This is a genomic window from Bacillus sp. sid0103, from assembly GCF_019219025.1.
In genome coordinates this window covers 1-52,250 of record NZ_JAHUWN010000040.1, presented here as the reverse complement: position 1 = coordinate 52,250, position 52,250 = coordinate 1, and the positions used below count along the sequence as shown (strand labels likewise).

The 52,250-nt window shown below is 40.1% G+C and carries 53 protein-coding genes and 2 rRNA genes; 1 reads left to right on the top strand and 54 read right to left on the bottom strand.

What is annotated here, in order from left to right; genetic code table 11:
- From KW850_RS29255 to metG, 43 genes are all read right to left on the bottom strand, one after another.
- Positions 1 to 90: ribosomal RNA gene (locus tag KW850_RS29255) — 16S ribosomal RNA — on the bottom strand; the annotation flags it as partial.
- Between the two features lie 347 nt (positions 91 to 437).
- Positions 438 to 1,922, bottom strand: coding sequence for a lysine--tRNA ligase (lysS, locus tag KW850_RS29250; RefSeq protein ID WP_218351203.1), 1,485 nt, complete (start codon positions 1,920 to 1,922; stop codon positions 438 to 440).
- A gap of 190 nt (positions 1,923 to 2,112) precedes the next feature.
- Positions 2,113 to 3,114 (bottom strand): tRNA dihydrouridine synthase DusB, encoded by a 1,002-nt coding sequence (gene dusB / locus KW850_RS29245; RefSeq protein ID WP_218351202.1) that lies wholly within the window; start codon positions 3,112 to 3,114, stop codon positions 2,113 to 2,115.
- 54 nt (positions 3,115 to 3,168) lie between these two features.
- A complete protein-coding gene (locus KW850_RS29240) occupies positions 3,169 to 3,375 on the bottom strand; it encodes a helix-turn-helix domain-containing protein (RefSeq protein ID WP_218351201.1) in 207 nt (68 codons plus the stop codon).
- Entirely contained in the window at positions 3,327 to 3,854 is a 528-nt protein-coding gene (gene folK, locus KW850_RS29235) for a 2-amino-4-hydroxy-6-hydroxymethyldihydropteridine diphosphokinase (protein WP_218351200.1), read from the bottom strand. Before folK ends, KW850_RS29240 begins: the two co-directional genes overlap by 49 nt.
- A 2-nt stretch (positions 3,855 to 3,856) precedes the next feature.
- On the bottom strand, positions 3,857 to 4,216 hold the full coding sequence (folB, locus tag KW850_RS29230; protein ID WP_218351199.1) for a dihydroneopterin aldolase: 360 nt from the start codon (positions 4,214 to 4,216) through the stop codon (positions 3,857 to 3,859).
- Positions 4,209 to 5,051, bottom strand: coding sequence for a dihydropteroate synthase (folP, locus tag KW850_RS29225; RefSeq protein ID WP_218351198.1), 843 nt, complete (start codon positions 5,049 to 5,051; stop codon positions 4,209 to 4,211). Before folP ends, folB begins: the two co-directional genes overlap by 8 nt.
- 106 nt (positions 5,052 to 5,157) lie before the next feature.
- The gene (gene cysK, locus KW850_RS29220) at positions 5,158 to 6,087 is read right to left on the bottom strand and encodes a cysteine synthase A (protein WP_218351197.1); all 930 of its coding nucleotides are present in this window, start codon (positions 6,085 to 6,087) and stop codon (positions 5,158 to 5,160) included.
- A gap of 147 nt (positions 6,088 to 6,234) precedes the next feature.
- Positions 6,235 to 7,140: a peptidyl-prolyl cis-trans isomerase gene (locus tag KW850_RS29215; RefSeq protein WP_218351196.1), complete on the bottom strand. Its 906-nt coding sequence runs from the start codon at positions 7,138 to 7,140 to the stop codon at positions 6,235 to 6,237.
- Positions 7,141 to 7,200: 60 nt separating this feature from the next.
- Positions 7,201 to 8,079, bottom strand: a complete 879-nt coding sequence (gene hslO, locus KW850_RS29210) for an Hsp33 family molecular chaperone HslO (RefSeq protein WP_218351195.1) — start codon at positions 8,077 to 8,079, stop codon at positions 7,201 to 7,203.
- Positions 8,080 to 8,100: 21 nt separating this feature from the next.
- On the bottom strand, positions 8,101 to 8,880 hold the full coding sequence (locus KW850_RS29205; RefSeq protein ID WP_218351194.1) for a type III pantothenate kinase: 780 nt from the start codon (positions 8,878 to 8,880) through the stop codon (positions 8,101 to 8,103).
- Between the two features lie 109 nt (positions 8,881 to 8,989).
- Positions 8,990 to 10,927, bottom strand: coding sequence for an ATP-dependent zinc metalloprotease FtsH (ftsH, locus tag KW850_RS29200; protein ID WP_218351193.1), 1,938 nt, complete (start codon positions 10,925 to 10,927; stop codon positions 8,990 to 8,992).
- 106 nt (positions 10,928 to 11,033) lie between these two features.
- Positions 11,034 to 11,579 (bottom strand): hypoxanthine phosphoribosyltransferase, encoded by a 546-nt coding sequence (gene hpt / locus KW850_RS29195; RefSeq protein ID WP_218351192.1) that lies wholly within the window; start codon positions 11,577 to 11,579, stop codon positions 11,034 to 11,036.
- A gap of 24 nt (positions 11,580 to 11,603) precedes the next feature.
- Complete coding sequence (gene tilS, locus KW850_RS29190) at positions 11,604 to 12,989, bottom strand: tRNA lysidine(34) synthetase TilS (RefSeq protein ID WP_218351191.1); 1,386 nt, start codon at positions 12,987 to 12,989, stop codon at positions 11,604 to 11,606.
- A gap of 189 nt (positions 12,990 to 13,178) precedes the next feature.
- Positions 13,179 to 14,207 carry a serine/threonine protein kinase gene (locus KW850_RS29185; protein WP_218351205.1) on the bottom strand — a complete coding sequence of 343 codons (1,029 nt, stop codon included), beginning with the start codon at positions 14,205 to 14,207 and terminating at the stop codon, positions 13,179 to 13,181.
- The gene (locus KW850_RS29180; RefSeq protein WP_218351190.1) at positions 14,176 to 14,913 is read right to left on the bottom strand and encodes a VWA domain-containing protein; all 738 of its coding nucleotides are present in this window, start codon (positions 14,911 to 14,913) and stop codon (positions 14,176 to 14,178) included. The genes KW850_RS29185 and KW850_RS29180 overlap by 32 nt, the downstream gene beginning before the upstream one ends.
- A gap of 95 nt (positions 14,914 to 15,008) precedes the next feature.
- Entirely contained in the window at positions 15,009 to 17,486 is a 2,478-nt protein-coding gene (gene spoIIE / locus KW850_RS29175; RefSeq protein ID WP_218351189.1) for a stage II sporulation protein E, read from the bottom strand.
- A gap of 339 nt (positions 17,487 to 17,825) precedes the next feature.
- Positions 17,826 to 18,257, bottom strand: a complete 432-nt coding sequence (locus KW850_RS29170) for a S1 domain-containing RNA-binding protein (protein WP_218351188.1) — start codon at positions 18,255 to 18,257, stop codon at positions 17,826 to 17,828.
- A 95-nt stretch (positions 18,258 to 18,352) separates the two neighbouring features.
- Positions 18,353 to 18,736 carry an FtsB family cell division protein gene (locus KW850_RS29165; RefSeq protein WP_218351187.1) on the bottom strand — a complete coding sequence of 128 codons (384 nt, stop codon included), beginning with the start codon at positions 18,734 to 18,736 and terminating at the stop codon, positions 18,353 to 18,355.
- A gap of 13 nt (positions 18,737 to 18,749) precedes the next feature.
- A complete protein-coding gene (gene yabQ / locus KW850_RS29160) occupies positions 18,750 to 19,382 on the bottom strand; it encodes a spore cortex biosynthesis protein YabQ (protein ID WP_218351186.1) in 633 nt (210 codons plus the stop codon).
- The gene (gene yabP, locus KW850_RS29155; protein WP_218351185.1) at positions 19,379 to 19,681 is read right to left on the bottom strand and encodes a sporulation protein YabP; all 303 of its coding nucleotides are present in this window, start codon (positions 19,679 to 19,681) and stop codon (positions 19,379 to 19,381) included. The genes yabQ and yabP overlap by 4 nt, the downstream gene beginning before the upstream one ends.
- A gap of 76 nt (positions 19,682 to 19,757) precedes the next feature.
- Entirely contained in the window at positions 19,758 to 20,033 is a 276-nt protein-coding gene (locus KW850_RS29150; RefSeq protein ID WP_218351184.1) for an RNA-binding S4 domain-containing protein, read from the bottom strand.
- A 75-nt stretch (positions 20,034 to 20,108) separates the two neighbouring features.
- Positions 20,109 to 21,575 carry a bifunctional methyltransferase/pyrophosphohydrolase YabN gene (gene yabN, locus KW850_RS29145; protein WP_218351183.1) on the bottom strand — a complete coding sequence of 489 codons (1,467 nt, stop codon included), beginning with the start codon at positions 21,573 to 21,575 and terminating at the stop codon, positions 20,109 to 20,111.
- Complete coding sequence (locus KW850_RS29140) at positions 21,569 to 23,185, bottom strand: putative polysaccharide biosynthesis protein (protein WP_218351182.1); 1,617 nt, start codon at positions 23,183 to 23,185, stop codon at positions 21,569 to 21,571. The genes yabN and KW850_RS29140 overlap by 7 nt, the downstream gene beginning before the upstream one ends.
- 293 nt (positions 23,186 to 23,478) lie before the next feature.
- On the bottom strand, positions 23,479 to 24,015 hold the full coding sequence (spoVT, locus tag KW850_RS29135) for a stage V sporulation protein T (RefSeq protein ID WP_218351181.1): 537 nt from the start codon (positions 24,013 to 24,015) through the stop codon (positions 23,479 to 23,481).
- Positions 24,016 to 24,247: 232 nt separating this feature from the next.
- Positions 24,248 to 27,793, bottom strand: a complete 3,546-nt coding sequence (mfd, locus tag KW850_RS29130; protein WP_218351180.1) for a transcription-repair coupling factor — start codon at positions 27,791 to 27,793, stop codon at positions 24,248 to 24,250.
- Between the two features lie 102 nt (positions 27,794 to 27,895).
- A complete protein-coding gene (gene fin / locus KW850_RS29125) occupies positions 27,896 to 28,126 on the bottom strand; it encodes an anti-sigma-F factor Fin (protein WP_218351179.1) in 231 nt (76 codons plus the stop codon).
- A 313-nt stretch (positions 28,127 to 28,439) separates the two neighbouring features.
- Positions 28,440 to 29,000 carry an aminoacyl-tRNA hydrolase gene (pth, locus tag KW850_RS29120; protein WP_218351204.1) on the bottom strand — a complete coding sequence of 187 codons (561 nt, stop codon included), beginning with the start codon at positions 28,998 to 29,000 and terminating at the stop codon, positions 28,440 to 28,442.
- A 174-nt stretch (positions 29,001 to 29,174) separates the two neighbouring features.
- Positions 29,175 to 29,807, bottom strand: a complete 633-nt coding sequence (locus tag KW850_RS29115; protein ID WP_218351178.1) for a 50S ribosomal protein L25/general stress protein Ctc — start codon at positions 29,805 to 29,807, stop codon at positions 29,175 to 29,177.
- Positions 29,808 to 29,967: 160 nt separating this feature from the next.
- Positions 29,968 to 30,924: a ribose-phosphate diphosphokinase gene (locus KW850_RS29110; protein ID WP_218351177.1), complete on the bottom strand. Its 957-nt coding sequence runs from the start codon at positions 30,922 to 30,924 to the stop codon at positions 29,968 to 29,970.
- A gap of 23 nt (positions 30,925 to 30,947) precedes the next feature.
- Complete coding sequence (glmU, locus tag KW850_RS29105; RefSeq protein ID WP_218351176.1) at positions 30,948 to 32,321, bottom strand: bifunctional UDP-N-acetylglucosamine diphosphorylase/glucosamine-1-phosphate N-acetyltransferase GlmU; 1,374 nt, start codon at positions 32,319 to 32,321, stop codon at positions 30,948 to 30,950.
- A 235-nt stretch (positions 32,322 to 32,556) separates the two neighbouring features.
- Positions 32,557 to 32,847: a septation regulator SpoVG gene (spoVG, locus tag KW850_RS29100; protein ID WP_026565468.1), complete on the bottom strand. Its 291-nt coding sequence runs from the start codon at positions 32,845 to 32,847 to the stop codon at positions 32,557 to 32,559.
- A 148-nt stretch (positions 32,848 to 32,995) separates the two neighbouring features.
- Positions 32,996 to 33,370: a RidA family protein gene (locus KW850_RS29095; protein ID WP_218351175.1), complete on the bottom strand. Its 375-nt coding sequence runs from the start codon at positions 33,368 to 33,370 to the stop codon at positions 32,996 to 32,998.
- A gap of 170 nt (positions 33,371 to 33,540) precedes the next feature.
- Positions 33,541 to 34,371 carry a pur operon repressor gene (purR, locus tag KW850_RS29090; protein ID WP_218351174.1) on the bottom strand — a complete coding sequence of 277 codons (831 nt, stop codon included), beginning with the start codon at positions 34,369 to 34,371 and terminating at the stop codon, positions 33,541 to 33,543.
- A gap of 56 nt (positions 34,372 to 34,427) precedes the next feature.
- Positions 34,428 to 35,297: a 4-(cytidine 5'-diphospho)-2-C-methyl-D-erythritol kinase gene (gene ispE, locus KW850_RS29085; protein WP_218351173.1), complete on the bottom strand. Its 870-nt coding sequence runs from the start codon at positions 35,295 to 35,297 to the stop codon at positions 34,428 to 34,430.
- Between the two features lie 290 nt (positions 35,298 to 35,587).
- Positions 35,588 to 35,776 carry a small, acid-soluble spore protein, alpha/beta type gene (locus tag KW850_RS29080; RefSeq protein ID WP_218351172.1) on the bottom strand — a complete coding sequence of 63 codons (189 nt, stop codon included), beginning with the start codon at positions 35,774 to 35,776 and terminating at the stop codon, positions 35,588 to 35,590.
- 265 nt (positions 35,777 to 36,041) lie between these two features.
- Positions 36,042 to 36,305: a biofilm formation stimulator Veg gene (gene veg / locus KW850_RS29075; protein WP_066249244.1), complete on the bottom strand. Its 264-nt coding sequence runs from the start codon at positions 36,303 to 36,305 to the stop codon at positions 36,042 to 36,044.
- Positions 36,306 to 36,513: 208 nt separating this feature from the next.
- Entirely contained in the window at positions 36,514 to 37,398 is an 885-nt protein-coding gene (yabG, locus tag KW850_RS29070; protein WP_218351171.1) for a sporulation peptidase YabG, read from the bottom strand.
- Between the two features lie 107 nt (positions 37,399 to 37,505).
- Entirely contained in the window at positions 37,506 to 38,384 is an 879-nt protein-coding gene (gene rsmA, locus KW850_RS29065; RefSeq protein WP_218351170.1) for a 16S rRNA (adenine(1518)-N(6)/adenine(1519)-N(6))-dimethyltransferase RsmA, read from the bottom strand.
- On the bottom strand, positions 38,377 to 38,937 hold the full coding sequence (gene rnmV, locus KW850_RS29060; RefSeq protein ID WP_218351169.1) for a ribonuclease M5: 561 nt from the start codon (positions 38,935 to 38,937) through the stop codon (positions 38,377 to 38,379). The genes rsmA and rnmV overlap by 8 nt, the downstream gene beginning before the upstream one ends.
- A 367-nt stretch (positions 38,938 to 39,304) precedes the next feature.
- Positions 39,305 to 40,489, bottom strand: coding sequence for a G5 and 3D domain-containing protein (locus KW850_RS29055; protein ID WP_218351168.1), 1,185 nt, complete (start codon positions 40,487 to 40,489; stop codon positions 39,305 to 39,307).
- Between the two features lie 235 nt (positions 40,490 to 40,724).
- Entirely contained in the window at positions 40,725 to 41,492 is a 768-nt protein-coding gene (locus tag KW850_RS29050; protein ID WP_218351167.1) for a TatD family hydrolase, read from the bottom strand.
- 183 nt (positions 41,493 to 41,675) lie between these two features.
- Positions 41,676 to 43,643 carry a methionine--tRNA ligase gene (gene metG, locus KW850_RS29045; RefSeq protein ID WP_218351166.1) on the bottom strand — a complete coding sequence of 656 codons (1,968 nt, stop codon included), beginning with the start codon at positions 43,641 to 43,643 and terminating at the stop codon, positions 41,676 to 41,678.
- A gap of 484 nt (positions 43,644 to 44,127) precedes the next feature.
- On the opposite strand from metG, the gene KW850_RS29040 reads away from it, so the two are divergent.
- Positions 44,128 to 44,412 (top strand): transition state genes transcriptional regulator AbrB, encoded by a 285-nt coding sequence (locus KW850_RS29040; protein WP_088084915.1) that lies wholly within the window; start codon positions 44,128 to 44,130, stop codon positions 44,410 to 44,412.
- A gap of 51 nt (positions 44,413 to 44,463) precedes the next feature.
- Here the strand turns inward: KW850_RS29040 and rsmI are convergent, their stop codons facing one another.
- The 11 genes from rsmI to rrf form a co-directional block, all read right to left on the bottom strand.
- The gene (gene rsmI, locus KW850_RS29035; protein ID WP_218351165.1) at positions 44,464 to 45,336 is read right to left on the bottom strand and encodes a 16S rRNA (cytidine(1402)-2'-O)-methyltransferase; all 873 of its coding nucleotides are present in this window, start codon (positions 45,334 to 45,336) and stop codon (positions 44,464 to 44,466) included.
- 47 nt (positions 45,337 to 45,383) lie between these two features.
- Complete coding sequence (locus tag KW850_RS29030; RefSeq protein WP_218351164.1) at positions 45,384 to 45,698, bottom strand: GIY-YIG nuclease family protein; 315 nt, start codon at positions 45,696 to 45,698, stop codon at positions 45,384 to 45,386.
- Positions 45,685 to 46,428, bottom strand: a complete 744-nt coding sequence (locus KW850_RS29025; RefSeq protein WP_218351163.1) for a tRNA1(Val) (adenine(37)-N6)-methyltransferase — start codon at positions 46,426 to 46,428, stop codon at positions 45,685 to 45,687. Before KW850_RS29025 ends, KW850_RS29030 begins: the two co-directional genes overlap by 14 nt.
- Positions 46,429 to 46,488: 60 nt before the next feature.
- Positions 46,489 to 46,860 carry a DNA replication initiation control protein YabA gene (gene yabA, locus KW850_RS29020; RefSeq protein ID WP_218351162.1) on the bottom strand — a complete coding sequence of 124 codons (372 nt, stop codon included), beginning with the start codon at positions 46,858 to 46,860 and terminating at the stop codon, positions 46,489 to 46,491.
- Positions 46,861 to 46,873: 13 nt separating this feature from the next.
- Positions 46,874 to 47,701 carry a PSP1 domain-containing protein gene (locus KW850_RS29015; RefSeq protein WP_218351161.1) on the bottom strand — a complete coding sequence of 276 codons (828 nt, stop codon included), beginning with the start codon at positions 47,699 to 47,701 and terminating at the stop codon, positions 46,874 to 46,876.
- Positions 47,694 to 48,701, bottom strand: a complete 1,008-nt coding sequence (holB, locus tag KW850_RS29010; RefSeq protein WP_218351160.1) for a DNA polymerase III subunit delta' — start codon at positions 48,699 to 48,701, stop codon at positions 47,694 to 47,696. Before holB ends, KW850_RS29015 begins: the two co-directional genes overlap by 8 nt.
- A gap of 47 nt (positions 48,702 to 48,748) precedes the next feature.
- A complete protein-coding gene (locus KW850_RS29005; RefSeq protein WP_218351159.1) occupies positions 48,749 to 49,078 on the bottom strand; it encodes a cyclic-di-AMP receptor in 330 nt (109 codons plus the stop codon).
- Between the two features lie 110 nt (positions 49,079 to 49,188).
- Positions 49,189 to 49,824, bottom strand: coding sequence for a dTMP kinase (gene tmk / locus KW850_RS29000; RefSeq protein ID WP_218351158.1), 636 nt, complete (start codon positions 49,822 to 49,824; stop codon positions 49,189 to 49,191).
- Between the two features lie 32 nt (positions 49,825 to 49,856).
- Complete coding sequence (locus KW850_RS28995) at positions 49,857 to 51,296, bottom strand: aminotransferase class I/II-fold pyridoxal phosphate-dependent enzyme (protein ID WP_218351157.1); 1,440 nt, start codon at positions 51,294 to 51,296, stop codon at positions 49,857 to 49,859.
- A 105-nt stretch (positions 51,297 to 51,401) separates the two neighbouring features.
- Positions 51,402 to 51,620 (bottom strand): sigma factor G inhibitor Gin, encoded by a 219-nt coding sequence (locus KW850_RS28990; RefSeq protein WP_098576744.1) that lies wholly within the window; start codon positions 51,618 to 51,620, stop codon positions 51,402 to 51,404.
- Between the two features lie 506 nt (positions 51,621 to 52,126).
- A 5S ribosomal RNA gene (gene rrf, locus KW850_RS28985) occupies positions 52,127 to 52,243 on the bottom strand.
- Positions 52,244 to 52,250: the final 7 nt, after the last annotated feature.

The following is a 52,250-nucleotide window of genomic DNA, read 5'->3' as shown; positions in this document are numbered from 1 at the left end:
CAGGAGCAAGCTCCTATTGATTCGCTCGACTTGCATGTATTAGGCACGCCGCCAGCGTTCGTCCTGAGCCAGGATCAAACTCTCCAAGAAAGTTGATTAGCTCATTTGTTACGTTGGCTTAGCTTCATAATTGAAGCTAAAAGTTATTGTTTGTTTGCACGATTTTGTTTGTTTAGTTTTCAAAGATCAATTACTCAATCGCCTTAAAGCGACTTTATTATCTTACCAAGTTATCAACCGAAAGTCAACAACTTTTTTAACTTCTTTTTTCAATCCGTTACTGTCTCGCAGCAACAGATATTAATATACCACCATTAAAAGCCCAGTGCAATAGTATTTATTATATTTTTATTAAAAAGTGAAAGTAAAAATATTCTAACTCTTCATTATCAAAGTCATTGAAAAAGGTGCCGGGGTTGCCGGCACCTTTTTTGATATTATTTATGTCGCATAAGCGGGAATAATAGTACGTCACGGATGGATGGCGAATTAGTAAGCAGCATTACTAAGCGATCAATTCCAATCCCTAGTCCACCTGTAGGCGGCATACCATACTCTAAAGCTTCAACAAAATCGTCATCCATCATATGAGCTTCATCATTACCTTGTTCACGCTCTTTTAATTGCGCTTCAAATCGTTCTCTTTGGTCAATTGGATCATTCAGCTCAGTAAATGCATTTGCATGTTCGCGAGCGACAATGAACAATTCAAAACGGTCCGTGAATCGTGGGTCCTCATCATTTTTCTTTGCAAGTGGTGAGATCTCCACAGGGTGTCCATAAATAAAGGTAGGCTGAATTAACTTTTCCTCTACCTTTTGCTCAAAAAACTCATTCACAATGTGACCATAAAGCATGTTGTTATTAATTTCAACACCGTGTTCTTTAGCAAGTTCACGTGCTTCTTCAACACTCATCTCTTTCCAGAAGTCTGCACCTGTGTATTCTTTAATTGCATCCACCATGTGAAGTCTCTTCCATTCAGGTTTCAGATCCACTTCATAATCACCATACTGAACAGTCGTTGAACCAACTACTTCTTGGGCAATATGAGCAATTAAATTCTCGGTGAGACTCATGATATCACGATAATCTGCATAAGCTTCATAGAGTTCAATCATCGTGAATTCAGGATTGTGACGGGTCGAAACACCTTCGTTCCGGAATACTCGGCCAATTTCATACACCTTTTCCAGTCCGCCCACGATCAAGCGCTTTAAGTGCAACTCAATCGCAATCCTCATAAATAATGGCATATCAAGTGCATTGTGGTGGGTAATAAATGGACGTGCTGAAGCTCCACCTGCGATGGAATGCATCATCGGAGTTTCTACTTCTAAGTAACCGTGATCATCTAAATAACGACGCATGGATTGGATAATACGGCTTCTTGCAATAAAAGTAGCCTTGCTTTCCTGACTCATAATTAAGTCCAAATAACGCTGGCGGTAGCGCTGTTCTACATCCTTTAGTCCGTGGAATTTGTCAGGGAGCGGGCGCAAAGCTTTTGTTAAAAACACAAAGTCTCCCACTTTTACGGATAATTCGCCTACTTTTGTTTTAAAAAGTGTTCCCGTGACTCCAATAATGTCACCTAAGTCTGCGGAATCGAAAAGATTATAGTTTTCTTCGCCTATTGCATCTTGTCGAACATATACTTGAATTTGTCCCGTTAAATCTTGAAGATGCGCGAAGCCGGCTTTCCCTTTTCCACGCTTCGTCATAATTCGGCCAGCTAAAGAAACAGAAACATTTTTGGCTTCAATCTCTTCTTTTTCTAATTCCCCATACCGCTCAACCAATTCTTTTGTGCTGTGAGAACGGTCAAAACGCTTCCCGAATGGATCTAGACCATTTTCGCGCATGGTATTCATTTTTTCACGTCTGACCCTTAATTGGTCATTTAAATCTTCCTGACTCATAAAATCCACTCCAATTATCTTTTATTATGTAAAATGCTTTAATTAAGGCAATTCCATTTTTCTTCATACTTTATTATTTTACACAAACTTATACTTTCAGACATCAAAAAAATCTTAATAAAATAAAAACTGCCAGTTTTTTCACTGGCAGCATCCAATTAGTATAGAAAAGACACCTTAAGTGACAAATTTAACCTACAATCAATTGACTTTGTTCTTTTACTTCCACTTCTGCAACTAAACCATTTAATAATGTCACTAAATGATCTCTCGTTTCACATTCATTAATGGCATTACGCACTATGGCGTTGCCGCGTACCCCTTTTAAATACCAGGCAGTATGCTTACGCATTTCGCGAACGGCAATATTTTCATTTTTAAGAGCAATTAAACGATCTAGGTGAAGGATACATACATCAATTTTTTCTCTCACCGATGGCTGCGGCATTAAGATACCCGTTTCTAAATATTGAACGGTGCGATAGATCATCCATGGGTCACCTAGAGCAGCTCTTCCAATCATTACCCCGTCTACGCCTGTTTCATCAAGCATGCGTTTCGCATCTTGTGGTGTCTGAACGTCACCATTACCAATCAACGGAATATTTAGGTTTTGCTTTACTTCACGAATAATATCCCAGTTTGCTTTCCCCTCATACATTTGAACACGCGTTCGTCCATGCAAGGAAACAGCCTTTCCTCCGGCACGTTCTACGGCCTGGGCATTTTTTACGGCAAAAATATGCTCTTCATCCCAGCCCATCCGCATTTTTACAGTAACAGGTTTTTCAACTTCCGCTACTACCGCAGAAACCATCTCATAAATTTTATTCGGGTCAAGCAGCCACTTTGCCCCAGCATCACATTTCGTAATTTTTGGAACAGGGCAGCCCATATTAATATCGATAATATCGGCATTGGTATTTTGATCAACAAACTTAGCCGCTTCGACAAGTGTTTTCTTTTCACCGCCAAAAATTTGCAAACTTAACGGTTTTTCACGCTCATCGATATATAGCATATTCATTGTTTTTTCGTTTTTATAAACAATCCCTTTATCACTTACCATCTCTGCACAAACTAAACCAGCGCCAAACTCTTTTACCGTTAACCGGAATGCCGAGTTGCACACACCAGCCATCGGAGCTAGTACGACGGGATTCTTCATTTCAATATCGCCAATTTTCAACATAAACCTACCTCCTACTCTTCTTGGCATTATTCATAAATGGACACATTCCCACGTTTATTCCTTCGGCGTCAGGTCATCTAATGTGATTTTTAAAGATTCCGCAATCCTTTCAAGCAAATCAGCAGCAGGAAGTCGGTTCCCTCTTTCAATTTCGCCTAAAATTGATACTGATACACCTAGTTGCTTCGAAAAACCTTCTTGTGTAAAGCCCTTTAACTTCCGATAGGCTCGAATACGTCTTCCCCATTTTTCCGCTTCCATATTCGGACTCCTTCTTTATTTGGTAATTCTTCTAACGAACCCTCAAGTAATTTATTTATCTCCGAACATTGTTTGTCCTGATATATTTCTAAAAGTGGAATAATTACAAACGCCCGTTCTAACATCCTTGGATGTGGAACGATAAGCTTATCGCTTTCAATATTTTCTTGGTTAAAGGTAAGAATGTCAAGGTCTATTGTTCGCGGGCCCCACTTAATTTCCCTTTTTCTCCCAAGTTCTAATTCGATTCCTAAACATAAATCAAGTAAATCAAGGGGATTCAGTGCTGTCTGAATCTCTATTACCATATTCAAAAATAAGTCCTGATCTTCATAGCCAATCGGATCCGTCTCATAAACAGAGGAGTAATTTACCAATTGAATACCAGAATAACTTGTTAATCTTTTAATCGCACTCGCTATATTAGCATAACGGTTTCCTATATTCGAGCCAAGGGCAATAAATGCTGTGTTTTCCACTTTTATCTTCTCCTTGTAATTTCTACTGCAACGGACCTGTAATGGCCTGGAATCGGCGGATCCGGCTTAATTACCGTGACAGTAACCTCAGATACGAGTGGGAACCCATTCAAAATAGTAGCCGCAATTTTTTCTGCGACAGCTTCGACCAATTTATAAGGATTCCCCTCCACTATTTCTTTACAGACTTGGTAGAGATCAGCATAATTCACTGAGTACTCCAGTTCATCGGTTTCTCCTGCCTTTTTTAAATCAAGGGAAACTGCTAAATCTACTGCAAATCGCTGCCCCAACCGTGTCTCTTCTGGAAAAACACCATGGTATCCGTAAAACTCCATTCTATTGACGTAGATTTTATCCAATCATTTCACCCTTTCCCATCAGGGCATCCATCATCTTAGCCATTCTGCTCATTTCTTTCACATCATGAACACGGATAATATGGCAGCCTTTTTGGATACCGTAGCAAATGGTTGCTCCTGTACCTTCCATTCTTTCATGAACGGGAAGATCCAAAGCTTGGCCAATCATCGATTTTCTGGATGTTCCTAGCAATACTGGGTAGCCTAGTTTCACAAATGTATCTAGATTCTGCATCGTTAACAGATTTTCTTGATAATCCCTTGCAAACCCGATTCCCGGGTCGAGGATAATCTGTTCATCCTTAACCCCTGCCTTTTTAACGATGGCAATACTTTCATAAAGGTCATTGATGACGTCTCTCATAAATACCTGATAGTTTGGGTCGTGACGATTATGCATGAGCACAATCGGAACACCGTAGGCAGCAGCAACTTGTCCCATCTTGTCATCCGCTTTTGCCCCCCATACATCATTAATCAGATGGGCCCCCGCTTCAATCGCCTGCTTTGCCACTTCTGCTTTATACGTATCAACCGATATCGGGACTTGGACATGTTCAGAAATCGCCTTAATAATGGGAATTACCCGCTTGAGCTCCTCCTCGGCAGGGACAGTTGCAAAACCTGGCCGTGTCGATTCACCGCCAATATCAATAATATCTGCTCCATTTGCCACCATTTCTTTTGCTCGTTCAACTGCAATGTCAACATGATTGAACTTACCGCCATCCGAAAAGGAATCTGGAGTAGCATTTAAAATGCCCATGATAATGGTCTTTTTACTACTATCCAAGGTATATGGCCCACATTGGATTTGTTCTAGAGATGTTTTCATACCTTTTCCTCCTTATCCAGCCTTTTTTTCACTTCTATTATCATACATGAAATCTCAATTAGATTACAAAAAAAGAAGCACCGGCAAAGCCGACGCCTCTCAATGATTATTCTGCTTCGTATTGGTAAAGCGGTGTGCTTAAATAACGTTCGCCGTTATCTGGAATAATCGCAAGCACCTTTTTCCCTTTTCCAAGTTCTTTAGCCACTTTTAAGGCAGCGTGAATTGCTGCTCCTGAAGAAATACCTCCAAGAATACCTTCTTCTCTTGCTGCACGGCGTGAAGCTGAGAATGCATCTTCTGCAGCAACTTGAATAATTTCATCATAGATATTTGTATTTAAAGTATCAGGTACAAAACCGGCACCAATACCTTGAATTTTGTGTGGACCTGGTTTACCACCCGATAAGACTGGAGAATCCGTAGGTTCTACTGCATAAATTTTAACATTTGGAAATTTCTCACGGAGGACTTCGCCTGCACCAGTGATAGTTCCGCCTGTTCCAATACCAGAAATAAAACCATCTAATTGATCCATTTGTTCTACAATTTCTTTACCTGTTGTTCTTCTATGAACTTCAGGGTTTGCTTCATTTTTAAATTGTTGCGGCAAGAAATAACCGTGTTCTTGAACGAGTTCTTCTGCCTTAGCAATTGCGCCCTTCATGCCGGCAGGTCCTGGTGTTAACACAAGCTCTGCACCGTATGCACGAAGTAGATTCCGACGTTCCAAACTCATCGTTTCAGGCATTACAAAGACAGCTTTGTAACCTTTTGCTGCAGCAATCATCGCAAGTCCAATTCCAGTATTTCCGCTCGTAGGCTCAATAATGGTATCAACACCTGGTTTGATTAAACCTTGCTCTTCCGCTGCTTCAATCATAGCTAAAGCGATACGATCTTTTACACTGCTGCCAGGGTTAAAATATTCCAGCTTCAGATATACCTCAGCACTATTTTCATCTACTAATCTGTTTAATTTAACAATTGGCGTTTGGCCGACTAATTCGGCAACTGAATTTGCAACACGCACCATTAAGAGCACCCCTATTCCGAGTAAATTGATTGGATTTATATTATTGAATTTACCAGTTTCGTATTGAGTTTGTCAATCGTTTTGTTTACGTATTTTTACAATATTCCAAATTTACTTATTCTAACTGTGTACAGAAAAAGCACAGAATCACTCTGTGCTTTCGTTTCCTTTTTGACCATAAAACCATTTGACCTTGGCATCATCCCAAAATGTAGTGGCAGATGCAGGTGATTTCATTTGTTCAAGAGCAATTTGCCTGCGAATTTGCTCCTTTACATCGGCAAAGGAATATTTTTTCCCACCGATCTTTCCTTCTAACTTAAGGATGGCATAACCTTCGTCCACTTTGATTGGGGTACTGTATGCTTCTTTCTTCAATTCTTTCGCGATTTCGATATATTGACGGGGATAACGCTCATCCCCTTCACTAATATACCCTATATCGCCGCCCTTATTTGCAGAAAACTCCTCAATCGATCGTTCCATTGCTAACGTTGCAAAATCCGAACCCTGATCTAACTCTTGCAAAGCCCTGTCCGCTTCTTCTAGTGTACCCACAACAATATGTGATAAATGATAGGCAGCTGGTACATTAAATAAGTCTTCGTTTTTTTGATAATAACTTTTGAGTTCACTGGTTGAAACTTCTACATCTTTCGTTAAAAGTTCCTCTAAAAGAAGGTTGCTGCGGATTTGTTCCTTCCACTTTTTCTCATCTTTGATCGTCTGTTTATTAAATATATTCGTAGTCGATTGCAGCATTCTAAATTCGCGGTCGACATCTTGGCTGGGCACTTTTATATTATATTTTGCAGCCATTTCTTCTATGACCTTTTGATCGACCATTTCTTTTAAAACATCTTTACCATATCTTGATTCGAGCTCATTTAACCAATCTTGTCGTAGGATCGTCTTTTTTCCAATGGTCGCTACTGTCTCATCATTTATGACCGTACCGCCTGCCATATTAGCCTTTGATAGAAAAAAAGCGATTGTTAGGCAGTTCACCAATATCAGGGCGGCAATCACCATCCAAAGTTGCTTCCTTCCCAATCTCTCTCCTCCCATCACTTCCCAATCTCTCTCCTCCCATCAGAAAAGGGCAAGCACCCGCTACTTCGCTTCTTTTTTAAGCTCTTCTAGTTCATCCCTTGTAAAAAGGTATTTTTCATTGCAAAAATGACAATGTGCCTCAGCCTGGCCATCTTCTTCAATCATTGCCGTAATCTCTGCCGCCCCTAAACCAATAATGGCGTTAGCGAATCGTTCTTTGGAGCAATTACACATAAAGCCCACCGGCATCGTTTCTAGAACCTTTACTTGTTCTTTTCCAAAAAGTTCTTCTAGAATTTGCTCCGGTGTTAATCCTCTCTCAATTAATTTCGAGATAGGCTCAATCGTTTTTAGGCGCTCCTCTAGTTTTGAAATAATGGGATCCGGTGTGCCCGGCATTAATTGAAAAATAAAGCCGCCTGCTGCCAAAATCGTATCATCCGGGTTCACTAAAACACCTACCCCAACGGAAGACGGCACCTGCTCAGAGGTAGCAAAGTAATAAGTGAAATCTTCACCTAATTCTCCAGATACAAGTGGAACTTGACCAGAAAAAAAGTCGCGTAATCCGATATCTTTGACGACAGCTAGCATACCGTCTGTCCCAACGGCACGACGGACGTCCAGCTTGCCATGTTCATTTGATTCAAAATCCACCTCTGGGTTTGTTACGTAACCCCGGACTTCCCCTTTTGCATTACTATCTACAACAATTGGTCCTAGTGGGCCGCCGCCATTAATTTTAATCGTTAATTTATCCTCACCCTTTAGCATCGCACCCATCATCACGCCTGCAGTCAATGTGCGGCCAAGTGCAGCGGATGCCGTTCTCCAGGTTTGATGACGCCTTTGTGCCTCCGTCACGGTATCTGTTGTGCGAACGGCAAAGGCGCGAATATTTCCATCATAAGCAAGTGCCTTTACAAGATAATCATTCATTGTTAAACCCCTTTCTAGCTGTTATTCCTTAGGTTGTCCTATGTTCCTTTTATAGATAAGCTGTAATCCTTTTAAAGTTAAAAATGGGTCGACAACATCAATAATGGTTGATTCTTGAGCAATTAAATTGGCTAAACCACCGGTCGCAATGACGGTAGGCCTTTTCTCGCCTTGCTCCATCATCCGTTTTACAATCCCCTCGACTTGTCCTACATACCCGTAGACAATACCAGCCTGCATGGCTGCCACCGTATTTTTGCCAATTACACCTTCTGGACGGGCAATTTCTATTCTCGGCAGTTTGGACGCTCGCGAATAAAGCGCCTCTGTTGAAATACCCACTCCTGGGGCAATCGCACCACCCATATATTGACGTTCCTCATTCACATAACAATACGTTGTGGCTGTACCAAAATCGACAATAATCAGCGGACTTCCATATTCATGAATTGCAGCTACGGCATTAACGATTCGGTCAGCACCCACTTCTCTCGGGTTTTCATATTTTATGTTCAAACCTGTTTTGATTCCTGGGCCAACAACAAACGGTTTAATGTGAAAATACTTTTGGCACATTCTTTCTAGTGCAAACATGATTGGTGGAACCACCGAAGAGATAATGATACCGTCAATATCGGAAAAAGAGAGGCCAGCATGATCGAACAATGCTTTAATGTTCATTCCAAACTCATCTTCTGTGCGGTTTCTATTGGTCTCCACACGCCAGTGATATTTAAGCTCATCCCTATCATACACACCTAACACAATATTGGTATTTCCTACATCAAATACGAAAATCAAATCTATCACTCACTTTTCAGATTATTCTCTTCTATACTGAAAACATAATACCATATATCAGTTTAATCCTGAAAAAAAAAGAGCGCTTCAATGAAGCACTCTTAACCATTTATTGATTATCTAATTCGTCAGAAGAGGGTTGAGACTCAAGCTCTTCCTTTTTCTTATTGATGTTGACCTTCACATCATCTGTTTTTTTCGGGCCGATTTTTACAGCTTCTAAAGCTTGATTAGGTTCTGGCATACGGCCATGGTCAACCAAGTATTTAATCTGTTCAGCCACAAGTGTTTCCACTTCAAGTAATGTTTTCGCAATAAGATCAAGCTTATCACGATTTTCAGTAAGAATAACTCTCGCTCTTTCATAACATTCTTTAATAATACGTTGAACTTCCAAGTCGATTTCGTAGGCAATTGCATCAGAATAATTCTGTTCATTATGAATGTCACGGCCTAAGAATACCTGACCACCTGAACCTTGACCAAACTGAAGCGGTCCGAGCTTATCACTCATACCATATTCGGTAACCATCTTACGAGCAATTCCTGTAGCACGTTGGAAATCGTTGTGGGCTCCAGTACTTACTTCCCCAAACACAATCTCTTCGGCGACACGCCCGCCTAATAAGCCAACAATTTTATCAAGCAATTCTGGCTTCGTCATAAAGTAACGGTCTTCCCTCGGAAGCATAACAGCGTATCCGCCTGCTTGACCGCGTGGTACGATCGTAACCTTATGGACCATATCTGCTTCATCAAGTACTAACCCGATGACCGTATGTCCGCCCTCATGGAAAGCAACAATATTTCGTTCTTTTTCGGAAATAACGCGGCTCTTTTTAGCTGGACCGGCAATGACGCGGTCAGTTGCTTCATCAATGTCTTCCATATCGATTTTCTTCTTACTGCTGCGGGCTGCTACTAAAGCCGCCTCATTCAATAAGTTTTCTAAATCAGCACCCGAGAAGCCAGGTGTACGCATCGCAATGTTTTTCAAGTTTACAGATTCGTCTAATGGTTTATTACGCGCATGAACTTTTAGAACAGCTTCACGTCCAATAACATCCGGACGATCTACAGTAATTTGTCGGTCAAAACGACCGGGACGTAATAACGCAGGATCTAATATATCTGCACGGTTTGTAGCAGCAATAATGATAATTCCTTCATTTGCCCCAAATCCATCCATTTCAACAAGCAATTGATTCAATGTTTGCTCACGTTCATCGTGTCCGCCGCCTAACCCGGCGCCACGCTGACGTCCAACTGCATCAATTTCATCAATAAAGATTATACATGGTGCATTTTTCTTAGCGTTTTCGAATAAATCACGCACACGGGAAGCCCCAACCCCGACAAACATTTCAACGAAATCAGAACCACTTATCGAGAAGAATGGAACGCCTGCTTCACCTGCAGTTGCACGAGCAAGCAATGTTTTACCAGTACCTGGAGGACCTACTAGCAGGACCCCTTTAGGAATCCGGGCACCCAGTTCTGCAAACTTCCGTGGATCTTTTAAAAATTCAACGACTTCTACTAATTCTGCTTTTTCTTCATCCGCACCGGCTACATCTCTAAAGCGGACTTTTTTCTTATCATCGTTATAAAGCTTTGCCTTGGATTTACCAAAGTTCATTACACGGCTGCCGCCGCCTTGTGCTTGGTTTAATAAGAAGAAGAATAAAATAAAGATAATCACAAACGGAATAATCGATGTAAAGAACGTCACCCAGCCGCTTGTTTCCTTTGCAGGCATTACTTCTACCTTTGAATCAGCTTTATTAATTTTGTTAATAATTTCTTCACTGTTTGGAATATACGTTATGAATTTTTTTTTCGTTTCCAACTCACCACGAACTTCATAAACCCCTCGTTCAGGCTGCATGGAGAACGATTTTACTTCGCCATTTTCTAATTGGGTAACAAACTTATCATATGAAATATGATCTGTCGGTTCATTGCTTCCATTAAAGAAACTCACCACGCCAATAATGACTAAAAATATCAATAAATAAAAGATGGTATTACGGAAGATCCGATTCATCTCTTACCTCCTCCCACGATAGACAAACTATATTAAATGGTATCATAGAAAATCTTACAAATTCAAGAAATTACACTCATTTGCAATCTAACTTAAAACTTTATCCTTAGAGATTATCGCTGTATACTTCCGGTTTTAGGACACCAATGTATGGAAGGTTTCGATATTTTTCAATATAATCCAAGCCATAACCGACAACAAATTCATCTGGCACAATAAAGCCAACATAATCCGCTTTAATGGCACTTTTTCTGCCTGTTGGTTTATCAAGCAGTGTCACAATTTTGATGGATTTTGCTTTCCTATACTTGAATAAGTCAACCAAATAGCTAAGTGTTAGACCGCTATCGATTATATCTTCGATAATGAGAATGTCTCTTCCTTCAACAGATGTATCTAAATCCTTAATAATTTTTACTTCCCCAGAAGAAACAAGTCCGGTTCCGTAGCTGGATACATCCATAAAATCCATTTCAAGATAGCAATCCATACGTTTTAATAAATCAGCCATAAACGGCATAGCACCTTTTAAAACACCAATTGCGAGCGGAAATTTATCTTGGTATTCTTCCGTTAACTGTGCAGCTAATTCTCTGATTTTAGTTTGAATTTCCTCTTCTGATACTAACACCTGTTTAATGTCCTGTTTCATCTAAATGTGCCCCCTAGAAGATCCTTACTTTTGATATGTGAATAGTATATATTGTTGAGCTGTGTAATCTATGCCTTCAATTGAAGATTTTTTTAAACCTGGCAACCAAATAATACGTTCTTTTGTGTCAGTTAGTACTGGCCACATATTTCGTTCTTCAACTGGTACTTTTTGATCAATGAATATCGCCTTTAATTTTTTTGAACCTTGCATCCCCTTTAATGTCATGCGGTCGCCTATTTTTCTAGAGCGAATAATAATTGGCCACTTTATCTTGTTTATACTAAACAATGCAGAATTACCATCTGCCACTGGAATTTCCCCCATTATATATCTGCTACTAATTTTCCCGCCATTCGGCAAGTTAATCACACCAGGCTCTGTCATTTCAAATTGATATGACGACGCCTCGACCGATTGAAATTGGAAGGAAAGGGAATAATAGGAACGGATAACTTTTAAACCATTAGGGAAATCGAGATGACCCGATGGCTGAGGATGTTGAATTAAGAAAAATACTTGATCGATATGTACTGCAGATAAAGAAGCAGGTTTTTCTTTGTAAAGATAGTTTAATATTAGTTGAATCCCTCTCCTTTGTAAAGGTAAAGGCACTTCAAGAAATCGAGTAATGTCAATAGTAATTTTGGACTCTTCCTTTTTTGTGAATACTGTATTCATTTGCTGAATAGTTAATTCCTGAAGAAAGGTTTCATCGCTTGTTAATTCTTCACTAAACCGTTGAAAATGTTCATGGACAAGCGGGTTTTCTTTTTTCAAAAATGGAATGACTTCTTTACGAAACCGATTTCTGCTATAGATTCCTTTTTCGTTACTAGGATCTATTCTCGGGCTAAGGTTATGCTTGTGACAGTAGTCTACAATGTCCGCCCTCTCAACCCCTAAAAACGGACGGAAAATCGTGCCCTTATGAAACGGGCGGCTAAACGGTATACCTGCACGGGCAAGACCTGCACTACCTCTCGTTACCCTCATCAGCATCGTTTCCATTTGGTCATCGCCATGATGTGCCAGCGCTAAAAATGGATACTGATACTTTTCCATGATTTCTGAAAAAAACTCATACCTGACATCTCGTGCCGCAATTTGCGAACTTTTACCTGTTTTCTCCATTATTTTCGGGACATTAACCCTAGTCATTTCAAACGGAATGCTATGCTGTTCACAAAAATTTCGAACAAAAAGCGCATCCTCATAAGACTCCTGCCCCCGAAACATATGGTCTACATGCGCCACAACAAGGGAAATACCTTCCTTCTCTTTTTCCGTGAGTAGATAGTGGAGCAGTGCCAGTGAATCTGGCCCTCCTGAAACACCAATAACCATTTTTTTTGAGGTTAACTGAAATCCTTGGTGATGGAGGAAGGCCTTGACTTTAGTTTCTAACATAATATTGCTCTCTTCCTTAAACCAAAGTTTAAAACTTAATTACCGCAAGAATAACCTTAGTCTACCACTTTTAAGAATAAAGTATCAAAGCATTGGTATTGCAAAATGCCTAGAAATTTTTCCTATTCATTTCCGCAAATTTAGACGTATAAATCTTATACGGATGACTTAGGAAATAGTTTCAAACATTTATAGTAATTTATTAAATGTATACCATGCATATAAAAGACCTAATATGATTGCGATTAACCAAAATTCCATCCAGCCACTTTTTTTCTTTTTTTTACGGTAGTGCTGTCTTGTTATCGGCCGAGTTGCCACTGAACTTGTTGGAGGGTGCTGTTTTTGTTTTTGTTGTTGTGCCGGTTTGCTCGTTCCAGCAGTCTTTGCAGAAAGCGGGTCAGGCATTTTTTTATCAATCATGAGATTTAAAAGGTCAGCCCTCATTTGTTTTGCGCTGCTATAATGGCCTTGAAGTGCTTTTACAATCACCTTTTCCCATGCCAATAACTCTGGCTTCTGACGAATAGCTTCCCTTATTTGAGAGATCCCCCCCGTTGTTTTCGTCAAACGTTTCGGATAGGCGGTATTAATCATAATCATTGCCACAGCAAACAAGTCATACGAGGGTTCAGCCTTCCTCGACCCCAGCCCCCAATAACCGCGGTCATAAAACTCAGTAAATTCCTTAATCGCTCTCCCTTGAATCGTGGTTCCGCCAACATCAATACACCTTATTTTAGGCGGGGGGCCGGTGACAATTAAATTTTCTGGCTTTAGGTCACCAAAAACCCAGCCATTTTCATGAAGCTTGTCTAAATCATTTAACAACTGCAAAAATAACACACTTGTCCAGGATCTTCCCTTTTGTTGTAAAAAAGATAAAAAGTCAGGACCTTGTATGTATTCCATAACATAGAAGGAAATAAGTCCTTGATTACTCTGCCAATCATCGACATCAAGCAAACAAGGCCCAAGGGTTGGGGTTCCCTGGACCTTTGCTAAGGATTTTAGAACATTTACTTCAGAAGTAACCGACATCCCATTATCACTCATTTTTAACGCTACCTGGGTGTTATTATGATTGGCAAGGTAGACCACTCCGTTTGCTCCAAATCCAAGTTCCTTAATGATTGTGTACTTGTTGAAATGCCACTTCCCTGAAATGACGGTTCCTGGGCTAACCTTACATTGATTCTTCAAAGTATGATTCATCATCACGTGAAATAAGGCTCCTTAAGGATTGTTTTTGATCAAATGAGGTTAAAGCTGTCCGTAACGCTGGTCCTGTAGGGGTGATTCCTCCGGTCGATAATTGGGAAAACACACTTGTCAATGTTTGCAGTTTCGGCGTCCAATCCAGCAATTTTTCGACATCTTTCTTTTTCCCGGGAAATACATAAACTGAAAATTGATTATCACCTGTACGGGCGTTTAAGCTTAGAGATAGGTCAAGCAGCGCTTCTTTCACTGTCGGCAGTTTATGTTTCATACTTGCACTTGTATCGACAAGAATCAACACCTCTAATTCGACAGTTTCTCCTAATTCATCCACAACCTCCATCACTTCCCCGCGTTTTTCCGGCGGGAGATCTTCCATTGTTTGAGATCGTCCTAAGATTTGCTGCAATTCTCGGTTTACCACTCCTTGAATCGTTTGATTCATGGCCTTCCGCGTAACCATTTGTACGGTTTGCGATAGTTGCTGAGCGTAGACAATCTGACTTACTCCTCCGCCTGACATCGCAATCCCTTCAATTTCGGTCATCCCTTTTTCATCAATTGTATCCTTTTCCATTACCCCAATGACATTAACAGTAATTCCTTGTTCGTGTGCGAGTGCAGCCATGGCAATCGGATCGTCCCCATGGTTGGAACATCCATCAGTAATCAGTAAGATTTGGCGAATTTTCCCTGTATACATAACCTTCTCCCTCCACTACATGTATTGGTACCATTTTCGACGGGAAGAAGGTGATTTATACATATTTTAATAGGTGACTGTATAAAATAACTCGTTTAGGCTTGACGCTTTAATTTTTGAACAGGAATCGATGCCCATTTCGGGGTATTATGTTTTATTTTTGCAACAGTCACCGTCATATCATCATGGATGACCTCCGATCTCGATCGAATTACTTCCTCAAGGATTAAATCAGCTACTTCTTGTGGGTCATCTGTTTCTAATCCTTGTAATTTTCGCTTCATCCATAAATCATAGTTCTCGACATGCAAAGGTCCTTCAAATACCCCATCACTCATCATGATGAGTAAATCGCCGGCTTTTAATTGTTCACTTACCACATCTACTTCAAATTCTTGAATCATCCCAATCGGCAAATTGCTAGCCTGGATTTTAATAATTTTATTTCCTCGTTTAATAAAGCTAGGTGTCGAACCAATTTTAAGAAACTTTGCTGATGCATTTTGCAGATCAATCATCGCTAAGTCTAATGTAGAAAAAATTTCATCTGTCGTTCGGAGTGAAAGGATCGAATTAACCGATTTAATTGCTACCTTTTCCTCAATTCCGGATTGGAGGATTTTTTGCAAAAGAAGCAATGTTTCTTTACTCTCGTAATGCGCTCTTTCGCCATTTCCCATCCCATCACTGATGGCAATCGCATATTTTCCAAACCCCAGTTCAATCGTCGAATAGCTATCGCCCGAAACAAGACCGCCATCCTTAGCGGCATGGGCCACACCTGTCTGGACCGTATACGCCTTGGACGACCTAAACGTCACATGGCAAAAATCATTCGGGATGGTTGCACATTCTTCCATTTTAACCACGATGGTCTCCCCGAGAATGTCTGACAACATCGGCGCAATCAGCTTTTCACATTCCCCGTGGCCATTGCAAAATGGTAGAGACATTTCAATATCGACATTTCCTTGTTCAAGGCTATAAATTTCTACCTGTTCAATATGGATCCCGAATGATTGCATCGCCTCCATAATTTGCTCTTCTTGTTTGTGATGATTTTCTCTTTCTCGTTGAATCTCTTTCGCAAAATTCTCCATAACTTCGGACACGCCTAATAGTTGGTCGGCCACCAGCTTGCGGCTTTCTTGAACCTGCCTTTTTAGTTTTTGATTGGCTTGGAAAAAGGTTAATTCCTGTCCAATCGATTCATATACTTTTTTGGAACGGGTGCAAATCTTCTCCCATTCTCGTGTTAGTTTAGAAGAAACATTCCCATTATTTTGGTCCATTTCGTGAATAATTTCTTCCATATAGGCATAGGTTGTATTAAAATTACTCGCCCAGCATTGTTCCTTCTTAAAGCAGGTTTGGCAGGTTTTTTCGGTGACGTTGCTCATAAAGTAATCCATTTCCCGTTCACTTTCGTCCTCCCTTGGCTGGACTTCCATTTGTGAAAAGCTTTTGGACAAGGCATGGAAGACATTCGAGAATTGCGAAACCCGCTGCGCGGTGACATCGCGCATTTTCCGCATATATTTTTGCTGTTCCGCTGTGTATTCGGGCGTACCAGGGATATATTTTGCCAATCGTGAAGTTAATACCTGCGGTGTGAGTAGGAATAAGAAGACGGCAGCTGCGGTTTCCAAAACTGTTAGCAGGATGGTGCCATCGCCGCCTTCCCCATACATGCCGATGAGGAGTGTGGCAATAAATAAGCCAATCGATACACCAATCTTCTTCCCTTCCTTCATTAGACCGCCCAGAACACCTGAAAAAGCAAGTAGACTCATATGGTAAAAGCTAGAGACACTCGCAAGACTAAAGATTAACCCTGTGACCACCCCAACGGTGGAACCCACTGTTGCTCCCGCAATAAAAGAGAACACTAGTACTAGGTATCTCGACAAGATATGCTCAACCGACAAGTCATATACCTTCCAGCCGATCGTCCCAGTCATGATCGAAGCGAGCATAATAATTAAGCAGACGATTTCTTCAGTTTTTAACAATTGTCTCCGTTTGTTAAAGGTCAACAATGGGATACTTTGTAAAAATATCAGCGTTAATATAAACGCAAGACTTGTTTGGACCCCGACCATCATGAAATCATATAGCGTTAATTGTGTCGAAAGGATAAACGCTTCAGCTAGTTTCCCCAGTCCAAGTATAATCCCGACAAAATAAGGTAAAGCTTTCAACTCGTTTTTTACCCATTTCTTGCTTATTCGGAAAATAACGATAAAACAAAGGGTCACGATAAAGGTAAAGGCAGCGTTTGTTAGTGAAATGGTCACTGCTCCGATTACAAGTCCGATCAAGGCAAGCGGTGCCCGATCACGCTTAATTAAATAAACAGAGGCAAAATAAGGAAGGCAAAAAGGAGTCAACTTCGCCAAAATCAGGGCCCGTCCTAGCAAAAAACCAACCAATAATAACAAGAACCCCTTTTTTATGAAAAAGGACTCCAGCATTAGTTGAATTTTTTTCAATCCACTCTGCAAAGCCCATTTGGATGAATGAAGATTAACTTCACTGGCAGGTTCTATGAAACTAGCATGTGTCTTTTCCATAAATCACACTCCCTATTTTTTCATTGTTCAGATAATTATAAGTTTAATAGACATCAAAGTTTGTCAAATTGATGAACAAGCAAAAAAAATCGTTCGACTGTTTTCACTATTATCATTCAAATAATATTAAATAGTGTCGTTGGATGTCATCGTTCATCGTTGAGTGTCATCATTGATGAAAGGGTGTCAGGCACCATGTGAAGAATTCACATGGTGCCTGACACCCTTTTTTTCGATTTTTTCATATAAAACAAAAAAAGACAGGTCCATTTATGACCTGTCTTACGATATTGATAGGAAGTGAATCCTCTCTTTATCTATAAAAAGTTTAGCAGCAAGTTACCCCCGCTTAGCTCCTCTTCCGCCACGTTTGGACTCTGTGTTCCTTTTTAAGGATGATAAACGATCCTCGCTATCTTTTAAGAATTTTGCCATTTTGCTTTCAAAATTTTCCGGCTTAGCATTATTGCGATCGTTATTTCTACCCTGACGAGGGCGTTGTGAGTGTGAGTTAGATCTTTGCTGTGACTCTGGTCGATCCTTTGCCTTTTTAATCGACAGTCCAATCTTCCCATCCTTCTCAACATTTATGACTTTTACCTCTACTTGGTCGCCAACCTTCAAATGGTCATTAATATCTTTTACATAATTATCAGCGACCTCACTGATGTGCACGAGTCCTGTTGAGCCCTCCGGCAGCTCCACAAACGCTCCAAAATTAGTAATCCCGGTTACCTTCCCTTGTAACTTGCTGCCTACTTCAATTGACATAAAAAGAATGTTCCTCCTTAAAAGTATAAAAAATCAATCTTACTCTATATTATACAAAAAGAAAAAAATCAGTGTCAATATGACTATAAAATGGTTCATTTTCCCTTGTTTTCATCTGGGATATTAAAAATAATTTCACCTTTTTCGGAGAAAAAGTATTCTTTTCTGGCCAGCTTTGCAATATAATCATCATCATTTAATTTAATAATATTTTCATTTAGAATGTCCCGCTGATCCTTTAACTTCGTTAACTCGTGATTCAGCTGCTTCTTCTGTGCGATTTTAGCATTAAGCTTCGCTGTTTGGGAAATGTTACTGGAAATCATGAAGTAAGAGAGAAAGCTAGCAAAAACCAGAAACATCGTCAGCCTTCGTGCTAATAATTTCTTTTTCCTAGCCGAAGCAATTTCCGCATATTCTTGCTGTTTTACATAGGTTGTCTGAATCTTAGATACACTTCTCTTTTGTTCTGCTCCCATTTCCCTCACCGCCTTACTCTTTTGGTTTTTTCCATCTATTAATAAACTTAGTAATATAATTCCTGATTCTCTTGAAAATTCCTGCCGTTCTATTATATAACTTCTCGACGTATTTTTTAATACTTTTCGGCAAAAGTTTCCAAAAAATTAACAAGATTTTTTGTAACGGGACTAATATGATTTTCACTATAAATAGTAATACCTTGCTAATAAATTTAACAAGAGAGAAAAGGCCCCTGCCAATCGCAATGATTATGATAATAAGTAACTGAATAAGACCAACGATTGGTTTATAAATTAAGAGCTGGAAAGTCTTTTTGATAAAAAGGCTGATCGCGATGATTGATTTTATGACAAATTCAAGTAACTTAAGATAAATCCCTTTAAATAAACTCTGGTATGCGGCAAATCCACAAATAAGAGCGAGGAAGATATAAAATCTAAGCTCGCCATTATTGACCAAAAACAAGGTATAGAAGATAACCAAGGCCTGGATAACCCAAAAGAGTAAATCATTGAAAAATACAATCCATTGCTTTCGTTTCGGCCGATTTAAAAACCGTTGATAGGTGTCGAACATTGCCCCAAACAATGTGCCCATTCCAATCATCGAAAGCAATGTGAAGAATTGAGTCGAAAGGTTCATCGGAATAACTTACTAAAGAATCCTTTAGCTTTCTCCCCATGATGTTCATCGAGGTAAACTAAATCAAAAATTTTCCCCTTTATTGAAACAAGCCCCTTTTCTACATCTAAATTTTTCATTTGCAGGTTTTGCCCTTTGATCGCTAAAAATCCCATTGAAGTTTCGAGTAAAAACTCCTCATTATCAAAACTTTCTACTTGTTTAACACCCGTGATATCAAGCAACTTTCGGCCCCTCATGATGACATCATGGTCTGGAACACTGCTCTTTGCCGGATTACTCTCATAATATTGGCTCATTAACATCCCTCACAATCATTTGTACAACCTTTTTGATAAATTTTATGTGAGGGATAGGTGAATTAGAACCCCGTTCCTAAAAGGGGGATTCTGTTGTGCTAATTCTTTCTTCGTTAATAATCGTATACATTTCTGCCGCATCTTCTTTGCGGGTAGTATCTTGAATCCGATCAATCCGCGCCGTTACCTTCCTTTGCCCTAAACGGATCGTTAATTCATCACCGACTTTAACGATTGAACTAGCCTTTGCCTCTTTTCCATTAATTTCGATTCGTCCTTGATCTGATACTTCTTTTGCCAACGTTCTTCTTTTAATTAAACGAGAAACTTTTAAAAATTTATCAAGACGCATGTCTGTGTCCCCCTTATTGAAATATTAGTTGTAACTTTACTGTACAGCTCCAGCTCTCAGTGCACTTCCGCTTTTTTACATACCTGTTCGTTTTGCTTCGTCCCAATACTGGTCAAGTTGTTCGAGTGTATGTTCCGCAAATGTCCGGCCGCTTTCCTTGACCTTTTCCTCGACAAACTGAAACCGGCGGGTAAACTTTTCGTTCGTTTCAAACAAGGCTTCTTCTGGTTGGATCTTTAAGAATCTGGCTACATTCACAAATGCAAATAATAAATCACCAAATTCCCCTTTGGCTCGGACCATGCCTTCTTCTGTTCCATCTAATTCATGCACAAATTCTTCGAACTCTTCTTTCACTTTCTCCAAGGCAGGGGTAATTTCCTGCCAATCAAAACCAACCTTGGCTGCTTTCTTTTGGAGCTCAAACGCTCTTAGCAGATTTGGTAATGCCATCGACACTCCCTCTAATAAAGAAGTCGGTACATCACCCTTTTCCTGTTTCTTTATCTCCTGCCAATTTTGAACAACCTCTTCTGCGTTATCGGCTTTACCAGTTCCGAAAACATGGGGATGGCGTCGAATCATTTTCGCTGATAGACCTTCAATAATGTCATCAATTGAAAAATAACCCTCATCCTCACCAATTTGCGCGTGAAGCATGACTTGGAGGAGCACATCGCCTAGCTCTTCGATTAAATGGTCAATATCGCCGCTATTGATGGCATCAATCACTTCGTAGGTTTCTTCAATTAAGTATTTTTTTAACGATTCATGGGTTTGTTCCCGGTCCCATGGACAGCCCGTTGGACTCCTAAGTTCCGCAATAATTTCCCTAAGCTTTGAAAAATTCTTCAAGAGAATCTGTTCCTCTTTGACGGGCGGGATATAAACAGACGTTAGATTGTTGATTGAAACATTTCGGTCCAGCTCATACAATGGTACTTTTTCGATGACTTCCTGACTGCTGCCGGCAGCCGTTACGATATACACCATGTAATCATCAGGCAATTTTTCCATCAGAGTTAATTTTATGTTGGATGCAACGAATTGGTCGTATACCTGGCCTATAATCATATGTTGGTCAATTTGCAGCTGCTCTTTGTTTAGGGATGTACCGTCCAGTAATTGAAACCCTTCAATTGGATCCATTTTTACCGACGTAAATAAGGCGTCAATAAAGCTTTGACCACCGCCAACGGTAATTTCAATCGACCGCTGTGGACCATACTCTAACAGCAGCTGTACGGTCCGCTCCGCCACTAGTGGATGTCCAGGGACAGCATAAACCACCGTCTCGCGGTCAGCCTTACCCAGTAGGGTCTGGACTATTTCTTCATATACTTCTTCAAATTGATCGTGCTTTTCATAAATTGCATCAAAGGAGGTATAGATAAAGCCTTCTTTCTCCAATTCCGCAACAACTGGATGCTCTTTCGTCCGTAAAAATACCTCACCTGCATTCAGTAATTTCTTATACACACCAACGGGGAGCTGCTCCAAATCTCCTGCACCTAAACCAAGAATTTCAATCTTTTTCACCATTTAGTTCGATCCTTTCGGGCCATTAATTTTATTAATTTACTTCCAAATGGAAATAATGATAGTTCTTCCTTACGAAACACTCTACCTCTAATCATCACCAATAAGAAGAGGAATCCACCCAATATCGCAGAACTCAACGATTGAAAGACGGCCTCTATTCGTCCCACATCATGAGAGCCCCACATATATAAATAAACTTTTAAAAAAAGGACCATTGCCGCTGTCGCCATTAACACTGTCCGCCAAAAGTGCAGAGAAAATAATGAAAACGGTGCTATCTTTTTAAAGTGAACGAATAACAAAGTCGTGACGAGTCCTAATGAAACCAGCGAAGCAATGGCGGCACCCATTGTTCCATATATGGGCACGAACACACTATTTAGAATATATTTCACTGGAAAGGCACATAGTACAGCGATTGCGGGAAACAGCATGACACCAAGCCCCTGCATAATCGCAATGATTGTTGATGTAATTGATGTAAATAAAATTAAAAAACCAAGTACACCTAAGACCTCAGACCCAGCGTTATTTTCAAAAAGCATTGTATTGGTTGGTTCAATAATTGCCCAGAGTCCTGCCGATGCCCCAACACCAATAATGACACTTACTTTTAGCGCTACTTGAATTTTGTGTTGTAAAAACTCCGGTTTGGCCGATAAACGTTCCCTTGTGATTAAGGGAACGAGTGTTAAAGACATCGAGGTCGCCGCAATGGTACCTAACTGAATTAGCGGCTGCCCCCGGTCAAATATCCCTTTAAGCCCCTTTGCCATGTCTTGTTCTATCCCGCTTGAAACCAGCAAGGAGAAGAGATTTAAGGAATCTCCTAATTGGATAAAAATCATCAGCATCCCGCTGATACAAACCGTTAGACCTTGAAAGACTAGTGCCTTGAAGATCCTTTTGGCCTCGCCAACATAGCTTTGAAATATCCCTAGTTTAGGGGCTATTACCTTCCATTCTTTACGGAACCATAAAAACATAAACAAGATGATTCCTGAAACCATACTGCCTGTAATCGAGCCAAACATGGCCCCGCCGCCGACAAGATATAGTGAATAATCTTTTTCCATAAACAGATAGGACAGGAAAAGAATCGTTACTACCCGTGTCGACTGTTCTCCGACCTGGGATAAGGCAGTCGGAACCATGTTGCCAATCCCTTGGTAATAGCCGCGCAGGATTGACATCAACGGAAACAGCAAAAACACAATCGAGACAACCCGTAATAGAATGGATAGTTGAGGGTCATTCATCCAAACAGCGATCCTGCCTGCCCCAAAATAAAGAACCAAAAAACAAAGAAAACCAAATAATTGCAAATAAATAAATGAGACAAACAGCAGGAGCCGTGATTTTACTTCATCACCATTTTGTTTCTGCTCTGCATATAGCTTAGAAATAACGACCGGAAAGCCTGTCGTGGAAAGGACAATGGCAATCCCATAGAACGGGTACACTTGCTGGTATATGTAAAAACCAATATCTCCGACAATGTTCTGAAAGGGAATTCGATAAAAAGCACTTAAAATTTTGGTGATTAACGCCGCAAGCATTAAGATAAAAGCCCCTCTAAACAGAGCCTTTGATTGATTCACAGACTTCATTCATCCACCTACCAAAAAATACAAACTCGAAGGTTATTATATCATGTTGAGAGACCATTTTAACTAAATAAAAGGCTATGTTAAAGCTGATTGTTTATTTTGCCACAGAATGATTGGATGCGTATACAGCGAGACTCCTGCAAAAGGACCGAGTCAAGGGAGACCCAGACCCCCGGAGGCGACTAGCGCCGAGGATACTCCCGGACCGTCCGCGCGGCGCTGAGCGCCTGGAGCGGAAATCAACATGCTGGTTTATCGAAGTCAAATAAAAAAGACAGCTCTCGCTGTCTTTTTTAGGATTCCATTTGTCGTGCGAGGAAACCTGCTGCAGTTTCAACCGCCTTTTGTTCCACTTCGCCGAGAGTTCCTTCTTTAGAAAAAATAATAACTGCCCCGATTGGATCACCATTTGCAATGATGGGTCCAATCGTATAGGATGTTAATGCTTCCTCATGTCCATCTACTAAGGCAATGTCGCCTTTTTGATTGTTCAGGACTGAATTTCGTTCTTCCATCGTTTTTTCAACGACATCACTAATGTTTTTATTTAAGTACTCTTTCTTAGAACCTCCAGCCATTGCGATAACAGAATCTCTATCACATATCAATACAGGGTTTCCGAGGCTATCGAAAAGGGCTTCAGCATATTCTTTCGCAAAATCACCTAATTCACTAATAGGTGAATATTTTTTTAAGATGACTTCTCCGTCTCGATCCACAAAAATCTCTAACGGATCCCCTTCGCGTATACGCAAAGTTCTGCGTATTTCTTTGGGAATGACAACACGACCCAAATCATCGATTCGACGAACTATTCCAGTTGCTTTCATCCAATGTTGCCTCACTTTCATCTGATGATTATTCAACTTGGCGATGATAATCTTTCCTTTTATTGTAACCATCACCAACTTTGAACTTAGTATCTTTCATCTGGAAAGTTATATACATAATCGTAATATTTTTTCAAATATCATAGGATTATCCCAAATTGGATAAAGCTTCTTTCTTTTCATATCGTTCGGTCGAACTAAATAACTGAATCAAATCCATTTTTGTGCTGCCTTAATTTACTGGGTTTTTATGACCTTTTTTCGCTTGGGATACTCCCTTAACCATCTCAAAGGCAATATTCAGCCATTGTGAAGATGGATAGTCCTTTGTCTTGATGACAATTTTCAGTCTTGGACCTTCCATTCCCGGGGACACATTGCGGCCAAACTGGCTGCCAATTTGGAAAATCTTACTGCCATCAATGGTGTTGGTTACCTCTTCATTTATTAAAATGGTGACTTCCTGTTTGGTCTGTTTAATTTGATCGACACCATTTAAAAGTGCATAAACTTTCATCTCAGCGATTTGAAATAAGCAGGCAACCTCGTCTGGATACTCACCAAACCTATCAAGCATTTCCGATTCGAGTTCTTCTATATCCTCAAGGGTTTCGGCACCTCTAAACCGTTTGTACATCTCTATCTTTTGATGCCCATCCTTAATATATGTGTCAGGGATATAGGCATCAATTTCAAGGTCAATCTCGACCGATTTTTTGACAGCAGCTCCCGTTACTCCGATGCTTACTTTTCGCTCTTCAATTGCCTCTTTTAACATCTGTGAATACAAATCAAAACCAACGGAATCGATAAAGCCGTGCTGTTGGGCACCTAATAAATTTCCTGCTCCACGGATCGATAAATCACGCATTGCAATTTTAAAACCGGAACCCAGCTCCGTAAATTCCTTAATGGCTTGGAGACGCTTTTCGGCGACTTCCGTTAATACTTTATCTTTTCGATAAGTGAAATAGGCATAGGCGACACGATTGGACCGGCCGACACGACCGCGAAGCTGATAAAGCTGGGAAAGCCCCATCCGATCTGCATCAAAGACGATTAAGGTATTCACATTCGGGATGTCCACACCGGTTTCAATAATGGTGGTACTAACAAGGACATCAAATTCTCCGGCTAAAAAGCCCAGCATGACCGTTTCTAATTCATTTTCTGTCATTTGGCCATGGGCACAAACCACGCGTGCATCCGGGACAAGCATCGATATTTCTTCGGCTTTTCGTTCGATATCTTCCACCCTATTATATAAAAAGTATACTTGTCCGTCCCGGGCTAGTTCCCTTTCGATGGCTTCCCGGACCAATGATCCATTGTACTCCATTACATACGTTTGGACAGGGAATCGATTTTCAGGCGGTGTTTCAATGACAGATAAATCGCGGACACCGAGCATTGACATGTGCAGGGTACGCGGAATCGGTGTGGCCGTTAAGGTTAATACATCAACATTCGTTTTTAACTTTTTAATTTTTTCCTTATGGGTCACTCCGAAACGCTGCTCTTCGTCAATAATCAACAATCCTAAATCACGGTACACAATATCCTTAGAAAGCAGGCGGTGTGTACCGACGACAATGTCAATCGTCCCTGCCTTCAACCCTTTAATCGTTTCCGTTTGTTGTTTTTTCGTACGGAAGCGGCTTAACAGGCCAATATTAATCGGATAATCTTGAAATCTTTCCCGTAAAGTTTCATGATGCTGCTGGGCCAAAATCGTTGTCGGAACCAAAAGTGCTACCTGTTTTCCGTCAGCGATTGCTTTGAAGGCAGCTCGAATCGCAACCTCTGTTTTTCCATAACCCACGTCTCCGCAAAGGAGACGATCCATCGGACGCGGCCTTTCCATATCTCTTTTAATCTCATGAATGGAGCGCAGCTGATCATCTGTTTCTTGGTACGCAAAGGATGTTTCAAATTCTCTTTGTAAATCTCCATCAGGGGTATAGGCATAGCCCACCGCTGCTTCCCGTTCTGCATACAATTTAATTAAATCATCAGCAATATCTTGAACAGAGGACTGAACCTTCTTCTTGACCTTTTTCCAGTCCGTTCCGCCCAGTTTATAGATCTTCGGCTCTTTACCTTCCGATCCGACATACTTCATAACCAGGTCAATTTGTTCTACTGGGACATACAGTTTGTCTGTTCCTTGATAACGAATATGGAGATAATCCTTATGAATTCCATTAATAACAAGCGTTTCAATTCCTAAATACTTACCGATTCCATGATTAACGTGAACAACATAATCACCAACTTTAAGCTCCGAATAACTCTTAATTCGTTCCGCATTTGATAGTTTTTGGCGATTGGTAGATTTTTTGACCCGTTTATTAAATAGTTCTTCCTCGGTAATGACAGCGATTTTCTGGATCGACAGCTCAAAACCTGTTTGCAGATTTCCTTGCATAATCTGGACCTTACCAGGCAGCAGCTGTTGTCCACTCTTGGTAACGCTCGCACTAATTTCATAGTCCTCAAGGACACGCTCCAGCTTTTTGACCCGCTCTTCATCCGGTCCTAAAAATAAAATAGAATAATTGCTTTTTTTCCATCTGTCGACTTCTGCCTTTAATAAATGCATTTGCCCGTGGAAGTTTTGCATTTGCTTGCAGGAAACATTAATAATATTTTGTGGACTGGTATTGGCTACATGACGCAGGAATAAGGACATATAAACAATAGGCAATTCTTTTTTTTGCAAAAGCACAGCAAGGTCATGAGAAATATGTAAATCATGGACAATCTGACCGGTCCCAAGTAAACTTGTGTACCATTCCGCCTCTTCTTTTACTAAGGACTCATTCATTTCTTGAACACGGCTGATTTCGTCAACAATTACTATGCCATTACTTGGAAGGTAGTCTAGTAAACTACTAGCCCTATCGTAGGCTAGTGACAGGTATTTAAAGACTTGGTCAGGCTTTTGCCCATTTTTTAACTGTTCCAATTCAAAACTAATATTCTGAGAGAGCTGCATTTTGGCTTTATCGTCTTTTAGTTTTCTAAGGCTCTGCCCTAATCCAGCCTCAAGTTTTTCAACCATACGGCTATAATGATCCGCCTCTAACAATACTTCTGTTGCAGGTCCAATCAGAATCTCTGAAACCTTTTCTTTCGAACGTTGGTCTTCTAAGGAGAAAGAACGAATCGAATCAATTTCTGTATCGAATAATTCAATCCGGACCGGATTTGCTTCCGTAAGCGGGTAAATATCTATGATTCCGCCTCTTACACTAAATTCTCCCGGTGTGGTCACCATTTCGGCCCGAACATATCCCATTTTCACAAATGTATGTAAGGTCTGATCGATATCTATATCTTCTCCTAATTTTAACGAGAGTTGGTATTTCTTCCATAAAGACTTAGGAGGTACAATCTTCTTCAACCCGGCTATTGGGACAATTAAGACCCCTTTACTATGCTTGCTCCAGTAGTTTAAGGCTTCCATTCTTTGCGCTTTTAACTCTGGACTGGCAATGCTCATTTCGGCAGCAATTAACTCATTGGCAGGAAACAGAAAAACTTCCTTTTCACTTAATAGATTGACAATATCATCATAAAGTTTTTGGGCTTGTAATAGATTGTGGGTGACAAGCATGATCGGTCTTTGCATTTGTTCGTAAATAGACGCTGCTAAGACAGTTCGAGACGAGCCCGATAACCCGGCAATCAGCTGCTCATTTAATCCTTCTTCCACCCCTGCAATCACAGAGTGGACATCTTCCTGCTTGAGGAATAACGATTTTAACGCCTTCAAGGTTTCTCCCCCCTCCTTCTTCCATCAAAAATCATATGATTAACATTCTTATATTAGTAAATTAAAATAGAAAAACGCTTTGGACGAAGCTCCAAAGCAAAGTTAGTGAATAAGGAAATCGTATTGGTGGTAATCTGGAGTCCGCTCCAAAGCTTCCTGACAGTCTTCACAAATGGCTGTGATGTGAATATCGCCGGATGAGTCATACGCAACCATTTCCAGTCTTTCTTGATCATTTAATTTATGAAGACCGAGAGCCTCGCTGTGTATGGATGCTTTGTCAATCGTACCGAGATTCGTACCACAATGCCGACAATGGTAATGGATGGCCACGCCTGTCCCTCCCTAATCTAGGATTCCTTATTAGTATTATCCTTATAGGAGGAACTTATTCAGTTAGAAATCGCTCTCATAATGACCCACCATATCTTTTTATTCCTCTATTGTATGAAACGAATGGGTAAATCATGAATCATTACTGAGGCTCTTTTAGTAAACTTTGTTGCTTACGGAGCATATACAGAGGCATTTACTAAGATTATTAAGCCATTTTTGCTAATGTTCTTACGAAAAGATGCCACGAAGTTTTTGGAATATGGGTTGATGAGCTTATACGAAAAACAATAATCTTTACGAAAACCAGCCATTACTGATTATATTCATTCATTACCTGCAAGAAAGGTTTGTCCAGCCACGCTGTGCAGGCATCTGCACTTTTTTTCACTGCCTCTTCCATCGGAGCCTTTTCATCAGGACGGAATCGGCCCAGGACATAATCAGGCACGCTCATTCCTGCTTGGGGGCGGTCAATCCCTATTCTGATTCTGTTAAATTCCTGGGTCCCAAGATGAGCTACAGTCGACTTAATGCCATTATGACCGCCTGGACTTCCTTTTTGTCTTAGTCTAATCTTTCCGACTGGCAAGTCAAGGTCATCATAAATCACAAGCAAATCTTCTTGATCAATTTCATAATAGTCCATGACCGCTCGGATCGATTCTCCAGATAGATTCATATAGGTAAGTGGTTTTAACAAAATAACCTTTTCACCATTATAAAAACCCAATCCATATAATCCTTTAAATTTGGACTGGTTAAGCGGAATGGCAAATTTACTTGATAGTGAGTCAATGACTTCAAATCCAATATTGTGTCTAGTCTGTTCATATTGTTTTCCAGGGTTACCTAAACCAACAATTAATTTCATTTTGGGTCCCACCTCTTCCGGTTTAGCCAACCTTTTAAATAGTTTTCGAAACATCGCTTTTTCTCCCATGAGATCGTAATGCGTTAAAAGACGTAACCTTTTAAAGATTACGCCTTGCTACTCTTAATTTACAGTGAACAGTGAACAATGTCTAGCCCAAGTGTAGCTGTCTTTTTATTCTGGAGTAGTCTCTCTTCCCTCTTCCTTATCAGGATGTCCTTCTTCTTGTTGTTCACCAGAGTTAATTTCATCTTCCTGTTTAGGAGGAAGAATCGAAGCGATCACTTCATCGTTCTCATGGTTGATCGTGAAAGAAGATCCTTGATATGGAATGTCGGCAATGGTTAGCGTTTCGCCGACCTGCAGGTTCGTTACATCCATTTCAATCTGCTGCGGGATATTATCCGGTGTTGATGTTATCGATAATTGATGAAGCGGCTGCTGTAAGACGCCGCCATCTTTTACACCTGCTGCATCACCAGTGAGAACAAGTCTTACTTCTACATGAATCTTAGAGGATTTATCGACAGCCAAGAAATCAACATGGATAATTTCCTTTTTAATAGAATCCTCTTGGTAATCGGTTAAGATGACATCCTGTTTGCTGCCGTCCACATCTAAAGAGATGATTCCATTTCTGCCGACTTGCCGGATCGTTTTGGTTAAATCAGTTGAACTTACATAGACAGGCTTACTATCAACCTTTGATCCGTAAATAATCGCTGGGATATTTCCATTTGTTCTAATTTGCTTTAATGCGGAGTGACGGAATTCTTTCCGTTCCTTTGCCTGTAAAACACTACTCATGTGTATTCACCCTCCTATTTTATCAAAAACTGTCTATATAAAAATGCCCCAAAATAGGATGGTCTAAACATTTTTTTAGACAGTTTATCCAAAATAGGAAAATGTCCTGCGCAAACAGAAACAGGATCCGGCCACGTTGGCCAGACCCTTAAATGTTTGATCAATCAAACAAAGTACTTACGGATTGCTCTTCGTGAACACGAATAATCGCTTCACCAAGAAGTGGAGCCACCGATAAATTAATAATTTTATCAATCTTTTTCTCTTCTGGAAGTGCAATTGAATTAGTGATAACTAATTCTTTAATTTTCGAATTTTGGATTCTTTCGATCGCTGGTCCAGATAATACAGGATGAGTACAGCAAGCATAAACTTCCGCTGCCCCGTTTTCAATTAATGCATTTGCAGCTAATGTAATGGTACCGGCTGTATCAATGATATCATCAATTAAAATCGCGATTTTGCCTTCAATATTACCAACAATATTCATTACTTCCGCGACATTTGGTCTTGGACGACGTTTATCAATAATCGCAATCGGTGCTTTTAACCGTTCTGCCATTTTACGAGCTCTTGTTACACCGCCATGGTCTGGGGAAACAATGACAACGTCCCCTTGGAATTCTCTAGCTTTAAAATAATCTGCTAAGATAGGAACTCCCATTAAATGATCAGTTGGTATATCAAAGAATCCTTGAATTTGTGGTGCATGCAAATCAAGACAGATAACACGGGTTGCTCCAGCTGTTTCAAGCAGGGTTGCCACTAATTTAGCTGTAATTGGCTCACGGGCACGTGCCTTACGATCCTGACGTGCATAGCCATAGTATGGCATTACAATGTTAATGGTTTTAGCAGAGGCTCTTTTTAATGCATCAATCATGATTAATAATTCCATGATGTTTTCATTAACAGGCTGGCTTGTCGACTGGATGACATAAACATCACCGCCACGGATACTTTCTTCAATATTAATTTGAATTTCTCCGTCACTAAATCTTGTTACCGAACATTTACCTAATTCAACACCGATGAATTTCGCAATTTCTCTTGCAAGCGGACGATTTGAATTTAAACTAAATACCTTAAGATTTGGGTCTAAATATTGATTCGACATGATAGCCTCCTAAATTCATTCGCTTATTTCTTACGATTCAGCTTTTGGACGTAATTTTCTTTATTTACTTGCTGTGCCCGGGCAATGGATAAGGCTTCACCTGGTACATCTTTTGTAATCGTCGAACCAGCTGCCACATATGCACCCTTCCCAATGGTAACAGGGGCAACTAGATTTGAATTACAACCAATAAAGACTCCATCTTCAATTTTGGTTAAAAATTTATTTTTACCGTCGTAATTAACGGTTATGGAACCACAGCCGATGTTTACATCGGAACCTACCTCTGCGTCACCAATATAACTTAGATGGGAGGCTTTGCTTCCTTTTCCAAAGACAGCTTTTTTAATTTCGACGAAGTTGCCTATTTTCACATCATCTTCAATCGACGATTCTGGACGAATATGAGCAAATGGCCCAATATTGACATGTGCCCCGATAGAACTATTATGTGCAACTGATTGACGGACTACCGTTTCTGCACCAATTTCACATGAATCAATTTCGGAATTCGGCCCAATCAGACAATCTGCTCCGATCACCGTTTTGCCTTTGATCATCGTTCCTGGATAGATAACCGTGTCCTGTCCGATTTCGACATCTGTTTCAATGTAGGTGTTGAGAGGGTCTATGATGGTGACTCCGTTCCTCATATGGGCTGCATTCGTACGACTGCGCATAATCCGCTCCGCTTCTGCTAAAGCCACGCGGTCATTCACACCTAAGGTTTCTTCCAACTCATTGGTTTGGAAAGCTGTGACAACTTCCCCTTGTTTCTTTAAAATTTCAATTACATCTGGTAAATAGTATTCGCCTTGAACATTGTCATTCGATACATTCTTTAACGCTTCAAATAATGCCGTATTATCGAAGCAATAAGTTCCTGTATTGATTTCATTAATTTTTCTTTCGTCCTCAGTGGCATCTTTGTGTTCAACAATTTTTTCGACCAAACCGTCGGCGTTACGAATGATTCGGCCATATCCTGTCGGGTCTTCAATTCTCGCTGTGAGAATCGTGGCTTTTGCCCCTAACTCTTCATGATGTTTAAACAAAGCTTCCATTGTCTCAGCTTTGATCAATGGTGTATCACCACAAACAACAATTGTCACACCTGCTTTGCCTTCGAGAATGCTCTGTGCTTGGCCTACTGCATGGGCAGTTCCTAACTGCTGATCCTGAAGAGCATATTGACTGCTGTCGCCTAATTGTGCTTGAACCATTTCTGCCCCATGACCAATAATGGTGACAATTTCTTGTATATTAAGCTTCATTACTTGATCAACCACATGTTGCACCATCGGTTTTCCGCATACTGGGTGTAATACTTTATATAGCTTAGATCTCATCCGCGTCCCTTGTCCCGCGGCTAAAATCACAGCATAACGATTAGACATGAACAGTCCCCCAATTAACCTTTTTATCCATTAAAAATATTAACGTAATTGGACGTTCTTTTCAAGGTATGTGAGGGAAGTGTCTATTTTTGTAATAATGAGTTTATTTAGGTTGGAGTGTTGAACGAGGATGATGTGTGAAGGAATGATGGTATGAATTGAACGACTGCCTCAAGAGTGCTTTTGCACAATAAAAAGAGCCTTCATAGAAGAAAGGCCCTAGTTGTAAAAATCCTTAGGAAGCTCCGGCTTCTTCAAATTCTACTTCCAATTCACCTAGACGGTGGTACTCAGCCAAAACAGCTTCTTGGATTTTACCGCGTGTTCCTGAATTGATTGGATGCGCAATGTCACGAAATTCTCCATCAGGAGTACGTTTGCTTGGCATAGCTACAAATAAACCGTTGTTTCCGTCAATAACACGAATGTCATGAACAACAAACTCATTGTCCAAAGTGATTGATGCAATCGCTCTCATTCTTCCATCTGTGCTAACGCGGCGTAATCTTACGTCAGTTACTTCCATGTGCTCACACCCTTTTCTATAGATAAAAAGCTAAATAAATAAATTCAACAATATTTTCAAAAATCCTTCTTTATTTTCAAAATATTTTTGAAAAATTAGGGCAAATTAGTGAACTTCATGTAAAGATGGAAGTAAATAAAAACAAATCTTATTTAACGAGTGCGACTACTTCGATTTCCACTAATACATCTTTAGGCAAACGTGCCACTTCAACACACGAACGAGCTGGTTTATGAGAGGAGAAGTATTCGCCATAAACTTCGTTCAATGCGGCGAACTCATCCATATTTTTTATGAATACCGTGGTCTTTACAACGGTTTCAAATGATGCACCCGCAGCATTCAGCACAGCCTGTAAATTTTGAAACACTTGGTGGGCTTGTTCTTTAATATCACCTGTTACCAAAGAACCATCTGCTGTTAATGGAATTTGCCCTGAACTATAAAACATATTATTAACAATGATTCCTTGTGAATATGGGCCAATAGCAGCCGGTGCTTGATTTGTTTGAACTACTTTCATTCTTATTCCCTCCATCTATTTTTTTAAAGGCTCTTTTCGTCAACTTTGTTGGTTTTGTATCATAATAAGATCATTTACAATAATCACTATCCGATTCTTCCCAATGTTTTTCGAAAAGATACCAAGAAGCATCTAGGAAAACGATTTGATGACTTATACGAAAACAACAATTAATGCGAAAATAGCCTTTTTATATAATTGCCAGCTTGAACATTAATCTTCTTTTCTTTCAAATCTACATCCGATAATTGTACGAGCGAAGTATATTCATCGACGAGCCGCTCTTGGATTTTTTCTGCCTCTACTAAAACAGCAATTCCAGCCAGATGTCCATTAAATTCCTCAAGCATGCTGATCATTCCCATGACTGTTCCGCCAGCTTTCATAAAATCATCGACAATGAGGACACGTGAACCTTCTTTCATGCTGCGTTTCGATAGGACCATTGTTTGGATTCTCTTTGTTGAACCTGACACATAATTTATGCTGACGGTTGGACCTTCCGTAACTTTACTATCTCTTCGGACAATCACAACAGGAACATTCAACTGACTCGCTACTGCATAGGCAAGCGGAATTCCCTTTGTGGCAACAGTCATCACAACATCTATTTTTGCATCAGTATAGGCAGAGGCAATAATGCGCCCAGCCTTTTGGACGACCTGTGGATCGCCCAAAATATCGGTTAAGTATAAATATCCTCCAGGTAATAGCCTGTCAGGATTGGCAATAAGTTTACACAATTCATTGATAAAAGGCGCTGCTTCATCATGACTTACTTTTATAAAAAATTTTACCCCGCCTGATGCCCCAGGTACGGTTTGGATGGTTCCAATTCCTCTGTTTTCAAACGTCTCTTTGATGATAGCCAAATCTTCACTAATTGATGATTTCGCGGATGCGTAACGTTCAGCAAAAAAAGTAAGCGGTACTAATTGACGAGGATGGTCTAATAAATAATTTGTCATATCAATCAAACGTTCACTGCGGCGAAATTTCATAACAAGCCCCCAAAAACACGAATATTCTAACTATAGGATACCATTTTCGTACGTTTTTAATCAAGTGAGTGTCGTTCCCCTAACATCCGGACTGCAAATACTTGATCACAGAATCCTCTTAATCCGTTATAAATTCGGTGCATTCTTGAATCATGCTGTACAATTCCGAACACAGTCGGCCCACTGCCGCTCATTAACACCGCATCGGCACCAAACCGTTTCATTTGTTCTTTTATTAGCGCTACTTCAGGGTGAAGGTTTAACGTTACCCCTTCTAAGACATTCCCGACGTTATTGCACACCTTTTGGTAATCATGCTCCTTGATTGCTTGGATCATTCCAGCAATATCGGGATGGACCGTTTTATTGAGATCGAGCCGTCGGTATACTTCCGCTGTCGATACCCCAATAAAAGGCTTTGCAAGGATGACCCAGCATGTAGGGGGAGCGGGTAATTCGGTAATCATTTCCCCTCTGCCTTTTGCTAAGGCTGTCCCTCCATAGACACAAAAGGAAACATCCGAGCCAATTTCACTGCCTAGTTCGGCCAATTCATCCATAGTTAATCCGAGATTCCACAGCTTATTTAAACCCCTTAAAGTGGCCGCAGCATCACTGCTTCCTCCTGCAAGTCCAGCCGCAACTGGAATCGTTTTTTCAATTGAAATCAACACACCTTGTTTCACACTGAATCGGTCTTTTAAGAGTTGGGCAGCCTGATAGGCTAAATTACGCTGGTCATCAGGGACATAGCGATTATGTGAGTGAATATGTATTTTATCTTCAGTTAATAATGATAGTTCCACACGGTCTGCCAAATCAATCGTGGTCATAATCATTTCCACCTCATGATAGCCATCGGGGCGTTTATGTAGAACATCTAATGCTAAATTTATTTTGGCCGGTGCTTTTACTAAAAGCTTCACTACGTCCACCTACTTCTATATTGTCCAGTCCATGCGCCAATTTGACGCTTCCATTTTTCTATTTCCGAAAATCCACATTTTGTCCTATTTTACCACAAAACGATAAAAGTAAGACGTCAGATATGAGAAATCCTATCAAATTTAATATTTTATTATATGTTTTATAAAAAAAAGGTCATAATTTGCGAGGAAAAATGGAGTTAACGCAAAAAAGCCAGAGGAGATGGTCCTCTGGTTTCGCTGTAGTAAGTGATTGATTGAATTTAAAAAGAGAAGGCCTTGTTTAGAAGTTAACCTCTTGGACTCCGGTGAGCTAATTGTTCTTGTGCAAGTTCAACGGCGCGTTTGACCATATTCCCTGCATCCTTTGCTTTGATGCCGCCCCATCCTTCTTTTTGAACGACATCATAAAATCCAAGTTCCTTTGCAAGTTCTTCTTTAAAGTGACTGGACATGATCCCTCTTCTTCTTCTGCCCATCTAAGCAACCCCTTTCATACTGCAGCATTCTTAGTATGGGGTAAATAGCAGGATCGGTATTCATTGAACTAGATCTCTGAATCCAGCGCCTAGGGGTTCGGAGTCATAAGCCAATCCGTCCTGAAGGTTAAAAAGCAACCTGCTCGTCTTATGCCCATCGCCCCTTGAAAAAAATGAACTACTTTTTTCCCTGAACAAGGCGCTTCCGCTTTATAAATAGCAAAAAGCAGTAAACCTTTGTTTACTGCTGCAGATTGCTTATATACTAATTTAAGGCTAAATGTCCTGATGCATCTTCATAGAAAGTGATTTGAACTGTTTCTGTTAACACATCCGCATAGCTGTAAGAAACACGTTCGAATGAGTTTTCATCCTGATCTAATTCAATAACAAAAACAGATGGATAAGTTTCAGCTAAAACACCGGAACGTTCAATGGTCTTTCTACGTCCTCCGTTGGCTTTAAGCAGTAATCTTTTCCCTAAATTTGTGTCAAGAGCCTTTTTAATATCGGCTAAGGTTTTTGGCATTCGGTCCACCTCACTGTGTAAAGTATAACACACTGACATAGTCATGTCAAACAAAAACATAAATTATATCAGTCAAACAAAAAGATTGTCAATATTTTTTGTTCTACTTTTTCTTCTAAAATTCAACATTTTTATCTTGCCTTATTTGTAAGGGATTATGTATCGACCGTAAAATAAAAAAAAATAAGCCTTTTCATTTTGCAAAGGCTTATTCATCCTCTTCTTGAATTGGCCGATAAGGCATCCCCGTCCGTAACACTCCTTTTGTTTCAATTCCTCCTAGACCCTTCTCACCTGTTAATGTGTTCCGTAATACGTCCCACACATTTATTCGTTCCATAAAAGGTGTAAAGCTGATTTTGGCAACAATATAAACTGGGTCAAGGGCATGGATGTTTATTCTTGAAGGTGAACTTGCGAAGTTAGCCCCTGCATGAATCAATGATTCAAAATGCGACTGGCAGGCACCAGCGAAAATAACGAGCTGATCCAAGTGAGGAATTTTTTTTCTAGCTTCCTTAACCGTTTGCACAAAATGCTTGGAATGGCGGTAGGCATTTATATCCGTCATCTTCCCCTTTGCCTTTGAATAGGCATCATGTCCAGTGATTACAAGAATATCCGGACGATACATATCAATCAGGCTCCCAATCCGTTCAGGCATTTCCTTTTCATTACAGTGGATACCCATAACAGGGATCCCCACTTTTTCATATACCGTCATACATTTCCTCAAGTAGGATGGATCACCATCCAGATGGAGAACCTTTCCTGGTATTTGGAAATAATTACTAGGTTTGACATAACCGCCAGTCGCTTCGTATTCCTGACGATGCTTGATTAATTCAACATCTTGTGAAAACAACCGAAAAGACTGTTCCTCAAGAGTCCGGTATTCATTTTTCAGCTTGGCTCTTTGGTTAGGGTCAATAACAACCAAATCCTCGTATGGGGCATCTGCTACGAGCCGAAAATCCTCTCCATATAGGACAGCAAACTTCTGGTCGTTAATTTTTCGAACATCAATAATACGAAAGAGAATATCGCAGTTATACGAACGTCTGCCGACAATATCATTTAATTTTATATCCACTGTCGTCACTCCAATAGGACCAGCAATGGGCCCTTAAGTAAGGTTTCTCTCATAGGCTATGCAACTACTATTTATATGGTGAAAAAAAATAGACCCTTTACTAGGGTCTAGTGGAAAAACGGATATAGTTCTTCGCTTAAACGGCCAAATTCCTCTAAAGAGAGTGTCTCACCTCTCCGGGCAGGATCGATTCCACTGGTACTTAAGGCTTGAAGGATCTCCTCCTTCTTTTGTTTGCCATCCGGCAGCTGGCTTGTTAGATTATTAAGTAGTGTTTTTCTTCTCTGTGCAAAGCTTGCCTTTGTCACTTGAAAAAAGAACGCTTCATCCGTTACCGTTACCGCTGGCTTTTCCCTCTTTGTCAGTCGAATAACCGCCGAATCGACATTCGGCTGCGGCACAAACACCGTTTTCGGAACAATCATGACAGTCTCAGCTTCTGTGTAATACTGAATAGCGATAGAAAGAGATCCATACTCCTTCGTTCCAGGCCGCGCTGAAATGCGGTCTGCCACCTCTTTTTGGAGCATACAAACAATCCCACGGATTGGCAAATGCTCTTCTAGCAGTTTCATAATGATGGGCGTTGTCACATAATAAGGTAAATTTGCTACAACCATAATATCGGTAATATCAGTAAATTTTTCTGCCATAACTTCGGCAACATCTGCCTCGAGCACATCGTTATGAATAATGTCTACGTTTGGATAAGGGGATAATGTGTCCTTTAAGATCGGTAATAATCGTTGATCAATCTCAAAGGCAACGACTTTTTTACTTGTGCGGGCCAGTTGTTCGGTAAGCGCGCCAATACCTGGCCCGATTTCAATCGCACCAGAATTTTCGGTTAGGTCTGCAAAGCTGACAATTTTTTTTAAGATGTTTGTATCGATTAAAAAGTTTTGACCAAGACTCTTTTTAAATGAAAAACCGTACTTATTTAAAATTTCCTTTGTTCTTACCGGGGTAGCAATATCTTTATTCATATAATTCCTCCTGACGTACAACCCTTAGTGCTTCTGAAAATTCTTGTTTACTGATTTGGAACATCATTAAGCGTTTATGAAGCTGTTTCCCATTTGTGTAACCTATTTTTAATAATTTTCCGAGCATAATTCTTCTTTCTTTCGCTCCTTCACCGCCAATTAGTCCAGCGGTAAGTAAGTCCTCTTGCGTTATTTCTTCTGTGTACGTTTCACTCATAACCTGGGCATCCTTTAACGCTTCTTGAATCACTTCAGGGCTGGCATGCTCCACACCAAGACTTTCACCGACTTTTCCCATCGCTGCTTCCTTTGTTAAAAAAGCATGTTTGCAACCTGGGACAGCCTCAGCAATCGTCTTCCTAATCTTTTCACCGGGAAAATCCGGATCGGTAAAGATGATGACGCCTCTTGTCTGTTGCGCGCGTCGTACCTTTTCTATGGTTACTTCATTAACAGCTGAACCATTTGTTTCAATGGTATCAGCATTTACTGCTCGTTTAATCGCTGTTGTATCATCTTTGCCTTCCACAACAATAATTTCTTTGATCTTCATTTTAATAGTGTGGCCTCCGTAATAAAAGTTGAAAAGTGGAAGCGCCTTGTCCAAGGGCGTGAGTCTAGACGAGCCGGCGAGGAGGTTGCTCTTTAACCTCCTTGACGGATTGGCTTATGACCCGAGGCCCTTGGCGCTGGAGCTAGACAGCTATCTAAGTTCAAACTTTCAAACTTTATTATTTTTTTAAAAATTGATAAAAACTTGAAACATTTTTGTAATGTTCATCGTCTATATTACTGAACGCATTCATACAATATATTAAGAAAAAGATGAAGCATTTTGACCAATATGTATTCGTTGTTAGTATAAAGAAATTTACGAAAAAAGCAAAATGCAGAGGATAGGACCCTCTGCATTAAGGAAATTAATCTAAAACCTTAATCTTTACTTTTTTACGTCCCCAGCGATAGCAATCCTGATTGGATGGCATGAATAAATCAATGATATATCCTTTAATCGCCCCACCGGTGTCAGCTGCTACAGCGTATCCATACCCTTCAACATAGACCTTTGAACCAAGTGGAATAATCCTTGGATCAACCGCGATTACCTTCATGTTCGGGTTCGCCCGGAGATTAAGTCCAGTAGCTGTTCTACCTGAACACCCATTGCAATAAGCGGTATAGGCCGTTGCAGTCACATAAAACTCTTTTCCCGGCTCATTCACAGCACCACGGGAAACTTGTAATGATAATTCCTTCGTTCCGACAGCCACAACTTTATCTTGTTTCTCTGCAATCTTCTGCTCACTAATTAATTTTCTTGAGATCTCTTTGCCATTTTCAAGAAGAACTTCGTACTGTTTAGAAACGCGACCCTTTTTACCTTTTTTAATGGTTTGTTCCTTGCCTTTTTCTAAACTTTCATCCTTCTTGGTTACCACAGCAAATTGAATCGGTTCTTCCACTACATCGGTGACTTTTTCTACTCGAATGACGTTAACAACACCATTCTTAGCGATGGTTTCTGTTAATGACGGTTCAACTCGGTCTAATTTATTTAGCTTAATACCCTGTTGTGATAAAAAGTCAGCGACCGTAGCCGAAGTGGACCAAACTCTTTGTTTTTTACCGCCGTCAACATATGTAAGATGAAACGCCTTTTTTATCCCAATTTTCATCTTATCTTGTATTGCAGCTTGCGGTCTAGGTGAGATTTGATCATGTTTGCTCAAAACAATTTTCTGCTCTTTTAGGAGTCCAGCTACAGAACCTGCTGTCGTCCAGATCGTTTTCTTCTCGTTGTCCTTGACAATGTGAACCTGTTTAGCTTGCTTCCATACGACCATAAGGTGGTCCTTCACCTTTGAATTCGCCTTTGGATGCAAATAGTCTTGTGAGCGAATGGATACATCCATTTCATCAAATAATTCTTGAACTGTATCCGCATGAGTCTTTACGACCTTTTGCTGATTGTTAAGAGTGATGGCAACAGTTTTCTTCGACCCTTCAAAATAAAGAATTCCAAGAGATGTCAACAAAACTACGAAACTAGCAAAAGCAATGGTCAATGTCTTCCGGCTCAAAGACTGGGGGAACAGGTTTTTCACGTTTTTGAATACGATGAAAAACGCCTCCTTTTCTTAGAGAGATTAATGAACCATGCTGTCGGCTGTCATTCCTTGCATACTCTGCGAGGGTATTTCTAATTATGCACAAAGTTAGAATATTTGCAAAGAGAAACTTCTCGACACGGTTATCCTATGTAGAAAAGGAGACGTGTAGAACTTTTTGTTATCATTAAATTTTAAGACAAGCTTCCGCTGACTTCGACAAATTCCCCTATCATTTTATGGCGAATAATTTTTTAGCATTTCGTGTCGTTGCTTCGGCCACTTCTTCAAATGTCAACCCTTTTATTTCGGCAATTTGCTCAGCTACTAGTTTTACATAACTAGGCTCATTTCTTTTCCCACGGTAGGGATGGGGGGCTAAATAAGGGCAATCCGTTTCGATTAACAGTTTATCTAATGGTATTTCGGCCGCCACTTCTTTCGGCTTTTTAGCATTTTTAAAGGTCACCGGCCCGCCTAACGAGATATAGAAATTCATTTTTACACATTCCTTTGCCACTTCAGGACTCCCGCTAAAGCAGTGCATGATCCCGCCTACTTCTTCTGCGCCTTCTTCCTTTAAAATTTCCACTATATCAGCAGTTGCTTCACGATTATGAATAACAATCGGCAGCTTCACCTTTTTAGCCAGCCTGATTTGTTTCCGGAAAACTTCCTTTTGAATTTCCTTTGGAGATTTGTCCCAATGATAATCCAAGCCCATTTCACCAATGGCGACAACCTTAGGATGTGCGGCTAATTCCTCGATCCAAACTAAGTCTTCTTCTTTCATGTCAATCGCATCAACAGGATGCCATCCAACACAGGCATAAATAAAATCGTATTTCTCGGCTAATTCCATCGCTCGTTGAATGGTTGGACGATCGAATCCGACAACAACCATACGGCTGACTCCCTCGTGTTCGGCCCTTTCAATCACTTCTTCTAAATCTTCGTTATACTGATTATCATTTAAATGTGCATGCGTGTCGAATAGCATAGTAAGCAAGAACCTCTTTTCCTTATTTTTCTCTAAATTGTGCACTTACGGACTTTTAATGTCAAAAAATATAATGTAAAAAAGGAAATATCCCGAAAATTGTTACACGTGGAACATTTTAATAGCAGAAGCGCCCGTTTCCAAAAGCAAAAGCGCCTATATTAGGCGCCTTTAGTTACATAATTATTTTACTTTTGCTCCATTTGCCAATGTCTGGTCGACTGTTGCAAGAGAAAGTTGACCATCTTTTGAACCTGCTAGGATCATGCCCTGGGACAATTCACCGCGCAGTTTCACAGGTTTTAGATTGGTAATACAAATTACCTTGCGGCCGACTAATTCTTCAGGCTTATAATATTGAGCAATTCCTGAAACGACCTGGCGCTTTTCATAGCCTAAATCTAGTTGAAGCTTAAGCAGTTTATCTGCTTTTTTAATCGGCTCCGCTTGGATGACTTCTGCTACACGCAAATCAATTTTCATGAAATCATCAATCGCAATTTCGTCGATTTCTTCTGGCTTTTCTTCTGGCTGTGCTTCTTTCTTTTCTTCCGCCGCTGGTGCAGAACCTTGCATTTTTGTCTTAATGAACTCTACTTCCTCAGCAATCTCAAGCCTTGGGAAGATTGGTGCAGCCTTCTCCACCTTTGTTCCACTTGGAATTAGCCCAAAATCAGCAAGGCCTTCCCATGCTTTTAGGGATTCTTCCTGAATACCCAGTTGTGTAAAGATCGCATTCGGCGTGCGTGTTAAGAACGGTTGCAGTAAAATGGCAATTCTGCGTAATGATTCAGCGAGATGAACCATTACACTCGCCAGTTCCCCTTTACTTGCCTCTTCCTTCGCTAAGACCCATGGTTTTGTTTCATCAATATATTTATTTGTCCGGCTAACTAATTGCCAAATCGCTGTTAACGCAACAGAGAACTCCATTTTCTCCATCGCTTCTTCGTATTTATTGACTGTCTCTTGATTAACCTGCAGCAGCGTGGCATCAAATTCAGTAACTGATCCAGCATAATCCGGGATAACGCCATTAAAATACTTTTCAATCATGGCGATCGTACGATTTAGAAGATTTCCTAAATCATTGGCTAAATCAAAGTTGATTCTTTCAACAAAGCCTTCCGGTGTGAAGACGCCATCCGCCCCAAATGGAACTTCTCTTAATAGATAATAGCGAAGAGCATCCAGACCATAACGGTCAATTAAGGTAACTGGGTCCACAACATTCCCTTTTGATTTGGACATTTTCCCATCCTTCATCAACAGCCAGCCATGGGCAAATACCTTCTTTGGAAGTGGAAGATCTAATGCCATGAGCATAATTGGCCAATAGATGGTATGGAAACGGACAATTTCCTTCCCGACAAGATGAACATCAGCTGGCCAGTAATTTAAGTATTTAGCATCATTTTCAGTCCCATAACCAAGCGCTGTAATATAGTTGGATAACGCATCAATCCAAACATAAATGACATGCTTTGGATTTCCCGGCACCTTAATTCCCCAATCAAACGTAGTCCTTGATACAGCTAAGTCCTCTAGTCCTGGTTTGATAAAGTTATTAATCATCTCATTTTTGCGAGATTCTGGCTGGATGAAATCAGGGTTCTCTTCGTAGTACCGCAATAAACGGTCAACATACTTACTCATTCTAAAAAAGTATGATTCTTCTTTTACTTTTTCTACAGGGCGCCCACAATCAGGACAATTCCCGTCCACTAGCTGGCGGTCCGTAAAAAAGGATTCACACGGAGTACAATACCAGCCTTCATACTGATCAAGATATATATCTCCTTGCTCAACAAGCCTTGCAAAGATTTTTTCGACAACTTGTTTATGCCTCTCCTGAGTTGTGCGAATAAAATCATCATATGAAATATCAAGTTTATTCCATAACTCTTGAACACCATCGACAATTTCATCTACATACTGCTGCGGAGTAATCCCTGCCTCTTCTGCCTTCCGTTGAATCTTTTGTCCATGCTCATCCGTCCCAGTTAAGTACATTACATCGTAGCCGCGCATCCGCTTATAACGAGCCATTGCATCACCAGCAACCGTCGTATAAGCATGCCCAATATGTAAATTTCCGCTTGGATAGTAAATCGGTGTTGTCAGGTAAAAAGTCTTTAATTTATTCTCCATTTGTATCCCTCCAATAGTTGGCGAGCGCACAACCCTATTAATCCATTATTGCCTCTTTTTTCCCATCTCTATCATCAAAATATACCTAAAAATCAACTTTCTTGCAAGAAGTCCCGGTTTGTCCTGCTTCCAATATTTACGATTAATTACCCATTACACCCATAAACTCTTTAAGTCGTTCGAAGTATTTATGGTTTAATAGTAACAAAATTTGCAGGAATTTGTCGAATAATATAAAAGTCAAACAATTTTGTTACTAAAATTACAATAGTATTAAAAATGGTATAATTTAGATAATTTTAAGATAAAACGTTGTCAAATCAACCATTATCTTCATTGAATAATTTTACTTTTATTTTTCAAAATAAAAGTAATTGACGGATATGGGAATTTCTTGTATTATTGAGATATGAAAAATTTGTCGAATAATGACGAATAAATAGATAGAGAAAATATGTTTATAATATGAGAGGAGCTAGTAAAAATGAAATCTACAGGTATTGTTCGTAAAGTTGATGAGTTAGGCCGTGTGGTTATTCCAATCGAATTAAGACGTACTCTTGGTATCGCTGAAAAAGACGCTCTTGAAATTTATGTGGATGATGAGCGTATCATCTTAAAGAAATACAAACCAAATATGACTTGCCAAGTGACAGGAGAAGTATCTGATGATAATCTAACTCTTGCAGGCGGTAAATTGATTCTAAGCCGTGAAGGTGCAGAACAATTACTTCAAGAAATCCAAAACAACTTTGAATTAGTAAAATAATAAAAAGCTCCAGCACTTGCTGGAGCTTTTCTCTATATACATAACGCTTGATTATTCGACATGGTAAGCCTGATACACATCTCGTTTATTCATGTCACGGTCCTTCGCCGTTAGTTTAATCGCTTCCTTCGAAGGAAGCATTTTTTCTGAAATATAATGATTTACATGTTCTTCAAGCGTTAAATTTTGCCACCAGTTGAATGTCTCCTCCTGTTGCTGATCCGTCCCCTCTACAATCAAGCAAAATTCACCGCGGATTTCATCCTGTTTGGTCCAGGTAATTACTTCTTCAATTGTCCCGCGAATAAATTCCTCATACTTTTTCGTTAATTCCCTGCAAATTGCAATTTTGCGATTACCAAGTACATCTAACATAATCGCTAAGGTTTCTTTTAGCCGATGCGGTGATTCATAAAAGATTAACGTGGCCGCTTGCCACTTTAAGCTTTCTAATTCCGTTCGTTTCTCTTTCTTATTTCGATTCAGAAATCCAAAAAAGTAAAATGGCTGGCATGTTAACCCCGAGGCTATTAATGATGTCAGAGCTGCATTTGCACCTGGCAAGGGAACAACTGGCACCTTTTCCAGGGTAGCGGCTAATACCAATTCATAACCTGGGTCAGAAATTGCTGGCATTCCTGCATCACTGACGAGGGCAATTTTCAACCCTTCCTTTACTTTTTGAATCAATTTTTCGCCGCTTGTTTCTTTATTATGTTCGTGATAACTGACCACAGGTGTCCCAATTTCAAAGTAGTTGCACAGCTTCTTTGTATTTCTTGTATCTTCTGCAGCAATTAAGTCTGCTTCTTTTAATAATCGAATTGCTCGAAAACTCATATCTTCTAAATTGCCGATTGGAGTGGGAATAAGATATAAAATCCCTTTGGTTGCTTCATTCTCAAAACTCTTTTGCTGCCACATCACTATCACCCTTTTCAAATACTAAAGCGAAAACACCTGTTCCAGGGCTATGCCCCCGAGCCCCTAGCCGTTGGAGCTGAACTGTTTTCAAAGTTTATAGACATATCATTATTATTTTGCATAAACTCAACTTTTTTCTTCCGAGGTAACTGTTTAAACTGATATTCTGCCCTGAGTGCGTCCCCTTTATTTTCGTAACGTCGAAAGTATGTAAGTTGGACCGGACCTCGGCCCCGTGTATATTTTGCACCTTTTCCTTCATTATGCATCTTAATCCGCCGATCAAGATTATTCGTGTATCCACCATACAAACTACCGTCATTACAGGTAAGCACATAAAAAAAATGGTCATTGTTCTCCATATAAAATCTCTTTTATCTCGGATGTGTATTCATTGTCCTCATTATAGACAAATAGAGGCGGGAGTATTTTCAAATCCGGACTGCCATCCTTAATTGCCTCAATCAAAAGGGTATTAGCCTCTTTCCCCTTCTTCGGGTAGACAAATTGAATCCTTTTTGGTTCGAGCCGGTACTCTCTCATCAATGTAATGATATCCAACAGTCGTCCAGGCCGGTGGACAAAGGCCACCTTTCCGCCTTGTTTAACTAATTGGCTCGATGCCTTAACTGCATCCTCTAATGTACACAGAATTTCATGCCGGGCAATCGCAAGATGTTCATTTGGATTCATTTCTTCCTTAGATGCTGTTGTAAAATAGGGCGGGTTGCATGTGGCAACATCAAATTTCCCATATCCCAGTTGTTTTGGCATCTCCTTGATATCACCATGAATCATTTGCAGCCGCTGTTCAAGGCCATTATATTCAATGCTTCTTACTGCCATATCGTACAGTCGTTCCTGTATTTCAACACCGGTAATATGTCCCTTCGTTCGCGCACTTAAAAACAAGGGAATTACCCCATTCCCGCTGCATAGGTCAATTAAGTTCCCTTTTTGAATCGGAACATAGACAAATCTTGCTAGTAAAACAGCGTCAAGCGAAAAGGCAAATACGGATGGGCTCTGAATTATTCTTAAGTTTTCTGCTAGTAAATAATCAAGCCGTTCATCATCTTTCAAATTCACCAAAGTATCCATCCTCCAGCTATATGTATGAAAATAGAGGCTGATTTTGTCAGCCTCTTAAAGTTATTTCTTATTAAGAAAGGAAAGACAGAATAAACAATCGCCTTCCTTGCGTAAACTTCCAAAATGAAGGTTACAAATATGAAAACCTTCTTGATATAGACGGGCAAGGTTATCATATCCTTCCCCGACATCAAATGGCTTTACACCAGTCGTCTCGGAAACGGCTGTCCCTTTTTTATTCCCTGTAACTTTCTTTTCCTGTTCAGTCGTTACATCTAAACGGCGTCTCAAATGTTCATTTTCAAGCTTTAAATAATGATTCTCTTCTAGTATTTCGGCTAAATGCTGCTTTAATTCCCCTAGCTTTTGGTAAAGATGGCCAATTTGTGTTTCCATATTACTTACTGATTCAAATATTTCTTTTTTATCCACGTCTTCCACCTCGTTAATCTGTGGATTGTATAGAAAAGGCACCTTCTTTATTGATTTCCTCCAAGGTATACTCCAGAACACGTTCCTGTTCCTTTAGTTCAACCTGTAGTACCCGCTCTAATATATTTAATCCTACTACTTTTCCTTTACCTTGTGGTGTTTCAATGATTTCTCCCAAATCCGGAAGCAATGCTTTAGCAGATTCATATTCATCATTTTCATATTTTAAACAGCACATTAGTCTGCCGCATAATCCAGATATTTTTGTAGGATTTAAAGATAGGTTTTGATCCTTTGCCATTTTGATTGAAACTGGGTCGAAATCCCCTAAGAAAGTAGAACAGCACAGCATTCTTCCACATGGACCTATACCGCCAAGCATTTTCGCTTCATCACGGACACCAATCTGGCGTAATTCAATTCTCGTCCGAAAAATAGCTGCTAAATCCTTCACAAGCTCACGGAAATCAACTCTTCCATCAGCTGTAAAATAGAAGATGACTTTGTTTCGATCAAATGTATATTCAACATCGACTAGTTTCATATCCAGCTGATGCTCATTCACTTTTTCATTACAAACCTCATAAGCTTCCTTCGCGGCTTGTTTATTCTCCTCAACAATCATTTTATCCTTTGGGTCGGCAATTCTAACCACTTTTTTGAGCGGAAGGACGACATCATTCTCCTCAACTTGTTTCCGAGCGATTACTGCTTTTCCATACTCTACTCCACGAACTGTTTCTACAATCACAAAGTCGTCTTTTTCAATGGAGAGGTCCCCTGGATCAAAATAATAGATTTTCCCCGCTTTTTTAAAGCGTACTCCTACAACATCATACAAATGAAGATCCCTCCTGCAATTTTAACACAAGCTGTTCCATCATCAGCTGAGGATTCATATTCCTCTCCAGCTTCCTCTTTGCATCTAGGATAGCTGACATTTGATCCGATATGCGCCGTCCAGATGTTTGCAATGCAAATTGCTGTAGCCGTTCAATTTCCTCTCGAAAAACAATCTGCTCCTGCCTATCTAATTGTATATATAGTAAATCCTTAAAAATAAGAAGTAAAAGGTCTAAACCACGATGAATCTGTTCTTTCTCTTTAAAGTGTGAAAACCAGTCTGTTTGAAGCGTTACCATTGCATCCAACGGATTTTTTTTCAACACCTCATATAATTTTACCACTATTTTTTGGGCTTGTGCAAACCATTCATCGACATTTAATTTTTGTGCTTCATCCAAACTATTGGTTAATTGAGCCAGCAGCGGGGCCTTCTGCGGCTCCACGCCGTTTTCCACCAATTGTTTAATCATCACGTGTGGTGATAATGGATGAAATGTTAGTATTTGGCATCTTGAAAGGATGGTTGGTAAAATTTTCTGCGGTTGTTCTGTTAAGAGAAAAGCAACCGTCCCTGGGTTTGGTTCCTCTAAAAATTTCAATAAACTATTGGACGCACTGACACTCATTTTATCCGCATGCACAAGCAAATAAACTTTTTTCAAAGATTCTAATCCCTTTTTGGAAAACTCCACCTGCAGGTTTCTTATTTGGTCAACCTTAATCGATAATCCCTCCGGCTCCACAATATGCACATCAGGATGGTTACCATGATTAATCCGTCGGCAATTGTTGCATTCCTCACAAGGTCTATAGTGATCAACGAGTGCTTCGCAAAATAAGGACTTTGTCAGCAACAACGCAATTTCCCGCTTGCCTGTCCCTCTGATGCCCTCAAGAAGGTATGCATGGGCCACTCGATTTTTCACTAAACTGTTTTTTAACATTTTTAATACAGTTGGCTGAAGCTCTTCTAGTTGCTCCCATGATTTTCCCAAGTTCATCACTCACTAACTTTAAAATAGTAACGGATCTATTGTTTAGGTTAAAAATGCATATATTGTTCAATAGGCAGAACGAATACTGTTGCACCGCCAACCTCGACTTCAACTGGATAGGGAACATAGGAGTCTGCATTCCCGCCCATTGGGGAAACAGGAGCAACTAACTGCTCTCTGGCCCTGCAGTTATCCTTAATAATTTGGAGGGCCCGGTCGACGCGGATATCCTCTGTACCAATCATAAAGGTCGTGTTCCCCGACTTAAGAAATCCACCTGTACTAGCTAATTTGGTTGCCCTAAAATTATGATCAACTAGTGCCTTTGATAAACGATTACTATCTTGGTCCTGTACGACAGCTATGATAAGTTTCATCCGAACTACCCTCTCCTTATTCTAAAATCTAGTTTTGTTTCCTATATTATAACAGGTAACAGACTTACTTACATTCGGAATGACAGATTCTTTTCGGATAAAAAAAAGCCCTATAGTGAAGGCTTTCTTTTTGCTAATGTATCCTCTATGACTTTAACTGTTTCCTTGTACACATTCTCCACTGTAGCGGAAGCATCGATTATCCGGAAACGGTCGGGAAATCGTTTGATTAATAGTTGGTAGCCAGCTCTCACCTTTTGATGGAATTCTAAGTCTTCTAAATCCAAACGATTAATTTCACGGCCTTTATTTTTGTTTATTCGTTGTAAACCTAACTCTGATTCAATATCAAAGTAGATCGTGAGTTGTGGCATCAAGTTCTCAATTGCAAATTGATTAATCGCAAACACCTCATCGATTCCTAATCCGCGTGCATAGCCTTGGTAAGCTAGAGAACTATCAACAAATCGGTCACACAACACAACTTTCCCCTCATCTAATGCGGGCTTTACCTTTTCGATCAAATGCTGCCTTCTTGCCGCTGCATAGAGTAATGCCTCGGTCCGAGGATCCATGGCGGTATTCTCTTTGTCTAAAATAACGGCGCGGATTTGCTCCGCAATATCAATCCCACCTGGTTCTCTGGTTAATAGTACGTCTCCCAACTGCTCTGCCACCATATTAATAATGGTTGTCTTTCCTGCCCCATCAGGGCCCTCAAATGTTATAAATATACCGCTATTCATCTAAATAAACCTCCAAAACTGTATAATCTCTCTTAAGTTGTAATATAAGTCTTGATCATCCCATCCTTTAATAAGGATCCTCCTTGAAACCTTGCACCGGTTGTTAACAAAAGGGACAGCTGGCTAAGCTTATTTTTTGTAATCCTTTCACCCTTTAGCAGCAGCGGAATACCTGGTGGGTATGGAATAATGGTTTCAGCGCATACCTCTCCTAGTGCATCGGAAATGGGCTCTTCTTTTAGCGCTAACTTCTCCATTTCTTTAAAGGTAACCGCCAACATCGAGATTTTCTGTCCAGCCAACACAAATACCTCTTCTCGATTAATGGATGGTACATCAGATAGTACCTCTTTTATTTTCAAAATGGTTTCATCTAATGGGAAACATTGTCCATCTTTTAATAATGGCAGAATAAAGAGGACATTATTTGGGTCGGCTAATTCTGTAAAAATAGCTGCCTCTTCTAATCTCTTTTGGAGTTCAAATCCATTTAAACGACACCGCGACTGAATCGTTATCTTTAGTGGATCACCGTTATCGTTAGGATAGTCAAGCACGCTGATAGCAGGAATCTTCGCTAACTCGTCCTTAAAACGTTTGATTTCAGTTAATAGAAATGTAACATCTTTTTGGTTATACGTACTTAAATAATTCCTTGCCACATCCAAGGATGCCATAATCGGATAGGACGGGCTGCTTGACTGGAACACCGTCAGGTATTCCTTTACCTTATGCTGACTGATTAAATCGCTATTAATATGTAAATAGGAACCCATTGTCATCGCTGGAAGGATCTTATGGGCAGATTGCACCACAATATCTGCGCCCAGCTGAAGAGCAGAAGGCGGGAACGGGCCGCCAAGGATATAGTGCGGCCCATGTGCCTCATCAACTAAGACAGGAATATCGTGCCGATGTGCTTCATTTATTATTTCTTGTAATTCAAATCCCATTCCATAGTAGTTCGGATAGGTCAGAATGAGTGCCTTTGCATCAGGATATAATTTGATAGATTCAATGACTGTTTCTAAACTGATCCCAGATGGTACTTTCCATTCCTGGTTAAATTCAGGCTCTAGAAAAATGGGAACCGCTTTTGCTAAGCCTAGACCGTTTAATATAGATTTATGGCAATTTCTTTGAACGAGGACCTTAGTTCCTTCCTCACAGGCCGCCATAATCATTGCTAGATTCCCAACAGTTGAACCATTAACAAGAAAATAACTTTTTCTTGTCTGATAAAGTTCGGCTAAGAGTTCTTCTGCCTCTAATATCGCACCTTCAGGTGAGTGTAAATCATCTAACCCGGATAATTCGGTAGCATCGATTTGTAGCACATGCTTAAAATAGTGCTGTGCCTCAGGTTGAAGTATGTCTCCATATTTATGCCCTGGGACATGAAAGGAAACCGGCTTCTTTTTACTATGTTGGATTAACGTATGATATAAAGGTGTGTTCCATTGATTATTCATTCAATTGTTTACTTCCTTCTAAGAGTCTCATTTATTCTAACAAAAAACCATTCTCATTCCTATTTGATTGTTTATAAGCAAAAAAATAAAGTCCTCATCGGACTTTTATGAAAAAATTTCTGGAGTGGTTATTTTTTTCAGTTGTTTAAGAAAGTATTTATATTTTGGATCCTTTGTATCTGTTTGTATTAAATCATTTTCACATTCTGTACAAATAAAAGAAGTATATAGATGTATGCCTTTTGGTTTTAAATTCTCACAAATAACGCACATTTCCTGATGGTATTTCTGTGCTAAAAATGAACTCAATCCCTCCACCTCCATACATCCATTCTGCCCGGAAATTTTTATTTGTATACAATTTTTAGAATACTCTTTTTCGCGCCATCTTAATTAATATAGTATGTAACAGTCAGCGATTGGGTGTATGTCTATTCGTAATTTCTTTGAAAACATTTCGTACTTTTTTACCATCGTCATTGTCCTTACAGAAAAGTAACCTTTTCCAAGATTGTCCGCCCGCGGAATTTATTTAGCTGTACGGTAACTGTGAACCCTTCAGAGGGACCGTTCTGTGCTTTTTTCTTTATGCATGGGCACTGTGAACCCTTTAGAGTGCCCCTTCTGTGCTTTTTTCTTCGTTCACGGGCACTGTGAACCCTTTAGAGGGACCGTTCTATACTTTTTCTTCGTTCACGGGCGCTGTGAAACTAAATAGTGCCTACCTCATCACTTACTTCCTCATTTTCACCATTATTAACTCACTCATCACCTAATATCCGAACAGTTACAACAACAAAAAGACAACCCTCTCGGGTTGTCTTTAATGTGCCTGGCAACGTCCTACTCTCACAGGGACGCGTGTCCCAACTACCATCGGCGCTGAGAAGCTTAACTTCCGTGTTCGGTATGGGAACGGGTGTGACCTTCTCGCCATAATTGCCAGACTATTTA

Coding starts and splice junctions, on each gene's coding strand:
- hpt (WP_218351192.1), bottom strand. CDS start 11,579: ATGAAACAGGACATTAAACAGGTGTTAGTATCAGAAGAGGAAATTCAA.
- yabP (WP_218351185.1), bottom strand. CDS start 19,681: ATGAGCCAATATTATGAGAGTAATCCGGCAAAGAGCAGTGTTCCAGAC.
- hslO (WP_218351195.1), bottom strand. CDS start 8,079: ATGAATGATTATCTTGTAAAGGCACTTGCTTATGATGGAAATATTCGC.
- lysS (WP_218351203.1), bottom strand. CDS start 1,922: ATGAGTCAGGAAGATTTAAATGACCAATTAAGGGTCAGACGTGAAAAA.
- tilS (WP_218351191.1), bottom strand. CDS start 12,989: ATGTTAGAAACTAAAGTCAAGGCCTTCCTCCATCACCAAGGATTTCAG.
- KW850_RS28990 (WP_098576744.1), bottom strand. CDS start 51,620: ATGGAGGTGGAGGGATTGAGTTCATTTTTAGCACAGAAATACCATCAG.
- KW850_RS29030 (WP_218351164.1), bottom strand. CDS start 45,698: ATGGAGAACAATGACCATTTTTTTTATGTGCTTACCTGTAATGACGGT.
- veg (WP_066249244.1), bottom strand. CDS start 36,305: ATGCCAAAAACCTTAGCCGATATTAAAAAGGCTCTTGACACAAATTTA.
- yabQ (WP_218351186.1), bottom strand. CDS start 19,382: ATGAACCTTTCGACTCAATTCTTCACATTGCTTTCGATGATTGGAATG.
- KW850_RS29240 (WP_218351201.1), bottom strand. CDS start 3,375: ATGGAAGCGGAAAAATGGGGAAGACGTATTCGAGCCTATCGGAAGTTA.
- folP (WP_218351198.1), bottom strand. CDS start 5,051: ATGAAAACATCTCTAGAACAAATCCAATGTGGGCCATATACCTTGGAT.
- tmk (WP_218351158.1), bottom strand. CDS start 49,824: ATGAATAGCGGTATATTTATAACATTTGAGGGCCCTGATGGGGCAGGA.
- KW850_RS29180 (WP_218351190.1), bottom strand. CDS start 14,913: ATGTATACAGGGAAAATTCGCCAAATCTTACTGATTACTGATGGATGT.
- KW850_RS29040 (WP_088084915.1), top strand. CDS start 44,128: ATGAAATCTACAGGTATTGTTCGTAAAGTTGATGAGTTAGGCCGTGTG.
- KW850_RS29140 (WP_218351182.1), bottom strand. CDS start 23,185: ATGAAGTCTGTGAATCAATCAAAGGCTCTGTTTAGAGGGGCTTTTATC.
- KW850_RS29095 (WP_218351175.1), bottom strand. CDS start 33,370: ATGAAAGTAGTTCAAACAAATCAAGCACCGGCTGCTATTGGCCCATAT.
- spoIIE (WP_218351189.1), bottom strand. CDS start 17,486: ATGGAAAAGACACATGCTAGTTTCATAGAACCTGCCAGTGAAGTTAAT.
- KW850_RS29050 (WP_218351167.1), bottom strand. CDS start 41,492: ATGCTATTCGACACGCATGCACATTTAAATGATAATCAGTATAACGAA.
- KW850_RS29115 (WP_218351178.1), bottom strand. CDS start 29,807: ATGAGTAGTGTTTTACAGGCAAAGGAACGGAAAGAATTCCGTCACTCC.
- spoVT (WP_218351181.1), bottom strand. CDS start 24,015: ATGAAAGCAACTGGAATAGTTCGTCGAATCGATGATTTGGGTCGTGTT.
- purR (WP_218351174.1), bottom strand. CDS start 34,371: ATGAAATTTCGCCGCAGTGAACGTTTGATTGATATGACAAATTATTTA.
- KW850_RS29110 (WP_218351177.1), bottom strand. CDS start 30,924: ATGTCGAATCAATATTTAGACCCAAATCTTAAGGTATTTAGTTTAAAT.
- cysK (WP_218351197.1), bottom strand. CDS start 6,087: ATGGTGCGTGTTGCAAATTCAGTTGCCGAATTAGTCGGCCAAACGCCA.
- rnmV (WP_218351169.1), bottom strand. CDS start 38,937: ATGAAGATCAAAGAAATTATTGTTGTGGAAGGCAAAGATGATACAACA.
- pth (WP_218351204.1), bottom strand. CDS start 29,000: ATGAAATTAATTGTTGGTTTAGGTAACCCTGGAAAACAATATGAACAG.
- ftsH (WP_218351193.1), bottom strand. CDS start 10,927: ATGAATCGGATCTTCCGTAATACCATCTTTTATTTATTGATATTTTTA.
- yabN (WP_218351183.1), bottom strand. CDS start 21,575: ATGGTGAAAAAGATTGAAATTCTTGGTTTAGGTGCAGGAGATTTGGAG.
- KW850_RS29005 (WP_218351159.1), bottom strand. CDS start 49,078: ATGAAACTTATCATAGCTGTCGTACAGGACCAAGATAGTAATCGTTTA.
- rsmI (WP_218351165.1), bottom strand. CDS start 45,336: ATGTGGCAGCAAAAGAGTTTTGAGAATGAAGCAACCAAAGGGATTTTA.
- KW850_RS29185 (WP_218351205.1), bottom strand. CDS start 14,207: ATGATGAATCATACTTTGAAGAATCAATGTAAGGTTAGCCCAGGAACC.
- glmU (WP_218351176.1), bottom strand. CDS start 32,321: ATGTCTAATCGTTATGCTGTGATTTTAGCCGCGGGACAAGGGACGCGG.
- KW850_RS28995 (WP_218351157.1), bottom strand. CDS start 51,296: ATGAATAATCAATGGAACACACCTTTATATCATACGTTAATCCAACAT.
- KW850_RS29165 (WP_218351187.1), bottom strand. CDS start 18,736: ATGGGAGCAGAACAAAAGAGAAGTGTATCTAAGATTCAGACAACCTAT.
- dusB (WP_218351202.1), bottom strand. CDS start 3,114: ATGTTGAAAATTGGCGATATTGAAATGAAGAATCCCGTCGTACTAGCT.
- metG (WP_218351166.1), bottom strand. CDS start 43,643: ATGGAGAATAAATTAAAGACTTTTTACCTGACAACACCGATTTACTAT.
- KW850_RS29150 (WP_218351184.1), bottom strand. CDS start 20,033: ATGCGTCTTGATAAATTTTTAAAAGTTTCTCGTTTAATTAAAAGAAGA.
- rsmA (WP_218351170.1), bottom strand. CDS start 38,384: ATGAATAAAGATATTGCTACCCCGGTAAGAACAAAGGAAATTTTAAAT.
- spoVG (WP_026565468.1), bottom strand. CDS start 32,847: ATGGAAGTAACTGACGTAAGATTACGCCGCGTTAGCACAGATGGAAGA.
- KW850_RS29080 (WP_218351172.1), bottom strand. CDS start 35,776: ATGGGCAGAAGAAGAAGAGGGATCATGTCCAGTCACTTTAAAGAAGAA.
- KW850_RS29170 (WP_218351188.1), bottom strand. CDS start 18,257: ATGTCAATTGAAGTAGGCAGCAAGTTACAAGGGAAGGTAACCGGGATT.